Here is a 55356-nt window from a genome sequence, read left to right on the forward strand (position 1 = left end):
ACAACCCCCCCCCCCCTTTTTTTTCCCCCCCCCCCCCCCCCCCCCCCCCCCCCCCCCCCCCCCCCCCCCCCCCCCCCGCCCCGCCGCCCCCCCGCTGGGGGGGCCAATTCCCTGCTCCGCCCCGCGTCCCGCGGTTTCGATTCCCGGCCAGCGCCAGCAATAGGATTAAAAACAAAGCCCCGCCAGGCTTTCGCCTGGCGGGGCTTTGTTTTTAATCCAGTGGTGGAGACGGCGGGAATCGAACCCGCGTCCGCAAGCACTCCACAGACAGTTCTACATACTTAGCACTATCATTTAATTTAACCAGTACAACACGGACGTGCACGTTTTGGACTAGCGATTCACCTTAGATTTAGCGCGGATTGAAGTGACCCCTCACAGCGCGAGTCCCTGTAAATGACTCCACAGCTTTTAACGGCCCACCCCAGGGACGAGGTGTTGTGGAGCTAACAGCAATTAAGCTGCCAGTGCGTACGAGTTATCGTTTGCAGTTAAGTTTTTTCTGGGTGTATTTACGAGGTAACCAGCCCTCGGTATGCCCTGCTCTGCTTTGCAACCCACGTCGAAGCCAGGTCGTCCCCACAGAACTTCATTTTACCGCATTTCGGGCCATGCCGTACATTCCCTTGCCCACCACGTCAAACGCCCGTCATATTTGGCCGTTATGATGGCTTCAGTTCTCACATGGAACGACCATTTAGCGCCTCGTACAGGCGGCTACTACCGGCGCCGGCGGTCGGGAAATATACCGGCACCAAATTCTCTGTCACTCACACCAGGCGGGCGTACAGCCCGCCTATGCCGAGAAGCAATGTGACCAGCAAGCCCATCAGCCAACGGAACTGGACTTCGCTGTGTCTTGAGGCCTCCTTCCTGAATTCGTCCAGCTTCATATCCAGGAATCGGTAGTTGTCCCAGGTTTGCTGCCTCGCCTCGTCCAGTTTGGCATCGAGGAGTTTGTAATTGTCCCAGGTTTGCCGCCTTGCCTCCGCCAACTTGCCCTCGATCAGCATCAGACCATCTGCAGTCTGCTTTCTGGCTTCTTCCAGCTTGGCCTCAATCAGCCGCGAATACTCAACCGCTTCGCGACGGGATTGTTCAATTTTGGCCTCGGTCAGCTTGAAGTTCTCTGCAGTCTCCTTACGCAACTCGTCTATCCGGGCGGTCACCTCCCGGCGCACTTCGTCGATACGGGCGTTGACCTCCTTGAAGCCGGCGCCCATTTCCTGTCTCATCAGAGTTAGTTCAGCGTCCATATCCCCATCCTCGGCGGCACCATTGCCCGTGTCAAGCTGAGCCAACGCTGTATTGGTCGAGTTCATCCACACACATTACGCTTTCGACCGGACCATCTACTGATGCGTATCAATCGCTCTTTTGAGACAATTTGTTGCATTGCAGCACAAAATGCGCTAAATGGCTGAGAATTTTGAATTTGCCACAGACACTGCATTAAAATGATAGTCATCACCTCCCCCGCACCGGTCCTCGATCATGCCCGACGCCGCCTCTGATACCGCTCCCAGCCCGAAGAAACGCGGGCGTCCCCATAAGGGGGAAAGCGGCGGCCTGCGCGCGGAATTGATCGAGAAATCGGCCCAGCTGTTCCGCACCAAGGGCTATGACAACACCACCGTGCGCGACATCGCGGCCGCCGCCGGCATCCAGGCCGGCAGCTGGTTCTACCACTTCAAGACCAAGCAGGACATCCTGGCCGCCATCATGGAACAGGGCATGGAGCGCTCGCTGGCCGAGATCGAAGCCATCGCCAGCCAGACGCTGCCGCCGCGCGAGATGCTGCGCCGGCTGGTCGAGGTCCACCTGCACACCCTGCTTGCGCCCGACCACCATTTCATCGCCGTGCTGCTGTACGAGTGGCGCTCGCTCGACGAGCCGGCGCGCGAGCGCCTCACCGCGCTCAAGGACCGCTACGAGGCGGTCTGGGACCGCGCGATCGCTGCGCTGCATCATTCGGGCGACTGGGCCATGCCGTCGCAGTTCGACCGCCTGCTGATCTTCGGCGCGCTGAACTGGACCGTGCAGTGGTATAAACCCGGCAACGGCGCCGACGTCAAGGAATTGGCGCAACAGGCCATGCTGTTCATCCTGCGCACGCCGGCCGCGCTTGAGGCACAATAGGGGCATCCGCAGAAATTAAGGAATGCCCATGATTTATGAAATCGCCGAGCTGTACATCAAGCCCGAATCCCACGCCGCCTTCCAGGCCGCGGTCGCCGAGGCGGTGCCGGTGTTCAAGGCCGCCACCGGCTGCCTGTCGATGCGCCTGGACCGCGACATCGAGGTGCCGGATACGTATCACTTGGTGGTCGGCTGGCAGACAGTGGACAACCACATGGTCGATTTTCGCGGCAGCCCGGGGTTCCAGACCTGGCGCGGCCTGGTCGGCAACCACTTCGCCCTGCCGCCGAAAGTCGAACATTTTGAAACCGTGGTGGCCGGCTTCTGAGCCTGCCATCGACAGCGCAGTCTCACTCCGGAGGCTATCATGACCCGCACCATCCACCGTAACTTCGAGCAGGTGACGGACGCCGAAAGCGCCCGCAGCGCCCTGCTGTCGAACGGCTTTCCCATTGCCAGCGTCAAGCTGACCAAGCACACGCCGCTGCCGCCCAACGTGGCCACCAGCACCGTCGGCAACATCCTCGACTCGCTGACGCCCGGCGGCCCGGCCGCCGCCGCCCAGGCGCGCATGCGCAGCGGCGCCATGCTGACCGTCGATATCTACGATGACGACGACCGCGAAAAGGCCGACGCCATCATGAGCGGCTTCGGCGCCCATCCGGCCTAAGCCGCCCGGCCAGCCCCCTCACCCCGCCAGCGCGGTCGGTTCGTCGTCGCCGGCCGACGCCCGCTCGCGCCGCATCCAGTCGCCGGCGTCGGCCACCGTCAGCGGACGGGCGTAGAAGAAGCCCTGCAGCTCGTGGCAGCCGGCGTCGCGCGCGGCGATCGCCTGCTCCAGCGTTTCGATGCCTTCGGCCACCACCTGCAGGTTCAGCGCGGCGGCCAGCTGGCAGATCGCCGTCACCACCGCCACCGCGTCCGGCGCCGGCAGCGGATCGATCAGGCCGCGGTCGATTTTCAGGGTGCTCAACGGCAGCTTGCGCAGCATGCTCAGCGACGAGAAGCCGGTGCCGAAATCGTCCATCGCCACGTCGATGCCCAGCCCGCTCAGGTGCTGCAGCTGCTGCTGCGTGTCGTCCAGGTTGTCGATCGCCGCGCTTTCCGTGATCTCCAAGGTCAGGCAATGCGGCGGGATGCCGGTTTCCTGCAGCGTGCGCTCAACCAGCTGCAAAAAGCCGCGGTTGAGCAGCTGCACCGGCGACACGTTGACCGCCACCGGCACGCAGTGGCCGATCTCGGCGTGCCAGGCGGCGATCTGGCGGCAGGCGCGCTCCAGCAGCATCGCGCCCAGCTCGCCGATCAGGCCGGTGCGCTCGGCGATGGCGATGAACTCGACCGGGCTGACCATGCCCACGTCCGGCCGCATCCAGCGCGCCAGCGCCTCGAAGCCCAGCAGCCTGCCGCTGACGGCGTCGATCTTGGGCTGGTAGTCGAGGTAGATTTCCTGGTTCTTGATGCCCTTGCGCAGCGCCTGCTCGTTTTCCAGCGCCTTGCTCGACATCAGCTCGAAGCGCTGCTCGGCCATCGCCAGCGACGTGCCCGGCGTGCGCTTGGCCTGGTACATGGCGGCGTTGGCGGCGCGCAGCAGGCCGTCGGCGTTGCCGGCGTGGTCGGGGAACACCGCCATGCCCATCGAGGCGTCGATGTAGTATTCGCTGCCGCCCACCTTGAGCGCCTGCTCGCACGCGCTCAGCAGGCGGCCGGCGATGTCGCGCGCGTTGCTGGCGTCGGGGTCGACGATGGCGAACTCGTCGCCGCCCAGGCGCATCAGCTCGGCGCGCGCGCCCAGCGCCTGCTTGACGGCGGCGGCGAAGGCCTTGAGCACCTGGTCGCCGGCCAGCTGGCCCTGGCTCTGGTTGAACAGCTTGAAGCGGTCGATGTTGACCACCACCAGCGTGCACTGCAGCGAGCCGTCGGCCAGGTAGCAGTATTCCTTGAGCCGCTGCATCAGCACCGTGCGGTTGGGCAGGCCGGTCAGCTTGTCGTGCGTGGCCTGGTGCACCAGCGCGCGGGCGCTGGCGTTGCGCTCGGTGTCGTCGGTGATCAGGATCTGCGTGGCGGCCACGCCGTCCCACTCGACCCGCCACGCCTCGAAGCGCAGCTCCAGCTCGCGGCCGCCCGCCACTTCGCGCCGGCCTTCCCAACTGGCGATGTCGAGCTGCTGCGTCTGCAACAGGCCGTGGTAGTGCTGCAGCGTGTCGTCGCTGAAGCTCTCCGGCGGCAGGTCGGCAAACACCACGTAGTTGCCCAGTCCCAGCGGCATGCCGTAGATGCCGCGCACGGCGGGATTGGCGTACAGGATGCGCTTGCCGTCGGTCACCACCACGCCCTGCACCGAATGCTCGGTCAGCAGCTGGAAGCGGGCCGCCACCTTGCCGGCGTCGCGCACCGCGCCTTCCAGCGCGGACAGGCCGAACATCACGCCGATGGCCGCGCGCAGCAAGGTGGCGACCAGGATGTTGGCGGCGATGCCCTGCTCGCCGTACAGCACCACCGGCAGCTGGCCCAGGCTCAGCAGCAACAGCATCGGCCCGACCAGCCGCTCCAGCGGCTGGTTGCGCCACAGCCAGCGCGCGGCCAGCAGGCCGAGGCCGGCCAGCAGCGCCATGTTGAACAGCGGCCAGGTCAGCATGCGGTAGCCGGGCGCCAGCAGCGCGACGGCGGCGCCCAGGCCGATGGCGACGGCGGCGCCGCGCGTCAGCCGGCGGCCGGTCAGGTGCAGCACGCCGGAACTGAGGAACAGCACGTTGGGTATGGCGCCGGCCACCATCAGCGGCAGGCCGACGGCGTTGAACGGCGCCGGCGCCGAAATGCGGATCAGGTAGCCGGCCGACAGCAGCGAGGCGAACAAGGTCGACCAGCCCAGGTCGCAGGTGAAGCGCTGGGCCGGATGGCGCCGCCACACCTGCAGCAGCGCCACGCCGATGATGACGAACATGCCGAAGTTGATCAGGTACAGATAAGTCATGTCTGGCCGCCGGCCGCCTGCGCCGGATGGTGGAACACCTGGCGCAGGTAGGCCAGGAAGGTCTCGTCCTTGCACACCGTCTTGCCGGGCGAGTCCGACAGCTTGGCCACCGACTGGCCGTTGCAGCACACCAGCTTCATGACGATGTTCAGCGGCACCAGGCCGACATCGTTGGTCAGGTGGGTGCCGATGCCGAAGCCGGTCATGATGCGGTCGGCGAAGTGGCGGTACAGGCGGAACGCGGTCTGCAGGTCGAGCCCGTCGGAGAACACCAGGCGCTTGGTCTTGGCGTCGATGCGCAACGCGGCGTAGTGCGCCAGCGCCTTTTCGCCCCACACCACGGGGTCGCCCGAATCGTGGCGCAGGCCGTCGAACAGCTTGGCGAAGTACAAGTCGAAGTCGTCGAGGAAGGCGTCCATGCCGACCACGTCGGTCAGCGCGACGCCCAGGTCGCCCCGGTATTCCTGCACCCAGGCCTCGAGCGAGGCCTTCTGGAAATCGCGCAGCCGCACGCCGAAGGCCTGGAACGATTGCATGTATTCGTGCGCCATGGTGCCGATCGGCACCAGGCCGAACTTCATCGCCAGGTAGACGTTGGAGGTGCCCTTGAAATACTCGGGCACTTCGCGCGCCAGCCGCTGCACCACCTCGTCGTGCCAGGCGCCGGAATAGCGGCGGCGGGTGCCGAAGTCGGAAAACTCGAACGGGTTGCGGCAGGCCGGCTCGGCGCCGAAGGCCTTCAGCGCGGCGATCTTGGCGCCCAGCCGCGCGCGTCCCTCGGCCAGCGCGGCGGCCGCGTCGAAGCGGCGGAAATACAGCTCGTTGACGATGTACAGCACGTAGATTTCAAAGCCCATCACGTGCACCTGGGGGCCGCTGGCGTGGATCGCCAGGGTGTCGCCGTCGGCGCGCACGGTGATGAACTTGCGCTGGAAGCGGAACACGGTCAGGAAGTCGACGAAGTCGCTCTTGATATAGCGCAGCGAGCGCAGGTAAGTCAACTCCTCGTCGGTGAAGCTCATCGAACACAGGTGGTCGAGTTCGCGCTCGACGTCGGCCAGCAGCTCGGCCAGCGGCCAGGCCGGCGTGTTGCGGCAGACGAATTCGTACTCGGTGTGCGAGTTCGGATGGCCGTGCAGCAGCGCCTGCCACATGGTGAACTTGTACAGGTCCGTCTCCAGCAGGCTGCGGACGATGGGCTCGGTCATTGCGCTTCCTGGGCGTTGGCCAGCAGTTCGGGCAGCACGTCGGCGGCCTGCATCAGCTGCACGCCGCGCACCTGCATCGCGCGCAGGAAGGCCTGGTACTGCGGCTCGAAGCCGGCGACCGGGCTCATGCAGTCGGTCACCAGCACCAGCTTGGACAGCGGCTGGCCGCCGAAGTTGTCGGCGATGTGCTCGACCGTGGCCTTGACGCAGTGGCTGCCGGCCTCGCCGGCGATGTAGATACGGTCGGCCCCGGCCAGGGTGGCGATGAATTTGGTGTTGAGCTGGGTGTCGGGATCGTCGGCGTCCGGCACCTCGGCCATCACTGCGGAATAGTGCTCGGTCCACGGGTTGGAGCCCTTGGCCAGCTTGGCGACGATGCCCAGCGAGGCTTCCTCCCAGGCGCCGTAGGCGGCGCGCACGTCGTCGTGCACGTTGTTGCCCCAGGTGCCGATCTCGCAGTGCACCGGCCACACCATCAACTGGTAGCGCCCCGCCGCTTCCAGCTTGTCGAGGTAGTTCAGCGCCAGCGGCAGGGCGGCCGGATGGCGCGGCAGGTATTTTTGCGCGCGCACGTCGGCCGCGCTGATGGTGGTGTAGGGCTGCACCGGCGCGCCGTCGGCGGCGATCCAGAAGGTCGGGTGGGCGATGTCGAAGCGGTGGTGCGAGTCCAGCGTGATGCTGATGGCGCTGATGCCGGCGCGGCCGCGGTTGATCAGGCCGGCCAGCCGCAGCATGTCCTGGTGCGCGCCCGGCACCGGCAGCGCCGGCACATGGGACGCGCGGTGGCTGGCCGGCAAATCGCAAAAATCGTTTTGCGGGTCGATGACCAGCAAATGCAGATTCCGTTTCATGTAAGGCTCCATGACGATGTATGCCTTCATGATACCGTAACCATCAAAAAGCCCCGCAAGCGGGGCTTTAATTACGACAAATACTGTTGCTTACAGGCGCTAGGCATCACACGGCGATCGCGGCGATCGAGGTGCGGCTCTTGGCGATGGCGGCGGCCACCGCTTCTTCGCCCATGGCCACGCCTTCGGCGACGATGAAGGTGACGTCGGTCATGCCGAGGAAGCCCAGCACCGAGCGCAGGTAGGTGGTCACGTGGTCGTAGGCGGCGGCAGGGCCTTCGCTGTAGGCGCCGCCGCTGGCGACGAACACATAGACCTTCTTGCCGCTGACCAGGCCTTCAGGGCCGTTGGCGCCATACTTGAAGGTGCGGCCGGCGCGGGCCACGTGGTCGATCCAGGCCTTCAGGCCGGAGGTGACGGAGAAGTTGTACATCGGCGCGCCGATGACGATGGTGTCGGCGGCCAGCAGCTCGTCGACCAGCGCGTCGGAGGTCTTGATGGTGTGGGCCTGGTCGGCGTTGCGCTGCTCGGCCGGGGTGAAGTAGGCGCCCATCATCTGCTCGGTCAGGTGCGGCACGGGGTTGGCGGCCAGGTCGCGGGTGATGACGGTGCCCGACGGGTTGGCTTCCTGCCATTTTGCGACGAACTCGGCGCCCAGCTGACGCGACAGCGAGCCATTTTGACGAACACTGCTGTTGATGTGGAGTACGGTTGCCATGATGTGCTTCCTTTCAAAGAGATTGGTTGCATGCATCATAGATCGAGTTTAATATCGATGAAACGGTGTAAATTTAAATGCTACTTATCGATAATATCGATATCAAACTTTCAAGATCAACCCATCATGCGCGATCCCGGCCTCCCCTCCCTCGACCAGTTACGCGTGTTCATCGCGGTCATCGACCACGGCGGCTTCGCCCACGCGGCGCGCGCGCTGCACCGCACGCAGTCGGTCATCAGCTACACCATCGCCAACCTGGAAGAGCAGCTCAACATCGAGCTGCTCGACCGCAGCAAGCGCAAGCCGGTGCTGACCGAGGCCGGCAAGGCGCTGCTGGCCGACGCCCGCGCCGTGTCGCTGAAGGTCGACGGCATGCGCGCCCGCGCCAAGGCGCTGTCGTCGGGGCTGGAGGCGGAGGTGTCGGTGGTGGTCGACGTGATGTTCTCGACCTGCAAGCTGGTGCGCATCCTGCACGCGTTCCAGAAGGAATTCCCGACCGTGTCGATGCGGCTGCGCACCGAGGCGCTGGGCGCGGTGACGCAACTGGTGATGGAGCGCGAGTGCCATATCGGCATCAGCGGCTGGATGCCCGGCAGCCAGGACGTGGTCGAGCGCCAGAGCTGCGGCTTCGTCACGATGGTGCCGGTGGTCTCGCCCGAGCATCCGCTGGCGCAGATCGAGGGCCGGGTGCCGACCGACATCCTGCGCGAGCACATCCAGCTGGTGCTGACCGACCGCAGCACGCTGACCAAGGGCCAGGACTTCGGCGTGCTGGCCCTGCGCGACTGGCGCCTGGGCGACCTGAGCTCCAAGCACGCGCTGCTGCGCAGCGGCATCGGCTGGGGCAATATGCCGCTGGAGTTCGTGCAATGGGACCTGGACGCCGGCCGCCTGGTGCAGCTCGACATCGCCGAGGGCAATTCGTTCAGCTTCCCGCTGTACGTGATACGGCGCGGCGACGAGGAGCCGGGGCCGGCCACGCGCTGGCTGATGCAGCAATTCCTCGAGCTGGAGCAGCCGGGCGTGGCGCTGCCCAATCACGACGCCCGCCCGCAGCCGGTGCCCGGCGCGCCCAGCCTCGCCTACCACCCGCCCGGCGGGCACAAGCCGGCCGGCGCGCCGTCGGACAAGGCGGATAAGCCGGGCAAGGCCGCGCGGCCGCGGCCGCCGATGGCCGAGCTGCAGGCCGGCGCCAGCGCGCCGTCGCCTATTTCACTCCGGCGGCGCTGAGCTTGCCGCGCAGGCGGCGGATTTCTTCCGACAAGTCGACCACCAGCGCGGCGACGTCGTCGTTGGCCTCGAAGTCGCGCTCGATCTGGCACAGCCGGCGCGCGCGCACCAGGTCGGCGCTGGTGAAGCGCCAGCCGGCCGTGCTGTCGGGCGCGTCGTCCAGCAGGATGCCGGTGCGCACCCGCTGCACCACCCAGTCCGGCTCGACGGCGCAGGCTTGCGCCAGTTCATCGAGCGTCAGCGCGGCCTCGTCGACCAGCACCGCGGTTACTATTGCCTGTCCCATCGCTCGTCCTCCATGGATTGTCCTCCATCGTTCATCCTGCCGCGCGCGGGTTGAACGCCAGCTCGCGCGCCATCGTTCGATACACTTCGCGGGCCTGTTCGGTGTTGGCCGGCGGCAGCACCACTTCCAGCAGCAGGTACAGGTCGCCGGCCTCCTTGCCGGGAATGCCGCGCCCGCGCAGGCGCAGCTTGCGCCCGCTCTGCGAGCCGGCCGGCACCGTCACGGTGACCTTGCCCGACGGCGTGCCGACCTCGATCTCGCCGCCCAGCGCCAGCTCCCACGGCGCCACCGGCACCGTTTCGTAGACGTCGCGCCCGTCGATGCGGTAGCGCGCGTTGGGGCGGAACTGGATTTCCAGGTACAAGTCGCCCGGCCCGGCCGCGCCCGGCTGGCCCTGGCCGCTCAGGCGCAGCTGCTGGCCGGCCGTCACGCCCTTGGGAATGTTGACGCTGAGGTTGCGCTCGCGCGTGACGATGCGGTCGTGGGCGTCGCGTTCGGCCACCATCAGGCTGATGGTGCGGGTGGCGCCGGTGTAGCTGTCGCCCAGGTCGATGGCGATGCTGGCGTGGCTGTCCTCGCCGCGCCGCGGCGCCTGCTGGCGCCGGCGGCCGCCGCCGCCCAGGTTGGCGAACAGGTCGGCGAAGAAGTCGCTGCCCATGGCGTCGCCGCCGAAGCCGCCCGGGCCGGCGCCGGCGCCGCCATTGCCGAAGCCGCGGCCCCAGTCCGGCGGCGGGCGGAATTCCTGGCCGGCGCGGTACTGGTGGCCGCGCCCGAGCTCGTCGTAGGCGGCGCGCTTTTCGGCGTCGCCCAGCACGCCGTAGGCCTCGTTCAGCTCCTGGGTTTTCTTTTGCGCATCCGCTTCCTTGCTGACGTCCGGATGGTATTTCCGGACCAGCTTGCGGTAGGCTTTCTTGATCTCTTCCTCGGTGGCCGTCTTCGGCACGCCCAGGGTCTGGTAGTAATCCTTGTATTCCACGTCGCGCGCTCCCGTAGTTCGTCCAGCACAGTCTACCGAAAAACGCGGCGCACCGTCGTGCGCCAGCTCACTTGCGGCCCGGCTTGTCCTTGTCGGCCTGCTTGGCGTCGCGGTTCGGCTCCAGCTCGCGCACCGACGACATCATGTCGTTGAAGTTCTTCAGCTCGGCGTATTCGCCCTTCTCCAGCACCAGGCACTTGCCCTTGTAATGTTTGCTTTCGCACACTTCCCAGGTGCCGCTGTGCACCACCACGCTGGAGGTGCGGTCGTTGAAGCCCAGCTTGTCCAGGTCCGGCTCCGAGCCGTGCAGCTGCAGCGCCGGGCCGCCGAAGTGGTCGCGCGTGTACAGCGTGATGTCGCCGGCCTGCGCCGCCGGGACGGCGGCGCTCAGCAGGATGGTGCACAGCAGGGTCTTCATGACGGTCGTCTCCGCGGCGGGGGTGTGGCCCGAATGATAACGCATGCGCGTCAGCGCAGGCGGCGCAGCGACGAGATGCGGTCGTTCATATTGTCCAGCTGCTCGTAGCGGCCCGGCTCGAGCACGATGCAGCGGCCGCCGAAATCGGCGTGCTCGCACAGCTGCCAGCGGCCTTCGTTGACGATGATGGAGCCGGTCTGGTCGTTGAAATCGTAGTCGGTCAGCGTGCGCACGACGTCGGTGTGCAGCTCGACCTTGGCGCCGCTGAAGCCGGCGTGCGAGTACAGGATGATGGGTTCGCCGCGGCGGCCGTAGCCACGGTCGTCGTCGCGCCAGCCATGGCGCCCGTCGCGCTCGCCGCCGCGGTAGTCACGATTATCGCCGCGGTTGTCACGGTCGTCGCGGCCGTCCCGGTAATCGCGGCCGCGGCCGGCAACCTCGCGCGCCGACGACACCTGGTCGTTGAAGCCTTCCAGCACCGGGTATTCGCCGCGCTCGAGGACCACGCAGCGGCCGCGGAAATCGGCGTGCTCGCACAGTTCCCAAGCGCCGGAGCGCACCACCACGCTGGAGGTGCGGTCGTTGAAGCCCAGCGGCACCAGGTCCGGCGTGGTGTTGCGCAAGGTGACCGAGGCGCCGCCGAAGTTGGCGTGGGTGTACAGGGTGATCTCGCCCGCCTGGGCGCCGGCGGCAAACAGCAGCGGGGCGGCCAGCATCAGGGCGGCGGAAGTCAGGCGGTGCAATAAGGTTTTCATTTGGAATACCGATGTTAGTTGTTGTTCAGCCATAACGTGCGGGCCGGCCGTTGCGACGACGGCCGAATTTTACTAAATTGCAAGCAATTGTAATCGAGCGCGAAATCGAACGCGATGCGGCGGCGGCCTCGGCGCGGTAAAATCGCCGGCCCGACGCCACCGCCATCGTTCGCCATCCTTTATGCCGCATACCTTCAAACCCGCCAACATCCGCCTCGAAGCCGCCGCCCTGTGGCGCCTGGCGTGGCCGATGCTGGTCGGCCAGCTGGCCACCGTCGGCATGGGCGTGGCCGACGTGGCCATGACCGGCCACGCCAGCGCCGACGAGCTGGGCGCGGTGTCGCTGGGGGCGTCGATCTGGTCCATCATCCTGGTCACCGTCAGCGGCACCATGATGGCGATTAACAGCGTGGTCGCGCACGACGTCGGCGCCGGCGCGCTGGCGCGCGTGCCGCACGTGGTGCGCCAGTCGCTGTGGAAGGCGCTGGGCGTGGGCGTGGTGGCCATGCTCTTGGCCAACCTGGCCACCCTGCTGTTCGACCACCTGTACCTGACGCCCTACGTGCACCGGCAAGCCTCGCTGTTCGTGCACGTGATCAGCATCGGCCTGCCGCCGTACGCCGCCTGCCGCACGCTGTACGGCTACAGCACCAGCATCAACCAGACCAAGCCGATGATGGTCATCGCGCTGCTGGGCCTGGGCTTCAACATCGTCGTCAACTGGCTGCTGATCTTCGGCCACTGGGGCCTGCCGGCGCTGGGCGGCGTCGGCTGCGCGGTGGCGACCGGCCTGTGCATGTGGCTGATGCTGGGCGCCATGCTGGTGTGGATGCGCCTGGCGCCGGCCTACCGCGCCACGTGGCCGTTCACCCGCTGGGAATGGCCGCACTGGCCGGAGATCCGCGCCATGCTCAAGCTGGGCCTGCCGATCGGCGTCACCTATTTCGCCGAGGTCAGCGCGTTCGGCGCGGTCAGCCTGCTGGTGGCGCGCTACGGCGTGGTGCAGATCGCCGCGCACCAGATCGCGCTGAACTTCACCTCGCTGGTGTTCATGGTGCCGCTGAGCTTTGGCATCGCGCTGATCACCCGCGTCGGCCAGTCGGTGGGCGAAGGCGATCCGCGCAAGGCGCGCTTCGTGGCCTGGGTCGGCGTGTGGATGTCGCTGGCGTTCGGCGTGCTGTCGGCGCTGTTCATCGTCGTGTTCCGCCAGCAGATCGCCGCCGCCTACACGTCGGACGCGGCGGTGCAGGCCGCGTGCGTGCGGCTGCTGCTGTTTGCCGCGCTGTTCCAGCTGTCGGACGCCACCCAGGTGGCGACCTCGTGCGCGATCCGCGGCTACAAGGTCACGCGCCAGCCGATGCAGATCCAGCTGCTGGCGTTCTGGGGCTTCGCGCTGCCGCTGGGCTGCTGGCTGGGGCTGGCGCCGCAATGGCTGCCGTGGACGCCGGCCGCGCCGATGGCGGCGGCCGGCTTCTGGATCGGGCTGGTGATCGGCCTGACGGTGGCGGCCGTGCTGCTGAGCTGGGCCTTGCAGCGGCTGGCGCGCCAGCGCGTGGCGGCGGGCTAGAAACATAGCGATACATTACGCCGAAGGAAAAACGGTTTTCCATAGCGCATTCAGAATATTGCCATCTCGCCACAACCGGGCCGGTCTGGTATCGTCTTGGGTTCCGATAACCGAGAGACACTCACTCCATGCGATTTATTCTCTGCTTCCTTGCGCTGCTGGCCGGCGCCCAAGCCTCCGCCGAAAAACTGACGTTGGACCGCCTGCAGGCCGACCCGTCGCTGAGCGGCCCCGGCGTGCGCAGCCTGAAGGTGTCGCCGGACGGCGCCCGCGTGACCTTCCTGCGCGGCCGTGAAGACAACCAGTTCCAGATGGACCTGTGGGAATACAATCTGCACGACAAGTCCACCCACCGCCTGGTCGACTCCAAGACGCTGGTGCCGGACGAGAACCTGTCGGCCGCCGAGAAGGCCCGCCGCGAGCGCGAGCGCACCGCCAGCCTCAAGGGCATCCTCAGCTACAGCTGGTCGCCGGACGGCAAGCAGCTCTTGGTGCCGATCGCCGGCAACCTGTACCTGATCGACGTCAGCAAGCCCGACGCGGCGCGCATGGTCGCCTCCGGCAACGTGCTCGATCCGAAGATCTCGCCCAAAGGCCGCTACGTGTCCTTCGTGCGCGACCAGAACCTGTACATCCTCGACCTGGCCAGCGGCAAGGAAAAGCAGCTGACCAGCGACGGCGCCGGCACCATCCACAACGGCGAGGCCGAATTCGTCGCGCAGGAAGAGATGGCGCAGACCACCGGCTACTACTGGGCGCCGGACGACTCGGCCATCGCCTACAAGCGCTACGACGAGGCGCCGGTGCCGGTGGTGCGCCGCTTTGAAATCTTCGCCGACCGCACCGACGTGGTCGAGCAGCGCTACCCGGCCGCCGGCGATCCGAACGTGCTGGTGCAGCTGAAGATCGTCTCGACCGCGACCGGCGCGACCCGCGACGTCGACCTCGGCGCCAACCAGGACATCTACCTGGTGCGCGCCGACTGGAGCGCCAGCGCCAAGGCGCTGCTGTTCCAGCGCCAGAGCCGCGACCAGAAGAAGCTGGAACTGGTGTCGGTCGACGCCGCCACCTTGGCGCAAAAGGTGCTGGTCACCGAAACGTCGCCGACCTGGGTCAGCATCTTCGACGACCTGCGCTTCCTCGGCAACGACAAGGGCTTCATCTGGTCGTCCGAGCGCAGCGGCCGCAAGCACCTGTACCTGTACGACATGAGCGGCAAGCTGCTGCACCCGATCTCGCAGGGCGAATGGGGCATAGACCGCGTGCTGGCGGTGGACGAAAAAGGCGGCCGCGTGTTCGTGCAGTCGAACCGCGACGCCGTCATCGACAGCCAGACCTACGCGCTCAAGCTCGACGGCAGCACCGCCGACAAGCCGGTCCGCATCACCCAGGGCGACGGCTGGCATGACTCGTCCTTCGCGCGCAACGGCGAAGTGTTCGTCGACACGTACTCCGACCCGAGCACGCCGCCGCAGGTCAGCATCCGCCGTCCGGACGGCGCCATGATCAGCTGGCTGGAGCACAACGAACTGAACGCGTCCCACCCGTACGGCAAGTACATGGACGCCCACCTGAAGACCGAATACGGCACGCTCAAGGCCAAGGACGGCCAGACCTTGTACTACTCGATGATCAAGCCGAGCGGCTTCGACGCGTCGAAGAAATACCCGGTGTTCCTGTCGACCTACGGCGGCCCGCACTCGCAGCACGTGGCGCGCAAGTGGGGCAACTTCTTCGACCAGTACATGGCGCAGCAGGGCTTCATCGTCTGGCGCCTGGACAACCGTGGCGCGTCGCGCCGCGAACGCGCCTTCACCGACGCCAACTACCATCAGCTGGGCAAGGTCGAGGTCGAAGACCAGGTCACCGGCATCGAATGGCTGGGCAAGCAAAGCTACGTCGACGCCAGGCGCGTGGGCGTGTTCGGCTGGAGCTACGGCGGCTTCATGACCTTGCGTCTGCTGGCCGAGGCGTCGGACAAGATCGCCATGGGCGTGTCGGTGGCGCCGGTGACCGACTGGTCGCTGTACGACACCCACTACACCGAGCAGTTCATGGGCATGCCGAAAGAGAACGCGGCCGGCTATGACTACAGCGGCGTGTACTCGCACCTGGACGGCTTGAAATCGCCGCTGCTGCTGATGCACGGCATGGCCGACGACAACGTGCTGTTCACCAACACCACGCGCATGATCGACGCGCTGGTCAAGCGCAACGTGCACTTCGAGCTGATGACCTATCCGGGCGCCAAGCACGGCATCTCGGGACGTGGTCCGCAGCGCCACGTGTACGGCAACATCGAAGCCTTCTTCAAGAAGAACCTGATGCCGGAAGCGGCGAAGTAATTCGAACGCGGGTAAACCAAAAACAGCCGCCTCGTTCACCGAGGCGGCTGTTTTTTTATGGGCTGCGGCAATTAGTTGCGGTTGCCTTTGGTGATGTCCTTGACGGCTTCTTTCGCGTCGCCCAGGCCTTTTTGCAGCTTGCCTTCAGCTTGCTTGTTCAGGCCCTTGGCTTGCTGCTCCGAGCTGCCGACCAGCTTGCCGGCTTCCTGCTGGATTTTGCCGCCGATGTCCTTGGCCGTACCTTTGACTTGATCCTTGTTCATGGTGAACTCCTTAATGGGTGATGAAGCTACAGGGACACGCAGCGTTGTGCTGTGTGCATGCGTTCCACTATAGGCCGCTGCGCGCACCGCTTCTGTGCGCTCGCGAACGCAGTCCATCGATCAAGATTTCCGCCAGACACTAGCCAACCATGGCTGCTGATCGCGCGGCAACCCTGCCGGGCGATAGTAATGTTGGACAGCGATAAAACCTGCTGCGGTCAGGTAATGTTCCCATGTGTCGTAGTCGTAGTAGCTGCCGTAGCGCGGGCCGTTCCAGCCTTCGCGGTTGTCGCCGCGCGGATTGGAGCTGAACAGGACGCCGCCCGTCTTCAAGGCCGCGTGCAAGTCGCACAGCACTTTCGGCAACGCCGCGCTGGGCACGTGGAACAGGGAGGCGTTGGCGTAGATGCCGTCAAAAAAACCGGCGGGCAGGTCGAGCTTGACGAAGTCCTGCCGCCAGGCCTGGCAACCGCTGTAGGCGCGCGCCATCTCGACGAATCGCGCCGAGCCGTCGACGCCGATCGCCTCGTGCCCCATGTCCTTGAACGTTTTCAGGTCGCGCCCCGGCCCGCAGCCCAGGTCCAGCAAGCGGTAAGGCGCCGGCGCGTCGATCGCATCGAGCAAGGCGGCGATGTTCTGGCTGACGTCATGGTCGATGGTGCCGGCGAAAAACTGCTCCGCGTTGCGCTCGTAGTGCTGCAGCGTGGTCTGCGTGATTTGTTCGATGTCGTCGGAATTCATGCCGCTAGTATACATACCGGGGTACCCGCACTCCACTCTCTCGTACAAACATGCTCTTTTGTATAGCTCTTTTTTGCTCTTTTCGCTTCAAATGAACTTCAGGCGGCGGACCTGGTCCAACAGAGACAGGAAGAAGCAAAAACCGTCAAAAAGAGCAAGGAGAAAGAGCATGAATGCACGAGAGGCTTGTTTGCCACCACCCGCTGCCTGTGCCCGACTGAAAGATTTTCTGCGTCGCAGCGGCAAGCGCTGACCACCGCAAGCAAAACCATGGGCGACGCGTTGCACGCCGCCCTGCTATTGATCGAACACGTCGACCATCAATCGAAAACATTAATGGAACGCCGCCTGCCTAAGCACCGCCGCGAATACGACGAACTCTGCGACGATCACTGACCGTCGCCGCGCTTTACCAGACCCGCACCCGGTCCTTCGGCGCCAGATACAGCGTCTGCCCCGGCTGCACGTTGAAGGCGTTGTACCACGCATCAAGATTGCGCACGGTGGCGGTGCGCCATTTGTCCGGCGCGTGGCCGTCGGTCAGGATGGCGCGGCGCAGCGCCTCGTCGCGCTCCTTCTCGCGCCAGCTCGCCGCATAGCCGATGAAGAATTGCTGGTCCGCCTCCGGCGTCACGCGCTTGTTGGCCAGCGTCGCATGGTAAGCGTCGTACGACGCCGACAGCCCGGCCAGATCCGCCAGGTTCTCGCTCAACGTCTGCTGGCCGTTGATGGCCAGGTCCGGGAACGGCTTGTACGCCGAATACTGCGCCGCCAGCGCCGCCGACGCCTGCTTGAAATGCTTGCCGTCGGCAGCCGTCCACCAGTCGCGCAGGCGCCCCTTGGAATCGAATTGCGCGCCCTGGTCGTCGAAGCTGTGGCTGATCTCGTGGCCGATGGTCGCGCCGATGCCGCCATAGTTGACGGCGTCGCCGGCACTCGGATCGAAGTACGGCGGCTGCAGGATCGCGGCCGGGAAATTGATCGCGTTCTGCATCGGCATGTTGACCGCGTTGACCAGCTGCGCCGGCATGCACCACTCGGCGCGGTCCACCGGCTGGTGCAGCTTGGCCAGTTGCTGCTGCGTGTGCAGGCGTTCGGCGCGCAGCAGGTTGCCCAGCGCGTCGTCCGGCACCACCTGCAACTGCTCATAGCTGGCCCACTTCTCTGGATAGCCTATGCCCACATACAAGGTCTTCAGCTTGGCGTGCGCCTCCTTCTTGGTGGCCGGCGCCATCCAGTCCAGCTTGTCGATGCGCAGATGGAAGGCGTCGACGATATTGCTGACCATCTGCTGCAGGCGCTGCTTGGACTCGGGCGGGAAATACTTGGCCACATAAATCTTGCCCAGCGCATCGGGCATCGCCGCGTTGACTGCGGCCAGGCTGCGTTTCCAGCGCAGCGATTGCTGCGGCGTGCCGTTCAGCGCGCGGCCGTAGAAATCGAAATGCTGGTCGACCAGCGCCTTCGGCAACGCGGCGCTGACCTGGTTGATGCTGTGGAAGGTCAGGAAATCCTTCCACGTTTCCAGCGGCACCGAGTTGACCAGCCTGGCCGCGCCGGCGATCGCGGTCGGATGCCAGACGATGAACTTCTTCTGCCCGCCCAACCCGGCGCTTGCGAAGAACGCGGCCCAGTCCATGCCCGGGGCCTTGCGCGCGAAATCGGCGGCGCTCCAGTTGTTGTTCGCCTTCAGCACGTCGGCCGAATCCTCGCGGTTGGCATGGGTGGCGGCGATCTTGGTTTCAAGCTCGAACACGCGCGCCGCGCGCGCCTCGGCATCGGCGATGCCGGCCAGCCTGAAGGTGGCGGCGATGTGCGCCAGGTACTTGCCGCGCAGCTCCTTCATCGACGGCGTGTCGTCCAGATAATAGGCCCGGTCCGGCATGCCCAGTCCGCCCTGCAGCAGATACGGCGTGTAATGCGCGCTGTCCTTCAGGCCTTGCGCGATCCACAGGCCGAACAGGTTTTCGGTGAAGAAATTGGTGGCGTTGAGCGGATCGACGTCGGCCTGCAGGCTGGCGCCCAGCGCCTTGGTCAGCGCCCGCTTGTCGCCGATGGCGGCGATCTGCGCCAGCGCCGGCTGCAGCGGCGCCAGCCCCTTGGCCTCGATGCCCGCCTCGTCCATGAAGCTGGCGTAGTAGTCGGCGATTTTCTTCGCCTCGGCCGACGACGGGGCGGCCGCCAGTCCCTCGATCAACTTGACGATGCGCAGATTGGTGTCCTCGACCAGCGCCGCGCCCACGCCCCAGCTGCTGCGGTCGGCCGGGATCTCCACGCTGTTGAGCCACTCGCCGTTGACGTAATCAAAAAAATCGTCGCCCGGCAGGACCGCGGCCGGTGCGGCCCATGCGGCCGGCAAGGCGGCTACTAAAACTATACTGATGGCAAGGCGGCGCGCTGAAGCGGAGAGGTGCATGATTTGTCCCGGGATTGTCAATTCCAGCGAATATATCACGACATAAAAGAGACGCCGCCATAGCAAAATTCTTTCATTCGTCCGGGGAATCGCTATATAGTTAGCCTATAGCAACGCGCTAATCACCACGGAGATAATTATGAAGCTTGAAGCCCTGTTCCAGAATCCCACTGCGTTGCCCACGGCGCCCAAGGTCGTCGAAGAACTGATCAGCAGTTTCGACAAAGCCAGCGTCTCGACCGAAGAGATCGCGAAAAAATTATCCACCGATCCGGTGCTCAGCGCCAAGCTGCTGCGCCTGGCCAACTCCGCCTACTACCACGTGTCGCGCAGCATCGGCACGGTCGAAGACGCGGTGCTGATGCTGGGCTTCGTCACCGTGCGCACCCTGGTCATCAGCTCCGGCCTGGTCAGCGGCTTCAAGACCGTGCCCGGCCTCGACCTCAAGCAATTCTGGCGCTACAGCCTGCACACCGCGGTGTGCGCCAAATGGATCGCCAAGAAAACCAAGGAAAACACCGACCTCGCCTTCACCATCGGCATGATGCACGCCATCGGCCAGCTGGTGATCCACTCGGCCATGGCCGAGCAGGCGATGGCGCTCGACAAGGTGGCCGGCCCGATGGACTCGCGCCGCCTGGACGCCGAGCAAGCCTCGTTCGGCTACACCTTCGCCGACGTCGGCGCGGAACTGGCCAAGCGCTGGAAGTTCCCGCAAACCTTCTCGGAAACCATCCTGGCCTTCCCCGAGCCGCACCACAACGGCGAGCTGAACCGCCTGGCCGCCGTGGTTTCGCTGGCCGCCTGGCGCGCCCGCGTCGAGCAGGCCGGACTGAGCGACGATGAAATCGCCGCCTGCTACCCGGCCGACCTGGCCGAGGAACTGGGCCTGGACGACGACGCGCTGACCGACGAGATGCCGTCGCCGGACGAACTGAGCGCCGGCCTGGAAGAGCTGGTCAAATAAGCCAGATTAAGCAATACACAAGCAAAAGCCGCCGGTTTTCAGACCCGGCGGCTTTTTTTTCACCTTTTTCAAAAATATTTAAAAAAGACCCTAAAGTTCCGGTTTAAGGCGACGTTAATCTGGACATGCGGTAATCCGTCTTACCGCTTAAACGAGCCCAAGGTGCGAACATGACCGCCAGCGAAGTCCTCTCGATGTACGAAAACATTGCCGGTTTGAGCAACCAGATGGTCGCCGCCGCGCGCATCGGCGACTGGGACGGCCTGAGCGACCTGGAAGGCCAGTGCGCCAGCGAAAGCCGCGCAGTCGCCACCGGCGTGCCGGCCCTGAGCGGCGCCCCGCGCCTGCGCAAGATCGACCTGCTGAAACAAATCCTGGCCAACGACCGCGAAATCCGCGACGTGACCGATCCATGGATGAACAAAGTGCCGGGCATGCAATAAAATGCTCCGAACGTAAAAAAAGCGCCTTCAAGGCGCTTTTTTTACGTCCGTACGACAGCAATCAGCCGGCCAGCGCCACCCGCAGCGACAGCGCGATGCCCTGCGCCGCCTTGGTGATCTCGTCCAGCGACGGGAAGCTCGGCGCGATGCGGATATGGCTGTCCTTCGGATCGTTGCCATAAGGGAAAGCCGCGCCGGCCGGCGTCAGCGTGATGCCCGCCTCCTTGGCCAGCGCCACGGTGCGCTTGGCCGAACCTTCCGGCGTCACCAGGTCGATGAAGTAGCCGCCCTGCGGACGGGTCCACGACACGCCCGGCACGTCGCCCAGGTAGTGCTCGAACTGCGCCAGCACCGCGTCGAACTTCGGCTTCAGCAGCAAACGGTGCTGTTCCATCAACGCCTCGACCGTCGCCACATCCTTCAACAGGCGCACGTGGCGCAGCTGGTTGATCTTGTCCGGGCCGATGCTGCGGATGCCCGCGTGCTTGGTCCACCAGGCGATATTGGCCGGCGACGCCGCCAGCGCGGCAATGCCCGAACCGGCCCAGGTCACCTTCGACGACGACGCGAACACGATCGCGCGGTCCGGATTGCCGGCCTTGGCGCAAGCGTCCAGGATGTTGGCCACGGCCAGCTTCTGCTCGCCCAGGTGATGGAAGCGGTAGGCGTCGTCCCACATCAGGCGGAAGTCCGGCGCCGCGGTCTTCATCGCCGCCAGGCGCGCGACCACTTCGTCCGAATACACCACGCCGCCCGGATTGCTGTACTTCGGCACGATCCACATGCCCTTGATGCTGGCATCCTCGGCCACCAGTTTCTCGACCAGGTCCATGTCCGGACCGGCTTCGCTCATCGGGATATTGATCATCTTGATGCCGCGCGCCTCGCAGATGGCGAAGTGGCGGTCGTAGCCCGGCACCGGGCACAGGAAGGTCACCGGCTCGCGCACCCACGGCGCATGGCCGGGCGTGCCGTTGAGCAGGCTGTAGATGATGACGTCATGCATCAGCGACAGGCTGGCGCTGCTGTCGACCACCACCTGCGCGGCCGGCACGTCCAGCAGCTTGCCGAACAGTTCGCGCGCTTCCGCCAGGCCGATGGTGCCGCCGTAGTTGCGGCCATCGGTACCGTCGGCGGCCTTGTAGCCGTCCAGCGCATCCATCAGGGCATGGGACAAATCCAGTTGCTCGGGCGCTGGCTTGCCGCGGGACATGTCCAGTTTCAGGCCGAGTTGTTTGAAAGCTTGGTATTGCTCTTGATGCTGAGATGGCAGATCTGCTGCGGTCATAAGACTCTTTCAATAGTGGGTAGACGGGGGGACGTCGAATACTATAACCCAGATCGTCGAGCCTGAATAAGAGCTTGCAGCTATATGCTTATTACGGTTGCAACATGGATTCCGGCGTCACTTCGTGCAGCGGCTGGGCTTCCTGCGGCGCGCCGCCCTCGCCGGCAGGCTTCTTCTTGCGGAATCCTTGCCAGATTTTCAACGGCCCGCTGCCCCGTTTTTTGCGCAGCAACACATAGCCGCCCGCCCCCAGCAACAACAGCAGGCCGGCGCCGGCGGCGATCATCGTCGTGGTGCCGAAGCCGCTTTCCGCCGGCTTGTCCTTTTCCTTCTTGTATTTCAGCTTGGGCAACACGCGCACCTTCTTGACCGAAGCAGCCGCCTCGGCCGACGCACCGCCTGACGCCACCGAAGCAGCCGAAGCAGCCGAAGCAGCTGTCGCGGCCGATGCCGCCTTCGCCGAGGCGGCTCGCGCCACCGGCGCCGGCGTCTGCGAGGCCGAAGCCGAGGCCGCAGCTGGCGATGCCGGCGCCGCCACGGCCTTCCGCGCCGGCGACGTGGCCGCCCCCAGCGCGCCCTGCAGCATCTTCACCTTGCCCTCCAGCTCCACCAGCTTGCTGGACAACGCCGCGCTGTGCCCGTCCAGCGCCACGCACTCCTTCGCCGTCATGCCCGACGGCGCGCACGCCGCCGGATCCGCCGGCCGCTTGACGCCCTTCGGCAACGGCAAAGGCGGCAACGGCAACAAAGCCTGCGCCACCGTCAACGGCACCATGCCCTCCGCACGCGCCGGTTCCGCGCTGACGGCCGGTTTGGCAACCGGCGCAGGCGGCGATACCCGCCGCGAAGCAGGCGCCGGCCCGGCGGCGGCCTTCAAATCCCCCGGCTTGCCCACCTCCGACTCGTGCGCGGAAGGCAAAGGCGCCGGCCGCGCCCGCTGCGGCGCAGCCGGTACGGTCGGCACAGCGGCCACCGGCACGGATGGCGCGGCAACAACCGGCTCCGCCACCCTGGCCGCCGGCAAGGCCACCTGCACCGGCGGAGGCGGCGGCGCCGGATTCGGATCCACCTGCAGCCATACCGTGGCCGCCCGCACATCCTGCCGGCCGGCCGCGCTCAACTCCAGGAACAAATGGACGTACTCCGCATCGATATTACGGGTGGTGGTCACATGCAGGAACTGCCTGCCGTCGCGCCGGTAGATCGACATGTGCACCGAGCCCAGCGCCGGATTCATCGTGATGTTCGCGCCGCGAAACACATCCGGCTGCGCCAGCTTGACCTGCAAGGCCGACACCTCGTCCGGCGCCAGCTGCACCAGCTCGATATCGGCCGCCAGCGGCTGGCCGATGAAGGACCGCACGGTGACATCGCCCAGTTCGGCCGCCCGCGCCTGGGCAGCCGCCAGCAGCAGCGCTGTCGCGCCGGCAAGGATCGAGGTCAGAAAAGGTGTGCGCTGCTGCATGTCGGAGTCGCTGTGACGCGAATGTTAAAAGTGTATATCAGCTATAACGGCTGATTTTCCCCGTTTTGTAGCCCCCGGTTAATTTTTGCAGACTGCGCTACACTATATCGTCCTTGTCAAACTCACATCATTGCACCCCAGCGCAAAGGAAAAACCATGAGTACCCGAAGCGAACGTGACAGTTTTGGACCGATAGCCGTGCCCGACGAGCAGCTGTGGGGCGCGCAAACCCAGCGCTCGCTGGAACATTTCCGCATCTCCAGCGAGCGCCTGCCGCTGGAACTGATCCACGCGCTGGCCAGCGTCAAGCGCGCCGCCGCCCACGTCAACCTCGAATTGGGCCTGCTGGAAGGGCCGAAGGCGGTCGCCATCACCCAGGCCGCCGACGAAGTGCTGGCCAACCGCCACCCGACCGAGTTCCCGCTGGCGGTCTGGCAGACCGGCTCCGGCACCCAGTCCAACATGAACATGAACGAAGTGCTGGCCAACCGCGGCTCCGAGCTGATGGGCGGCGTGCGCGGCGAGCGCCGCATGCTGCACCCGAACGACGACGTCAACAAGGGCCAGTCCTCGAACGACATCTTTCCCACCGCCATCCATGTCGCCGCCGCGCAGGCGCTGGCCAACCACGTGCTGCCGTCGCTGCGCCAGCTGCGCGACAGCCTGCACGCCAAGGCCGAAGCGTTCGCCGACATCGTCAAGATCGGCCGCACCCACCTGCAGGACGCCACGCCGCTGACCCTGGGCCAGGAATTCTCCGGCTACGTCGCCCACCTGGACTTTGCCGAGCGCGCCATCAGCACCGCGCTGCCCGGCGTGCTGCAGCTGGCGGCCGGCGGCACGGCGGTCGGCACCGGCCTCAACGCGCACCCGGAATACGCGCACCGCATCGCCGCCGAACTCGAGCACAACCTGGCGCTGCCCTTCCGCAGCGCCGACAACAAGTTCGCCGCGCTGGCCGGCCATGACGCGCTGCTGTCGGCCCACGGCGCGCTCAAGACCTTGGCCGCCGCGCTGATGAAGATCGCCAACGACGTGCGCTGGATGGCGTCCGGCCCGCGCTCCGGCCTGGGCGAGATCACCATTCCCGAGAACGAGCCGGGCAGCTCCATCATGCCGGGCAAGGTCAACCCGACCCAATGCGAAGCGGTCACCATGCTGTGCTGCCAGGTGTTCGGCAACGACGTCGCCATCACCATGGGCGGCGCCTCGGGCAACTTCGAGCTGAACGTCTACAAGCCGATGATCGCGCACAACTTCCTGCAAAGCGCGCGGCTGCTGGCCGACGGCATGCGCAGTTTCGACGAGCATTGCGTGCACGGCATCGAGCCGAACCGGGCACGCATCGCCGAACTGATGGAACGCTCGCTGATGCTGGTGACGGCGCTGGCGCCGCACATCGGCTACGACAAGGCGGCGGAAATCGCCAAGAAGGCCCAGCACGAAGGCACCACCCTGAAGCAGGCCGCGCTGGAGCTGGGCTACGTCAGCGCCGAGCAGTTCGAGCAGTGGATCGTGCCGCTGGACATGACGCGTCCGGGCGCCAAAGGCTAGGTGGAAAGCTAGAAGCCGTAGGAGTAGCGCACGCCGGTCAGCCAGTCCGGCCGGGCGTTCGCGTCGTGGCCGGGATTGACGCGCCACATGACGGCGCCGGTCACCTTGCCCAGCCGGCCATCCTTGCCGAACATGGTGGTGTAGCCGAATTCCAGGTCGCGCTCGGTGGCCGTGGGCCGCAGGTTCAAGGTCGGCGCGCCGTAGACCGGGGCGCCCGCATCGCCGCCCTGCTGCGCCGGCCCGCTGAATTGCAGCGTGCCGCTGCGCACCTTGGCCGGGATCGAGAACGTCACCGCGAAGCGGTCGTGGTTGTTGAACAGCTCGCGCGTGGCCACGCCGACGCTGAACGCCACCGTCCGCACCGACGACACCTGCGCGATCAGGCTGTCCGGCGTGCCGATGCCCTCGGTCCGGCCGTAGGACGCCATCGCCATCAGCGAGCTGCGCGCGCTCAGCGCATAGCCCAGCGATGCCGACGTGAAGGTGGTGGTGGGGCGCACATACGAGGATAGCGTGGGCGTCTGCTGCGTGCCCAGCGCGGTGCCGTTTTCGCGCAGGATGCCGATGGTCACGATGCCGACCGCGCGGCCGATTTTCTTTTCAAATTCCGCACTGCTGAGGAAGCGCCTGCTGTGCTCGTTGAGCATCGGTCCCAGCGGATCGAGCAGCGCCAGATTGTCCGGCAAGGCGCCGAAATGCAGCCGGGGGCCTCCGCTGAAGATGCGCGACTGGCCGTCATTGCGCGCCTGCACCTGCTCGCTGAGCGCCGACTGCCGGTCGGCCGTATCGAACAGCAAGGACGAACTGGCCCGTTTTTCAAACGCGGGCGGTAGGCTGGAAGAAGGGAAAGGGTCCGATGCGGCTGCGCCCACCACTGCTGGGAGCGGTAACAACATCCAGGCAACAAACCGACAAGACTTATTCATGATGCAACTCGCTGAGGGACAACCGTGCTGCACAAATATTCAGCAGTTAATTCAGCATAGCCTGTTTTTTTCTCGACGGCAACCTCAACCGGAGCGCCGTCGGGGAGTAAACTGCGGGCCTGTCGGAATGCCGCTACACTACCGGAAAGGCGGAGCGGCGCCGATTTCACATCATAGCAACAGAGGATAAAATGCAGAAAGTAAGTTTTGAATTGAGCGGTGAATTTGTTGAGCTGAATCAGTTATTGAAGCTGGTCGGCCTGTGCGACAGCGGCGGCGCCGGCAAGATGATGGTGGCCAGCGGCACGGTCAAGGTCGACGGCAAGCAGGAGTTGCGCAAGACCGCCAAGATCCGCGCCGGCCAGCAAGTGACCGTCGGCGACATCCGCATCAGCGTCGACGCCGTGTAATTTTATCTTGCATTTGAGCAACAACGAGCTAAGCTGAAGGTAAGGGGTGGCGCGTTTGACGGCGCGCAAACCGGCGGACCGGCCCGTCGCTATATTGGGATAGCTTGTCGTGCGGCTTTTTCAACCAGTTTATTTATGAGCAGGGGAACGTCATGGACGATCCTGAACACAACTTGCCCACCCAGGAGCGTCTGCTGGACGACCTGCGGCAAGTGATCGAAAACGCCGAAGAGTTGCTGAAGAATACAGACCAGTACAACGGCTCGTTGTACCAGACCGCCCGCGCCAAGCTGGCGCAGGCGCTGCAGACCGCCACCGAAGAACTGGCGCGCTTCGAAGACATCCAGCTCGACCGTATGATCGAGCTGACCACCGCCGCCAACCGCCTGCACCGGGACCTGACCGGCGAGGCGAAAATCCTGCGCGCCTTCAAGCCGACCTGATCAGCGACGCCGCGCCAGCCACGCATCCAGCGACACCTTCCCCGGACCAAACGCCACCAGCACCAGCAGCAGCGCGCCCCAGTAGAAATGGTCGTTGATGGCGGCCGGGCATTCAAAGCTGAACAGCTGCGGGTAGGAAATCACCGCCATCGCATTGACGAAAAACAGCGCCAGCGCCGCCGGGCGCGACACCAGTCCGACAAACAGCAGCAGCGGCAGCAGCAGCTCGCCGGTGGCTCCGGCATACGCCGCCACATCCGGCGGCAGCAGCGGCACCTTGTATTCGTCGTGGAACAGCGCCAGCGTGGCGCTCCAGTCGCCGACCTTGACCATGCCGGCCTTGATGAATTGCCAGCCCACATACCAGCGCAGCGCCAGGCTGATCAGTGAACCGCCCCACTCCGTCAGCGCGGCGTCGTAGCGGGACAGTTGTTGATGAATGCCGAGGATAGCTCTCATGATTCTGCTTTCAAAATTGGTTAGTCGCCGTTATGCGGCTATCCTGACAATCAAAGCGCAATCCATCCACAGCCGCAGATTGCCCGCCACGTCATAGGCCTCGTCAAGCTCGAACGCCGCGTCCAGCGCCGCGCCGAACTCGCCGCCGGCCGCCAGCACCGACAACGCCGCGTGGCTGGCCGCGTCGAGCGGCAGCACCTGCGTCTTCCACTGCGGCCGCGTGACCAGCCCGTGGCAAGGCAGCGCCAGCTCGGCGGGAAACTCGACGCCGCTGTCCGGCTGGTGCGCCTGCCACAGCGCGATCGTGGCCCAGTCCGACGCCAGCAGCGTGCACGCCGGGTGCAGCTGCATCCGCGCCGTTTCGATCTGTTCCGGCGACAACGCCGCCATCTGCTGCGGCGTCACCGCTTCCGCCGACGGCGCATAGTGCGCGCGGTGCAGCGCCCATTCCAGCGTGGCCATGTCGGGCAGGTAGGGATAGTCGGCCACATGCGGGAAGTGGCGCAGGAAGGTGGCGAAGTGCGCGCCGAACCGGTTCAGGTCGCCGCTGTCGGACGGATGTGCGCGGCCATAGGCCTGCGCCAGCCCGCCAAAGAATTCCTCGCCCACCAACTGCCGGATCACCGGATAGACGGCGGCCAGCGTCTTGTCCCAGGTGGCGGTCAAGTTGCCGCGATACAGCGCGAAGCGATGCTCGTTCTGTTCGCCCTTGAACTGCGCCAGCACCTGCGGCGTCTGCCGGGCGTCGAACAGCGCGCCGGCAAACAGCTGCTGGCTGGCCGCCAGCGCCGGGGCGTCTTCCTCCACCGCCGCATCCGCCGGTACCGCCGGCACCGCCGCCGGGCCGATGCCGTTGCCGGCGGCGTGGCGCCGATGCAGCACCCTCGCCTTTTCCGCCTCGCCCAGCAGCACTTCCAGCGCCGGTATATCGGTATCCCATTCGATCAAGGTCGGCACCGCGCCAAACCGTTGCAGCGCCGCCTCGTACAGGCGCCACACCGGCTCCGCCACCGTGTCGCCGTGATGGTCGATCACCGCCTGCGGCGTCACCAGATGGCCGGCCAGATGCATCTCGCCCACCATGCCGGGTTGGATCGCGGCAAGCGCGGCCAGCGCATCCTCGCCGTGGTTGCATTGGTTGACGTACAGGTTGTTGATGTCCAGCAGCAGGCCACAGCCGGTGCGCGCCGCCAGCGCCACCATGAACTCGGCCTCGCTCATCGAGTCCTGGTGGAAGCGCACATAGGTCGACACGTTTTCCAGCAGCAGCTGGCGCTGCAGCGTGTCCTGGACCCGGCCGACGCGGGCGCTCAGCAAGTCCAGCGCGGCGCGGTCCAGGGTCAGCGGCAACAAATCATTGAGCTGGCGGTCGCCGACGGCGCCCCAGCATAAGTGTTCGGATACCAGCACCGGCTCCACGCGCCGCACCAGGTCGCGCACCCGTTGCAGATGCTGTTCGGAGAAGCCGCGCGCCGAGCCCAGTCCCAGGCCGACGCCATGCAGGCTGATCGGATAATCGCGCCGCAATTGCTGCAGCACATGCCAGTCCCAGCCGGCTTGATCGAGATAGTTTTCTGTATGAACTTCGAGCCAGGCGGCGCGCGGCCGCTGCTCGATAAACTGCCGATAATGCGGAGCCCGCAGCCCCACGCCCACACCCGGCATCCGCTCCGGTAGACGTGGCGACGTCATGGCTCCGCGACAGGCTGACGGATTACTTGGCTGGCGCGGTGGTTTTGCCGCCGGCCTTTTCGCAGGTGCCCTTGGCCACATATTTCCACTCGGCGGCGCCGTTGTCGGTTTTCGACTGGCCGGCGCAGGAATGCGCGCCATTCGCAGCGGCGCAATCGTTCTGGCCAGCCTTGGCGATGCCGTAGCACTTTTCCTTGTCATCGGCGGCGGCGGCGGAGCCGGCGCTTGCGGCGCATACGGTAACCAGGGCGGCGGCGATCAGGGCTTGACGTTTGTTCATGGTAAGTCTCCTAAGTGGAAGAAAAGGTTGAATGTGCAACGTAATCGTCTGCAACTGTACGATAGTCGGCAGGCGATGGTCCAGCCTTACAGGATTTTTTAGGTTTTTTTTCAAAAAAGGGAATCTCAACCCGAAAACAGACGCAGCGTACCAGCAATAACGCTTGTACGCATCAAACTGTTGACTGGATTCAAAACGGGGAGAAAGCGCGGCGCAGGAATACGCCAGCGCACCGCGCGCCGGGATGGAACGCGGTGAGTTGCCGCTCAGGCGGTCGTATTGATGGTGTTGCCGAGATGCGAAGGCAGATTCGGCGCCGATGGCACCGGAGGAATCGCCTCGATCAGGGCCGCAGCACTGGATGCCTGGATGTCCTGGGCTTTCTTCAACACGGCAACGCCGACAGCCTGTTTGGTACCAGTGTCTGCAATAGTCGTTGCGGCTTGAGCAATACCTGAAACGTCCATGTGATTCTCCATTAAGGCGTATCCCTAATTTACGGACGTTTCGGGCGTAACTTTAGGCGTTTGGCGGACTTTTTTTCAGATGGTCGCGCAGCCAGGCCAGCACCAGCGGCGGCTGGTTCAACTCCAGCCACGCCATACCGGCCGGCAAGTCGGCCGGCGCCGGCTGGTCCGAAGCCACCGCGATCACATGCGGATCGTGCGGATACAGCGGCGGTTTGCCGGAGGCGGCGCGGTAGACTTCCAGCTTGTCGATCGGATAGGACTTGAAGCCTTCGAGCAAGGTCAGGTCGGCTGGCGCCAGGCGGCCGAGCTGTTCTTCCAGCGATGGCTCGGGCGCGCCGCGCAGCTCGCGGATGATGGAGACGCGGAACGGCGATGCCACCATCACCTCGGCCGCGCCCGCCATGCGCAAGCGCGCGCTGTCCTTGCGCGGTGGCTCCAGTTCCAGGTCGTGGTGGCTGTGCTTGATGACATTGACCTTCAAGCCTTCGGCCGCCAGCTCGGCGATGAGAAACTCCAGCAAGGTGGTCTTGCCGCTGCCCGACGTCCCGATGACCGCCAGGACCTGGCGCTTCTTTCCCTGCTCTTTCTGCATTCACAGTACCCCACAGCACGATCTTGCCGCCATTATACGCAGCAGTCGGCAACCGGAGAGCTGCGGCTTATTCTTCCTTCAGGGGTTTGAAACTTTCTCTGCGGGCACCACCGGCGCCCAGCAGCAGCAAGCCGATGCAGGCCAGCGCCGCGCCGGAACCGATTTCCCGCTGCGGCGCTTCATGCTGTTCCGCCGCATGGGCACGCGGCAGGACGAAGGCGGCCGCTATCAGCAGCGGCAACAATTTCAAGTGTTTCATGATACATCCCTTGCATTGAGTTCAATGATGGAAAAATATCATTTTTACATGACGACCTTGTGACACGTTCAATACGGAACGCGGTAGCGATAGCCCTTGAAATTGAACACCGCTTCCTTCGGCTGCAATTTCTCCAGCGTCAGCCCGGGCGCCACCTCCTCCCCCTCGTGGCGCAAGACCTTGTCGATCAACAGCAGGCGGTCCGCGGCATTTTTCGAATAGATATAGCCGCCGACGGCGATCTGCGGAATCGAGCGCTGTATCGGCTCGGGCAGGTCGCGCAAGTTCATCACCGGCTCTTCCGGCGCGGCCTTGGACGGCGGCTGGACAGCGGCGGCCGGCTGAGGACGCGGCTGCGGCGTAATCGTCGCCACCGGCGGCGGCAGCGGGACGGGCGCCGGCGCTTCGGCCTGGGTCGCCTTCAGCACCAGGTCCGGCCGGGGCGCCTTGGGCGGCAGCTTTGCCGCCGGCGCGGCGGCCTGCTGCGCAACCTCCGGCTGGCCTTGCTGCCCGGGCCGCAGCACGATCGCCAGCAACACCAGGATCACCACGCCCATGCCCAGCAGCGCCAGCATCATCGGCTTCCTGCGATTGGCGCCGGCCGCCTGTTCGGCCGTCTGCAGCGTCGGCGCGTGCAAGGTCGGCGCCGTGCCCAGCTGACGTTCCGCCTGCGCCTTTTTCAGCGCTTCCAAGATATAAGACATATTATTTCCCTGCCCCGGCGGCGCTGGCCAGCAAGCGCGGCTCCTGCACGCCGCCCAGCTGATACAAGCGGATGAAAGTTTTCGGACCGGCCACGCCGTCCGCCTTGAGATGCTGCTCCATCTGGAAATCGACCAGATGCTTGCGTAGGCCGGCGTCCAGCGGCTGGTTTTCCTGCGGCTTCTTCAGTCCGTAGATTTGCGCCAGGCGCTTGGCCAGCCAATCGACGTCGGGACCATGGTCGCCGGTCGAGATCTCGTCGCGCCAGCTGCGCGGCGCGCGCCAGAACGTGGTGAACTCGCCATCGAAGCGGGCCGCCAGCGCATCGACGGCGATGGTCTGCGGCTTGCCGCCGGCCGCCACGATGGTCGCGCCGTGTTCGTCCAGCGCGGTCAGCAGCACGTAATTGGGCGCGGTCGGATCGTCGCGCAGCGTCAGCATGGCAGGGCGGTCGAGCAGGCGCAGGTCGTCGATGCCGCCCCGGGTTTGCAGGCAGCGCAGGTTCAGCCGCGCCGCCGTCGGGCAAGGCTCGCCCTCCGGCAAGGCCAGGCCCCAGATCGCCGCCAGTTGGCGCAAGGCCGCGGCGCTGCCGCCGGCAGCAGGCGCGGCCGCCGGAACAGCTGATGCGGCCGGCACCGGCGCAGGCGTCGCCGCCACCGGTGCCACAGCCGCCTGCGCGGACCGCACCACCGGCTTGACATCATGCACCGCCAATTGCCACACCGCGACACTGATCGCCACGCCGCCCAGCACGCCCGCCGCCACCAGCGGCCAGCGCGCACCGGACAGCCAGCCGCCCTGCCCGCCGGCCGCCGCATCCTGTCCGGCAAACACCTCGGCCGCCGCCTTGCGCAGGATATTGCGCGTCACCTGCGGCTGGTTCTCCACGTACGCGCCCAGCAAAGCCCGGTCGCACAGCAGATTGATGCGTCGCGGCACGCCCTTGGCCAGGCCGTGCACCAGCCCCATCAGCCGGCGCGGAAACGGCGCGATCGCGCCGGCCCCGGCCACCGCCAGGCGATGCTCGATATACGCCCCTGTTTCCGCCTCCGACAGCGAACCCAGGTGATAGCGCGCGATCACCCGCTGCGCCAATTGCTCCAACTCCGGACGGGCCAGCATCGTGCGCAGCTCCGGCTGGCCGATCAGGATAATCTGCAGCAGCTTGCGCTCGCTGGTCTCCAGGTTGGTCAGCAGGCGCAACTGTTCCAGCACCTCGGCCGACAGGTTCTGCGCCTCGTCGATGATCAACACGTTGTTGCGGCCCTGCGCGTGGCTGGCCAGCAGATAGGCATTGATCGCATCCACATAGCCCTTGACGCTGACCGCGCCCGCGCCCTGCGGCGCCAGCTCGATGCCGAACTCGTCGCAGATCGACAGCAGCAACTCCTCCACCGACAGCTTGGGATTGAAGATATAGCCCAGCTTGCAGTTCTCGGGGATCTGTTCCATGAAGCAGCGGCAGACGGTGGTCTTGCCGGCGCCTATCTCCCCGGTCAACAGCACGAAGCCGCCGCCGCTGCCAATGCCGTACAGCAGATGCGCCAGCGCCTCCCGATGGCGCTCGCTCATGAACAGGTAGCGCGGATCGGGCGCGATGGAAAACGGCGATTGCTTCAGATTAAAGAAATGCGTGTACATGAAGGCCCTGGCAACGCGCTATTTCAAGCGCTGCCGCACCGGCGGTGGTTGCACGGGAGGCAAGGGCTTGAACTTGGCGCAGTAAATCTTGGATTTGGTATCGAAATACACGATGCGGCTGGCCGGCTTGGCCTCGCGCACCGGGAACGCCGAGCTGTCGATTCTCGCATAATGCACGCCGACCTGGGTGATGATGGATTGCTCCAGCACCTCAGGGGTCGCCTCGGCCACGGCGCCGACGAAAATATAGGTGCTGGTGTCGTCGCTGACCATGACTTCGGAAATCGCCGTGCCCCACAGGCTGGCGCCGTCGGTCTTGAACCAGTAGGCGCCGCCGTCGTGCTTGTAGGGCTGGCCGAAGGCCTTGCGCAGGTACTCGTAGAAATAGAGATTGTCGGTCTGGTCGCGGCACAGCAGGCCGTTGCCGATGATGGTGCCGAACGTGGTCGGCACCGATTGCGCGCCGGCGGCGCAGCAGGCCGCCATCAGCACGGCGCACAGGGCGCCGCGCGGCATGCGCGAGAGCGACGGCATTATAACTTTGACAGCCAGGACCGGTTGGCGCTGATGCGTGCCTTGGCCGTGGCCGGAAGGGCTTCGTAACAGCCAGGGTATTGTTTCAAGGCGCTTTCCCGAATTTCCTTCTGCAAACCGTTAATCAAAAAGATATACAACACAGAGCCGTCGTCGGTGTTTTTAGTTCCCATGTATCGAATCATATGCGCTCCTTATTTCCTGCGCAGGTGTTTCCCCGGCAACACGTCATGATTCCTCATTATGACATTCCGGGGTAAAAACACATACTGTTTCGCAGCAGTGCGCCCTCCCTGTTGGTAACGGCCGCCACACTGTTTCGCAGCAGTGCGCCCTCCCTGTTGGTAACGGCCGCCACACAGCGAAGTTGAATTGCAACTCAGTGCCGGTTTTTTGCAGTTGATCCCATCGTTATGCGCATCCGTCCCATTCCGCGCGCCGTCGTGGTGGTTTTGTCATATTGTTCAATCCTCGCCACTTCCCATAATCGAGATAAAAAATGAAGCAGACGATCCAATACACCGCGCTGGCCGCCGCCCTGCTGATGGCTGCCGTCGCCGTCCAGGCTGAAAACAAGGATGGCAAGGAAGACAACACCATCGGCACCGAAACGCGCACCGTGGCGCCGTTCACCAGCATCGCGCTCAGCGGCCCGTTCCGCGTGATCATCACCGCCCAGGCCGGCAACGGCATCGAACTGTCCGGTCTGCGCCGCCAGTTCGCCGACATCGAAACCTCGGTCAGCGGCGACACGCTGACGGTGCGCCAGCCGCGCCAGAAAAAAGGCTGGAACTTCAACTTCAGCTGGGGCAAGGACAGCAAGCCGCCGATGACGATACGCATCAGCGCGGCCAACCTGAAGAGCCTGCGCAACTCCGGCAGCGGCGACGTCGACCTGCAGCAATTCCAGGGCCAGCAGCTGGCGTTGACCTCCGAAGGCCCGGGCGACATCCACGCCAGCGGCAGCGTGCGCGACCTGACGGTGAACGCCTCGGGCAGCGGCGACGTCGACCTGCGCACCCTGAAAGCGGGCAGCCTGAACATCACCATGAACGGCCCCGGCGATGTCAACGCCAACGGCATCACGCAGGATGTCAACCTGGTGGTCAGCGGCTCGGGCGACCTCGACATCGGCGACATGCACGCCGGCAAAATCAACGCCGCCATGCACGGGCCGGGATCGGTCACGCTGCGCGGCACGGCCAAGGAAATCCGCGCCGAAGTGGCCGGTTCCGGCGATCTCGAAGCGTGCTCGCTGTCGGCCGACGCCGCCAGCGCCATGCTGCACGGCCCCGGCGAAGCCTGCCTGGCCGGCAACATCAAGAAATTCGACGCCGAGGTGCACGGCTCGGGCGATCTGACGGTGCGCGGCCTGCAGGCGCCGACGGTGCGCGCCCTGCTCAGCGGTCCGGGCAATATGAACCTGTCGGGCAGCGTGGGGATGCTGAGTGCGGAAGTGAGCGGCTCGGGCGACCTCGACGCCAAGAGCCTGCAGGTGGCGCGCGCGGTCACGCGCAGCCGCGGCCCGGGCAACATCTACCTGGCCAAGGTCAGCGACGCGCTGGAAGCGGAAGTCAGCGGCTCGGGCGACCTGAGCGCCACTACCGACTGCAAGGACGTGCGGCTGAACATGCACGGCCCCGGCGAGGTCAAGCTGGACGGCAAGACCGCCAACCTGACCGCGCAGCTGAGCGGCTCCGGCAACCTGAACGCCCGCCAGTTGTGGACCAAGCAAGCCGACGTCACGGTACGCGGCCCCGGCAACGCCGTCGTCAACGTCAACGACAAGACCACCACCTACGAGCGCAACCGCCAGCACACCAACTAAACTAAAGCGGGGTCAGTTTCGCGTCGTATGGATGCAGGTTTTCGATAAACAGCAGTTCCGTCTCGTCCGGCTCTTCCAGACACATCGTAATCATCATCGGACCATCCTCCATGCGGCCCAGGAAATGCCTGGGCCAGCGGTTCTTGCGGTGGGTCTTCAGCACTTCCATTCCCAGCTTGGCCAACGGCGCCTTGACGCCGGCCGTCAACGCTTCGCGCTGCCAGTCGTCCCAGTAATCACTCATCTTCTACTCTCAAAATTGCACTAAACCGCTAGTGTACTCCCTCGGCCCCTCCGCCTACCAAAACCAGACCAAAGTGGCATGCAAATGCGACACCTGACCACTTGCCGCGTTTTTATTCAATAGCCAATAAAAACAATAACTTACAAATACATTCAAAGACGACAACGCCAGTCCACTTCAATATTTTATAATACCAGTTAAATACCTGTTGACAAGCTGGTTTGCCAACCATATAGTGCCCTCAACTCTCCGGATTACCGGATATCCCAGCGACAGTTTTCTCAGATAACCATGATCGAATTTTTAATCGGCGTTGATGGCGGCGGCAGCGGCACCCGGGTACGCCTGGCCCGCACCGACGGCGTTGAATTGGCGGAAGGCGTCAGCGGACCGTCCGGCCTGCTGCACGGCATCGCCAACGCCTGGGCGTCTGTCGAGGATGCCGCCGGCATGGCCTTCCGCGCCGCCGAACTGGAATTCCCGGCCAAGGACAAGATCGCCATCGGCCTCGGCCTGGCCGGCGTGCACAACAAGCAGTGGGCGGCTGAATTCGTCGCCGCCAATCCCGGCTACGCCCGCGTGGCGCTGGAGACCGACGGCCACACCACGGTGCTGGGCGCGCATCGCGGCCAGCCCGGCGCCATCATCGCGCTCGGCACCGGCAGCGTCGGCGAGATCAAGCGCGCCGACGGCAGCCACGTCGAAGTCGGCGGCTGGGGCTTCCCCGCCGGCGACGAAGCCAGCGGCGCCTGGATGGGACTGCGCGCGGTCAACCATATACAGCAAGTGCTTGACGGCCGCCTGTCCGGCAGCGCCTTCGCCGACGACGTGGCCAACGCCTGCGGAGGCGAGCGCAACGCAATCCAGAACTGGCTCGCCAAGGCCACGCAGACCAATTACGCGCAACTGGCACGCATCGTGCTGCAGCACGGCGAATCGAACGAGGCGGCGCGCCTGATCCTGCTCGAAGCGGGACGCGAAGTGGAAATCATGGCCAACGCGCTGGACACCACCGGCACGCTGCCGATCGCCCTGTGCGGCGGACTGGCCGCGCCGCTGCGCCCGTACATGCCGGTATCGATGTTGAAGCGGATCGTCCTGCCGCAAGGCGATTCCGCGGCAGGTGCCCTGCGGCTGATCCAACAACGCCTGAAGGAGTGAACCAGTGCTAGCCCAGTTGAGCGATTTCAAGCCGGATGCAGACAGCGATACCCCGTTATACATGCAGCTTGCGAACAAGCTGTCCGACGGGATCGCCGACGGCGGCTGGCGCGCCAACGAGGCTTTGCCGTCCGAGCGCGTGCTGTCGGAGATGCTTAACATCTCCCGCGTCACCGCCCGCAAGGCGATCGACATGCTGTGCGACCGTGGCATGCTGACCCGCAAGCGCGGTTCCGGCACCTACATCACGCCGAAACTGGAGCAGCCCTTGTCGCGCCTGACCAGCTTTTCCGAGGAGCTGCGCGAACGCGGCTTCACCGCCGGCTCGCGCTGGCTGCAGCGCGACATCGGCATCGCCTCGCCGGTCGAGCTGCTGTCGCTGGGCCTGTCGCCGAACATGCCGGTGGCGCGCCTGAAGCGCCTGCGCACCGCCGACGACGTGGTGATGGCGATCGAGACGACCACCATCCCGGCCCAGTACATGCCGAACCCGCACAGCGTCACCGATTCGCTGTACGGCTACCTGGAAGCCAACGGCACCATCCCGATGCGCGCGCTGCAGCATATCCGCGCCGTCAACGCCAGCGCCGAGCAGGCGCGCCTGGCCAATATTCCTGCGGGTGCTGCGATGCTGCATATCACCCGCGTCAGTTATCTCGACAACGGCGCAGCGGTGGAACTGACCCACTCGTATTGCCGCAGTGATTATTATGAATTCGTAGCGGAGTCGCGCAGATGAGCGATGCAATCAAAGGCAATATCCTGACATCGGCGGGCTGGGTCCGCGGTGAGATCACGTTCGGTGTACGCATCGCGGCCATCCAAGGCAGCAGCGTCGACCCTTCGCAAAACGAAGACGTCTATATCCTGCCGGGGTTTATCGACCTGCACGTGCACGGCGGCGGCGGCAAGGACGTGATGGAAGGCGGCGACGCCGTCCACACCATCGCCGCCATCCATGCAAAGCACGGCACCACCAGCATGCTGGCCACCACGATGACGGCGCCGCCGGACGATATCGACCTGGCGCTGAAAGGCATCGGCGCCGCCGCCGTCAGTCGCGGCAAGGGCGAGGCGCGCGTGCTCGGCGCCCACCTCGAAGGCCCGTACATCAACTCCGGCAAGCTCGGAGCGCAGCCGCCGTTCGCGCGTTCGGCCAAGCTGGCCGACGTCGAGCGCCTGGAAACCATGGCGCCGCTCAAGCTGATCACCGTGGCACCGGAAATCGGCGGCCATCTGGAACTGGTCAAGGAACTGTCCGACGCCGGCATGCGCGTGCAGATCGGCCATACGCTGGGCACCTATGAAGACGGCGTCGCCGCGCTGAAGCAGGGCGCGCACGGCTTCACCCATCTGTTCAACGCCATGACCGGCCTGCACCACCGCGAGCCGGGCATGGTCGGCGCCGCGCTGGCCCACGCCCAGTACGCCGAATTCATTCCCGACCTGCTGCACGTGCACCCGGGCGCCATCAAGACCGCGCTGCGCTGCATACCCAACCTGTACTGCGTCACCGATTCGACCTCCGCCACCGGCATGCCGGACGGCGAGTACATGCTGGGCCGCCAGGTCGTCATGAAATGCATGGGCGGCGTACGCCTGCCCGACGGCACGCTGGCCGGCAGCACACTCACTATGGACCAGGCGCTGCGCAACCTGGTCGGACTCGGCCTCGATCTGGCGGATGCCTCGGCACGGGTCTCAACGTATGCGGCCGATTATCTCGGCTTGCAAGAGCGGGGCCGCCTGGCCCCCGGCGCCTACGCCGACTTCGTGGTGCTCGACCGTGACCTGAACCTTAAAGCCGTCTATATCGAAGGAGAATTGTTGTGACCTCAATGATGTTGAAAGAAGCCCTGTCCGCAGCTGATTGCGTAGCCCTGCAACTGGCCAGCGACGGCGATCGTTACGCGGAACTGGGCCGCAAATTGAGGAGCACTTCCTTCTCGACCGCGCTGACCATCGCGCGCGGCAGTTCGGACCATGCCTGCGCCTACGCCGCCTACCTGATCATGGCGCGCCTGGGCCGCGTGGTGGCGTCGCTGCCGATGTCGCTGGTCACGCTGAACAAATCGCCGCTGATCACCCGCGACACGCTGGCCATCTCGATCTCGCAATCGGGCCAGAGCCCGGACGTGGTCGAGCCGATCAAATACTTCCGCGACGGCGGCGCCACCACCATCGCGCTGGTCAACGACATCGATTCGCCGCTGGCCCATGCCGCCGAATTCGCGATGCCGCTGCGCGCCGGCAAAGAGCAGAGCGTGGCCGCGACCAAGAGCTTCATCACCAGCCTGGTGGCCGGTGCCCGCCTGGTCGCGCAATGGCAGAACGATCCGGAGCTGCTGGCCGGACTGGAAGCCTTGCCCGACTCGCTGCGTGCAGCCGCCAAGGAAGACTGGACCTCGGCGCTGGAAGTGCTGGCCCCTGCCCGCAACATCATGGTGGTCGGTCGCGGCATCAGCTTCCCTGTGGCGCTGGAAGCCTCGCTGAAATTCAAGGAAACTTCGGCACTGCAGGCGGAAGCCTTCAGCGGCGCGGAAATCAAGCACGGCCCGATGGCGCTGATCGAAGAAGGCTACCCGCTGGTGATCTTCGCCACCCGTGGCCCGACGCAGGCGAGCCTGCTGCAGCTGGCGACCGAAATGCGCGGCCGCGGCGCGCGCGTGCTGCTGGCCGCTCCGGCCGACGTGGCCGAACGCGACCTGACCTTGCCTGTCGCGGCAACGCCGGATCTCGATCCTATCGTTGCGATCCAGGCCTTCTACGTGATGGCGGCCCAGCTGTCGGCGGCACGCGGCATGGATCCGGATGCTCCGCGCCACCTGAGCAAAGTCACCAAGACCAACTAAGCAATGTCGCCAGCAGCCCCGCCGTCATTCCCGCGCAGGCGGCGGTGCGCCGTCGCGCAATCCATACTGATGTGGAGCTCACGCTCAGCATGGATCCCCGCTTTCGCGGGGATGACGGCGGTGACGCTATGTATGTCCGCTGCACTCGCCTCGGAAAAAATCGAGTTCTGGACCTTCAGCATGAAGCCCAAATTCACGCCCTACTTCGAGACGCTGGTGAAGAACTACGAAGCCGGCAATCCGGGCGTGAAGGTGGAGTGGGTGGACTTCCCCTGGGACGTCATCCAGACCAAGCTGGTCACCCGCATCGTCGCCGGCACGCCGCCTGCGCTGGTCAACCTGAACGTGCCGTGGGCCGACGAATTCGCCCGCGACGGTTTGCTGACGCCGGTCGACGCCCTGCTGGCCGACGCCCGCCCGCGCTACCTCGCCAGCACGCTGGAGGACCTGACCTTCGGCGGCAAGACCTACGGCTTCCCCATGTACAGCAACGTCGCCGTCATCGCCTACAACACGCAGATCTTCAAGGCAGCCGGCATCCCCCACGCGCCGCGCGACCTGGACGAGCAGCTGCTGTTCGCCCGGCAGATCGCCGCGCGCACCGGCAAGGCCGGCCTGTGCCCAGCGCTGTCCAAGATCGACGGGCTGATGATGCAGCAGGGGCTGGCCGTCATCAGGGACGGCAAGGCCGTCTTCAACTCGCCCGCGCACATCGCGCTGATCAAAAAGCTTGCCGATACCTACAAGGCAGGCGGCCTGCTGAAGGATGCGCTGTTCGCCGAAGATAACTTCCCCGCCGCGATCGACGCCTACAAGGGCGGCCGCCTCGGCATGCTGCTGGCGCCGCCCACGGCGGTCAAGCGCATCCAAAGCGACGCCAAGGACATCTACGCCATCACCGACGTCGCGCCAGCACCGCTGGGCCCCACCGGCATCGCCGACGGCGGCTGGCTGATTCACTTCGCCGTGCCGAAGAACGTCGATGCGAAGCTGCTGCCCGCCATCGGCAAGTTCGCCCGCTACCTGACCAACGACGCCAACCAGCTGGCCTTCGCCAAACAGGCCAGCGTCTATCCCGCGATGGCGCAAGCGGCCAACGATCCCTTCTTCATGACGGTGCCGCCGGGCGCCGGCGCGGCGGAAAAGGCCGTATCGGCGGGCGCGGTGTCGATGCCGCATTCGCATACGCTGTACGTGGCCGGCATTACCGACTACGACGAACTGCGCCGCTACCTGGTCAAGGCTGTGGAAGCCGGCGTCACCGGCAAGCAGGACGTGAAGCAAGCGCTGGACCAGGCCGTCGCGATCTGGAACAGGAAACTCGTTTCGCAGCGGAGCCACTGAGATGACGCGCAACCTCACCGCCTGGCTGTTCCTCGCCCCCGCGCTGGCGCTGCTGGCGGTGTTCTCGTTCTGGCCCGTGGCCTTCGGTTCGCTGCTGGCCTTCACCGACTACAGCCTGATACGCGAAACCCACTGGGTCGGCCTGGACAACTTCCGCTACATCTTCGACAACGAGATGTTCGTCACCGGTCTGAAAAACTCGCTGATCTTCCTGCTGATGGTGCCCTTCGTGCAGATCGGCGCGCTGAGCCTCGCGGTCCTGGTCAACAACAAGCTGCCCGGTATCCGCTACTTCCGCGCCGCCTTCTACGTCCCCGTCGTCACGACGGTGTCGGTGGTCGGCATCATGTGGGGCTTCATGTTCCACGAGCAGGGCGCGCTCAACTACGTGCTGATGACGCTGCAACTGGTCGGCGCACCGGTGGGCTGGCTGTCCAACGACAGCCTGGCGCTGTTCGCCATCATGTTCGTCACGCTGTGGCGCGGCCTGGGCTGGTACATGGTGATGTACCTCGCCGCGCTGCAAGCCGTCCCCGCCGACATGCAGGAAGCCGCCATCCTCGACGGCGCCAACCGCTGGCAGCGTTTCTGGAAGATCACCGTGCCGATGCTGCGCCCGACCATCATGGTCTGCTCCATCCTGTCCGTACTGGCCGCGCTGAAGGCCTACCAGGAAGTCGACGTGCTGACGCAGGGCGGCCCGATGAACTCCACCTTCACCGGCCTGTATTACGCCTACGACCAGGGCCTCAAGCACCTGAAGCTGCCGCGTGCGCTGGCCGCCAGCTTCGTGATGTCTATCTTCTGCATCGGTATCGCCCTTCTCTGCCTGCGCTACATCAAGCCGAAACACAAATGATGAAGACCGCCCTCCACTATCTGCTGCTCTGCGCGATCGCGGTCGTCTGCGTGTTCCCGTTCTGGTGGACGCTGGTCACGGCCGTCTCCACCGAAGGCAACATCTTCGCCTTCCCGCCTACCTTCTGGCCGAACCAGCCCTCGCTGGACAACTTCATCGAAGTGTTCAACGCCATTCCGATGTGGTCCTTCTTCCGCAACTCGGTCTTCATCGCCGCCTGCACGGTGTTCTGGAAGCTGGCGCTGTGCTCGGCCGCCGCCTACCCGCTGGCGCGCATGCAGTTCAAGGGACGCAAGCTGGTGTTCGGCCTGATCCTCGCCACGCTGGTGCTGCCGTCGGAAGTCAACTTCCTGGTCAACTTCATCACGGTGACGAAACTGAGCCTGGTCGACACCTACACCGGCGTGATCCTGCCCAACGTGGTGACGGCGGTCGCCATCCTGCTGCTCAAGCAGGCCTTCGAGGAAGTGCCGCAAGACCTGATCGACGCAGCGCGCGTCGACGGCGCCTCCGAATGGACCATCTTCAGCAAGATCATGCTGCCGCTGATCGCCCCGTGGCTGGCCACGGTCGGCATCCTGACGGCGGTCGAAGCATGGAACGAATACATCTGGCCCTCGATCGTGATGAGCAAGCCGGACGAATTCCCGCTGTCGGTGGGCGTGCTGTATTTGCGCGGCACCTTCGGCAGCAGCACGCGCGTGATCGCCGCCGGGACAGTGCTGACCATCCTGCCCACGCTGGCAGCCTTCTTATTTACTCAACGATTCTTCATGCGCGGCATGGACGGAGCAGTGAAATGACTACACAAAACGAACTGAGAAAAATCGCCGGCCAACTCATCATGATCCGCTTCCCCGGCACCGTGCTGGACGCGGCCACCGCCGACTTCCTGAAAGCGAACAGCATCCGTGCCGTCTGCCTGTTCCGCGGGAACATGACCGACTCCGAACAGCTGGCCAAGCTGACCGCCGACCTGCGCGCGGTGATGGGCCCCGAATCGCTGATCGGCATCGACCAGGAAGGCGGCGCCGTGGTGCGTTCGACCTGGGTGCCCGCGCCGCCGGCCGCGATGGGCCTGGGCGCCGCCAACGACACCGACCTGGCCTACCGCACCGGCGCCGCCGTCGCGCGCGCCGTCAAGGCGCTCGGCTTCAACTGGAATTTCGCGCCGGTGCTGGACCTGAACAACAACCCGCACAATCCGGTGATCGCCGAGCGCTCCTTCGGCGCCGAGCCGAAACGCGCCGCCGAACTGGCGATGTCGTGGATGGCAGGCAGCCATGCGGAAGGCGTGGCCTGCTGCGTCAAGCATTTCCCCGGCCACGGCGACACCAACGTCGATTCGCACCGCGACCTGCCGACCGTGAACAAGCCGGTCGAAGAGCTGGACCGCCTGGAACTGGCGCCGTTCCGCATGGCCTCCGGCGCCGCGCCGGCCATGATGACCGCCCACATCGTCTACCCGACGCTGGACCCGGACAATCCGGCCACGATGTCGCGCCGCATCCTCACCGGCCTGCTGCGCGACGAGTGGAAGTACAAAGGCATCGTCATCACCGACGGTATGGACATGCACGCCATCGCCGGCCGCTACGGCGTCGGCAACGCCGCCGTGCGTGCGCTGACCGCCGGCGCCGACATGGTCATGGCCCTCGGCACCACCGAAACGCAGAACGAAACCCTGGACTCCATCGCAGCGGCCATCGCATCGGGCGAGCTGACGATGGACGAAGTCAAGGCCCGCCTGGACCGGCTGGCCTCACTGGCCCTGGCCTATCCATGCAAACCGCGCTCCTACAAGGAAGACGCCGCCGACCGCGAAGTGATGGCCGAAGGCTGGCGCCGCAGCCTAACCGCCTATGGTGCACCGCGCCGTCCGGCCAAGGGCGCCAATGTGCGCCTGGTGGTGCGCCAGGACGTCGTCAGTGACGGCGTTTCCGAAGCCGGCGTGCCGGCCGAGGAAGTGGCCGCATCGCTGCGCCGACTATACGATGTCGAACTGGTGACTTTCGCCAACGCCGACACCTTCGACTGGAGCGCGCTGCCGAAAGACGGCCGCTTCACCATCCTGGCATCGACCTCGCGCCTGCGCTACGGCCAGCACGCGCGCGACACCTGGCGTCCCGACCTGCACCTGGCGTTATGGAACCCGTACCAGGCGCTCGACATCCAGGCGCCCTCGCTGATGACCTACGGCTTCGCCAGGCCGGCGCTGGACGCCGTCAATGGCTGGCTGTCCGGCGAACTGGAAGCCACCGGCCACGCGCCGGTGCCAGGCTTCGCATAAAAATACACGGGGAGGACACAGCATGGACAACAAACAAAACATACGCAATCCGAAGTTCTGGGTACCCAGCCTGTACCTGGCGCAAGGCCTGCCGTTCTTCGCGGTGGCCATCGTCGCCAACCAGATGTTGAAGAGCATGGGCGTGCCCAACGACGAGCTGAATCACTGGACCGGCTTGATCGGCTTCGCGTGGGTGTTCAAGCCGTTGTGGAGTCCCTTCCTGGAACTGGCCAGCAGCAAGAAGCTGGTGGTGGTCGGCTTCCAGATCCTCGGCGGCCTGTGTCTCGGCGGCGTCGCGCTGGCGCTGCACGCGCCGTTCTGGTTCGCCGCCTGCATGGCGATGCTGGCCCTGGTCGGCATCTCCGCCGCCACCCACGACATCGCGTGCGACGGCCTGTACATCACCAGCCTCGATGAAAAAGGCCAGGCGCAGTACGCCGGCTGGACCGGCACCTTCTTCAACGCCGGCAAGTTCTTCACCACCGGCGGCCTGCTGCTGCTGGCCGGCCACTTCGAGAAGACCATGGGCGTGGTGCCTGCATGGACCATCTGCTTCTGCATCCTGGGTGCGATCATGATCGGCCTGGGCCTGTACAACAGCTGGGCGCTGCCGCTGGCGAAGAACGAAGTCACCGCCGACACCAACGCCGCCGCCATCGCCCGCACCTTGTGGGAAGTGATCGTCGAATTCTTCAAGAAGCCCGGCATCTGGGTCTCTATCGTGTTCATCATCCTGTTCCGCGCCGGCGAAGCGCAGGTGCAGTCGATCGGCCCGCTGTTCCTGCGCGAGGCGCGCAACCTCGGCGGCCTGGGCCTGACCACCGCCGAAGTGGGCGCCGTCTACGGCACCGTCGGCACCGTGGCCTTCGTGGTCGGCAGCATCGCCGGCGGCTACTTCACCTCGTGGCTCAGCCTCAAGCGCGCCATCCTGTGGCTGATCCTCGCGGTCAACCTGCCCAACCTGGCGTTCTACCTGCTGTCCTACTTCCAGCCGACCGACCTGTCGGTGATCGGCGCCGCGCTCAGCGTCGAGATGTTCGGCTACGGCTTCGGCTTCGTCGGCCTGATCCTGTACATGATGCAGGTGGTCGCTCCGGGCAAATACCAGACCGCGCACTACGCCTTCTCCACCGGCATCATGCAGCTGGGCTTCGTGCTGTTCAAGCTGTTCAGCGGCGACATCCAGATCTCGCTGGGCTACCAGCACTTCTTCATCTGGGTCATGCTGTGCGCGATTCCGGTGGCGGTGCTGTCGCAGATCATTCCGATGACGGCGCGCCCGCAGCCGGAACAAGAGCAGCCGGCGCCGCAAGCGGCCCACGCGGAACAGGTGGGATAAGCCCATGGCCAGCGTCAGCCTCAAGGAAATCGTCAAGAGCTACGACAAGACCCCGGTCATCCACGGCGTCGACCTCGACATCGCCGACGGCGAATTCATGGTCTTCGTCGGCCCGTCCGGCTGCGGCAAGTCCACGCTGCTGCGCATGATCGCCGGGCTGGAATCGATCAGCGGCGGCACGCTGCACATCGGCGGCACGCTGGCCAACGACATCGCGCCCGCACAGCGCAAGCTGGCGATGGTGTTCCAGTCGTACGCGCTGTACCCGCACATGACGGTGTATGAAAACATGGCCTTCGCGCTCAAGCTGGCCGGCCACAAGCCGGCCGAGGTGCAGGCCGCCGTCGAACGCGCCGCCGCCATCCTGCAGATCGCGCCGCTGCTCAAGCGCCGGCCGAAGGAGCTGTCCGGCGGCCAGCGCCAGCGCGTCGCCATCGGCCGCGCCATCGTGCGCAAGCCGGAGGTTTTCCTGTTCGACGAACCGTTGTCCAACCTGGACGCCAGCCTGCGCGTGCAGATGCGCGTGGAAATCAGCCGCCTGCACCAGGAGCTGAAGACCACGATGATCTACGTCACCCACGACCAGGTCGAGGCGATGACGCTGGGCCAGCGCATCGTCGTCTTCAACGGCGGCCGCATCGAGCAGGTCGGCACGCCGCACGAACTGTATAACCATCCGGCCAATTTGTTCGTGGCCGGTTTCCTCGGCACGCCGAAGATGAACTTCATCCCCGGCGAGATCGTCTCGGTATCGCGGCATGGATCGCAGCAGCGCGCCGGCGTGCTGCTGCCTGGCGGCGCCATCGTCGATGTCGATATCGATGCCGGCCCGCAGTGCGGCGACAAGGTTACGCTGGGCGTGCGCGCCGAGCATTTGTCCATCGCCGTCGAAGGGCAGGCCGACAACGTCATCGACGTCGGCGTCGGCCACGTCGAGTACCTGGGCGACCTGTCCATCGTCTACGCCACGCTGGCCGGAGTGCCCGAGATGATCGCCGTCAAACAGACCGCCGAGGCGACTCCGCTGCATGCCGGCAGCCGCGCGCGCGTGCACCTGCCGCCCTCCCGTTGCCTGTTATTTAACGCCGGGGGCCGCGCTCTTGCGCGGGCGCAGGCACACGTTTGAAATTCGGAGTTTCGAGCGGTTTTATGTAACAATACGCAGGTTTACTCTACCGCGACGGTCTGGCGCATCCGCCGCCCGTCTAATTTGTTTGATTGAAGGATAACCATGTCCCACATTCGTCTCGCTCGCATTAGCCTGATCCTGGCCGCCATCGGCCTGAACGCCGCACCAGCCATGCTGGGCATGTCCCCGGTCTATGCCGCCGAAGCCGCCAAGCCGGCCGAACCGCCGAAAGACGCCGTGCGTCCGGAAATCTACAAGCTGATCGACCCGGCCCAGACCAAAGAACTGCTGGCAGCCAAGAACTACACCGAATTCCAGAACCGCATCAACACCGCTGCGGCGATGCCGAACATCACCCCATACGAAGCCTTCGTGCTGAACCAGATGCGCGTGCAAGTGGGCCAGGCCAGCGGCGACAATCCAGGCACCATCAAGGCGCTCAGCGAGATGATCGATTCGGGCCGCCTGAAGCCTGAAGACAAGCTGCGCTTCATCGACGCCGTCGCCGGCATCTACTACAGCAACCTGAAGGACTACGACAACGCCATCGTCTGGTTCAACCGCTACGGCACCGAGTCCGGCGACGTGAACAAGCAGCGCCAGTACATCGTCCGTTCCTACTTCCTGAAGAACGATTTCGCCACCGCGAAAACCGAAGTGCTGAAGGATATCGAAGCGGCCAAGAAAGCCGGCGTCGCGCCACCGAAGGATGAGCTGAACCTGCTGGGCAACGTCGGCATCAAGACCAAGGACACCGAGTTGTACCTGCAAGCGGTTGAAGAACTGGCCCGCTACTACCCTACCCCGGACTACTGGTTCGACCTGCTGAACCGCACCCGCGGCAAGAAGTCCTATGCGCCGCGCCTGGACCTGGACATCGCCCGCCTGAAAGCGGTCGCCACGCCGACCAAGATGGAGCCGGAAGACTACGCCGAACAGGCCGAGCTGGCCGTGCTGGGCGGCTTCTTCACCGAAGGCAAGATCGCGATGGACAAGGGCTATCCGGACGGCATCCCTGCCGGCAAGAACAAGGCCGCGCTGCAGAAGATCCGCGACAGCGCCAACAAGGGCGCCGCCGACGATGCGAAAAACATCGACAAGGGTGTTGAAGCTGCGCAGAAGTCGAAAGACGGCGTCGGCCTGGTCAACCTGGGCTACAACTACATCACCCTGGGCCAGTTCGACAAGGGTATCGACCTGATGAAGCAAGGCATCGCCAAGGGCGTGGCCAAGAATCCTGAAGACGCCAAGCTGCGCCTGGGCTACGCCCTGGCCATGGCCGGCAAGAAGGACGAATCGATCAAGATCCTGGAAACCATCAACGCCCCCGACGGTCGTGGCGACCTGGCGCGTTACTGGATCATGTACCAGAACAAGCCGCCAGTCGCTGAAGCGCCTGAAGCAGCCAAGTAAAAACAAAGCCGGCGCAAGCCGGCTTTTTACATCAGGGCCGCATCGCGGCCGACAGGGCATCCAGCATCTGGTGCCCGCCGTCGCCACTGAGCTCCCAGAACATCGCCCCGCGCAGCCCCTGCGCCTTGATGTAGCCGGCCTTCTCCTTCAGCGACGCCGGATCTTCGTACGTGATCCAGACCTGCTCCGCCGGGTTGTACAGGTACGGCACCTTGGCCGACGCATTCCAGTATCGCTGGTAGCCCTTGCCGCCCGCCGTGGAGCCATCCGCCGCCAGCGTAATCACGCCTTGCTTCAGCAGATGGCTGAAGCCATACGAGTTGCCGCCGTTCGTGCCGCCCGTCGCGCCGCCGTCGCAAGGCTGGTACTGGCCGTCACCATCGGCGCCCGCTGCGCAGCCCTTCCAGCCGTAGCCATAGAACGGCACGCCCAGCACCAGCTTGTCCGCCGCCACGCCGGCCTGCAGGTAGCGCTGCACCGAAGCGGCGGAATAGAATCCGCTGGCCGTCACCGGATCCCTGGCGTCGGCCGACAACGCCGCATGATGGCCGCTGTTTTTCTCCCACGGCATGTGAAAGTCGTAGGTCATGATGTTGATCCAGTCCAGGCTCCGCGACAGCTCCTTGATCCACGCGCTGCCGCCGCCGTTTTCACTGATGTAGTTGGCGTTGCCGCCGGCGGCGATGGTGATGCTGTAATGCCTGCGGTCCTTCTTGCCCGCGCTGTCGAACGCCGCGCGCAGCTCGCGCGCCAACACGATGAAGTTCTGCTTGTCGGCCGGCCGCGCACACACCGCGCCCGCCACGCAAGGCACGCCAGCCTCGGTCGGATACTCCCAGTCGATGTCCACGCCATCGAGCCCGAAGCGGCGCATCAGCCGCACCGACGACGCCACGAAGCTGGCCCGCGCCGCTGCCGAATCGGCCATGTTGGAAAACTGGTTCGACCAATCCCAACCGCCCACCGACACCACCACCTTGAATTTCGGATGGCGCTTCTTCAGCGCCACCAGCGCGCGCAGGTTGGCGCCGTCGGCCGCGTCGTCGCGGAACGCCAGCGTGCCATTGGCTCCCTGGCACGGCGCGACGTAATTCACCGAAGGCTCCGGGTTGCCATGCTTGCCGTTCCAGCAGACGTCGACGAAGGCGTACAGCGCCATCGTCAGCTTGCCGGCATCGACGTTGGCGGCGGTGACGGGAAAATCTGCCGATTTCCAGCCGGGATAGTAGCCAACCACTTCAGGCGCTGTTCCTGCGGCGGCGGGCAGGCTGAAGGCGCAGGCAAGCGCCGACGCCAGGGCCCATCGAGTTAAACGAGTATTCATAATTCCCTAAGGTCAGGTGGCGTTCAGTTCAGCCACAAAGTCATACATATCGCCGCGGAAGTAGGAGCGGCAAAACTCCACCGCGCGGCCATCGCGCAAAAAACCCAGCCGCTCGACGGAAAGGCCGGCATCGCCCTCCTTCGCCTGCAGCAGCATGGCCTGCTCGGCATTGAGCAGCAACGCGGAGAGGCGCTGCAAGGCACGCACCGGACGGTTGCCGGCCTTTTCCAGCGCGTCGTACATGGACACGTCCACCGCGTCCAGCGACGGCAGGCAGGACGCCACGATGGTCGCGTACTCCAGGCACATCGGCACGTCGTCCGCATAGCGCATGCGGTTGAAACGGTAGACCGCCGCGCCGGGACTGAGCCGCAGCCGCATCGCCTCGTCCGGCGTGACGGTGCCCTCGGAACGCTTCAGCCACACGCTGCGCGGGGTTCGCCCACGCGCCCGCATGTCCTCGGAAAACGACGTCAGCTTGGCGAAGTTCTTCTCGATGCGCGTGTTGATGAAATTGCCGGAGCCGGGCCGCCGCACCAGCACGCCCTCGCCGACCAGGCCGTCGATCGCCTTGCGCACCGTGATGCGGGAGATCTCCAGGTCGGCCGCCAGCTGGCGTTCGGCCGGCAAGGCGTCCTCCGGCTTGAGCAGATGCTGTTCAATGGCCGAGCGCAGGGCCCGCTGCAGGCGCTGGTAGAGGGGTAGGTTACTGGTCTCATTGAGGTGCTGCCGGATGTGTACCAGTGGGGCCATATGATCGCGTTCCATAACGATGAAGACATCCTCTCCGTAGTTGTCGGACGATAATACCAAAAAAAGACCACAAGTCATCCAGCATTGCCAGCCCATCTTGCAAATATTTTGCGCAGCTTGGCAGAAACCCTTATAGCCACAGGCTTCTTGCCTGTTGTATATCGTCACAGACGCGCACCATACCACCACCCAGCCGGTATTACATTGCTCTACAGCATGGAGTGTGTATGCCTTATACAACAAACAAAAAAGAATTTTAAAGTGGTAGTGATCTGGTATTAAAACACGGGTATATTGGCGTTGGATTGGTTTTGTAGGTGGTTTTGAAAAGAAGTGAAAAGAATTACACATCAACAATCAGTGGGCTCGGCGGAGCCTTCATCAACGGGAGGGAACATGTATCACAATACTAACAACACGAAAATGTCCAAACTGACGCCTATCGCGACCGCGGCTGCCATCCTGGCGCTGAGCGTTTCGATGACCGCTCAGGCACAACAAGCCGCGACCGAGAAAGAGCCGGAAGTGGTGATCGTGAGCGGCATCCGCGGCTCGCTGCAGCAATCGCTGTCGGTCAAGCGCAATGCGTCGAGCAACGTCGACGTGATCACCGCCGAAGACGTCGGCAAGATGCCGGACAAGAACGTCGCTGACTCGCTGCAGCGCGTCCCAGGCGTGAACATCTCCACCTCGGGCGCTGGCTCGGGCGGCTTCGACGAAAACGACCGCGTCTCCATGCGCGGCACCGCTCCTTCGCTGACCCAGACCCTGATCAACGGCCACGCCGTATCGTCGGGCGACTGGTTCGTGCTGGACCAGGTGGGCGGCGCCGTCGGCCGTTCGGCTTCGTACTCGCTGCTGCCGTCGGAAATCGTCGGCCAGGTCGTGGTTTACAAAGCACCGACCGCCGACCAGATCGAAGGCGGCTCGAGCGGCTCGATCGACATCCGCACCCGCCACCCGCTGGACTTCAAGGCCCCGCTGTCGATGGAAGCCAACGTGCAGGCGGTCTATTCGACGCTGGCTGAAAAAACCGATCCGCAAGTGAGCGCGTTGATCAACTGGAAAAACGAAGCAGGCACCATCGGCTTCATGGCACAGGGCTTCTCCGAGAAGCGCAGCCTGCGCCGCGACGGCCAGGAACTGCTGCAGTGGACCCAGGTGTCGCCGACCAACGCCGCCGTCAAGACCAATCCTGACCTGGCCAACGTCTGGTTCCCGCGCCTGATCGGTTCCTCGCTGTTCCAGCAGGAGCGCAAGCGCAAGGGCGGCCTGCTCGACGTGCAATTCAAGCCTAGCCGCGACTTCAGCCTGGAAGCGACCTACTTCCGCTCGAAGATGGACGCATCGAACTACAACACCAACTACATGACCGACATGAACGGTTCGGGCATGCTGGGTTCGGGCGTCGCGCCTGATCCAGGCTACGTGGTCCGCAACGGCACGCTGGTGTCGGCATCGTTCGCCAACAAGGGCACCGCCGCCGCACCACTGCGCTACGGTATCGTCGACGACATCGTCCGCGAAGGCGCTTACGCACAGACCGAGTTCTTCGACCTGGACGGCAAATGGCGCGTTACCGACAAGCTGGTACTGACCGCCAAGGCCGGCGCCACCAAGGGCAAGGGCGTAACCCCGAGCCAGGGCGTGTTCGAAGGTGACGTCAACAACTCCGGCGCCAGCTACACGCTGAATGGCCTGGGCAGCCCGGCGACCGTCAAGTTCCCGAGCATCGACGTGACCAAGTTCACCGGCACCCCGCTGGACTGGGTCTTCGGCGTATCGCCTGCGACCACCGACGACAAGGAAAGCTATGGCCAGATCGACGCGGCCTTCCAGCTGGACAGCGGCGTGTTCCGCGAAGTCAAGTTCGGTATCCGTGGCACCCACCACACCCGTTCCAACTTCGAAGTGGCGCAAGGTCCTAACTGGGCCAACACCGATGTCGGCGGCACCAGCACCAACCCGGCCTGGAACGGCACCACCTATCCAGGCAATTTCGGCCAGGACCTGGGCGGCGACTTCCCTAAAAACGTCTGGATCCTCGATCCCGCGATCCTGAACGCATGGGGCAACCTGCACTCGAACCGCGATGTCAGCCGCACCTACTACCAGGACATGTTCGACCTGACGGAAAACACCAAGGCGTTCTACGTCCAGGGTGAAATGGAAGGCGAAGGCTGGAGCGGCAACGTCGGCGTGCGTGTCGTGCGCACCGAAGGCACCTCGAACGGCTACCAGATCCTGCCGAACCAGCCAGCCGGCGAAACGCTGCCAGCGTATCCATGGGGTGGTTTCGTCAAGAAGACCGCGATCGACAACAACACCACGATCCCGCTGCCTAGCCTGAACCTGAAGTTCGACCTGCGTTCCGACGTGGTCGCTCGTCTGGGCCTGTCGCGCACCATGACCCGTCCCGACTACGGCGCATTGGGCGGCGCGGTGATCCTGACCGACGAAACCCACACCGGCAACGGCGGCAACTCGGCACTGAAACCGGTCAAGTCGAACAACCTGGACGCCAGCCTGCAATGGTACTTCGCACCACGCGCGCTGCTGTCCGCAGGTATCTTCTACATGGACCTGCACGACTACGTCGGCTACGGCACCAGCACCGGCAACTTCATCGACACCCGCGCTTCGCAGGAACAGAAGAAGCCAGTGTTCGCCAACTACACCATCACCTCGCCGATCAACGTCGGCGCCAAGGTCAAGGGTCTGGAACTGGCAGCACAGGTACCGCTGGGCATGGGCTTCGGCTTTGACGTGAACGGCACGCTGGCTGATTCGCACCTGGACTTCGGTGCCTGCCCTGCGATCCAGACGTCGACCTCGGGCGATCCGTGCGACATGCTGGGCGCTTCGAAGACCACCGCCAACGCCGGCGTGTACTTCGAAAACGACAAGTTCAACGCACGTATCGGCTACGCATGGCGTTCCTCGTTCCTGGCAGCCCAGGACCGCGGCACTCCGCTGTACCAGGATGCGTCGGGTCAGTTGTCCGCATCGTTCAACTACAACATCAGCAAGAACATCCAGCTGACGATCAGTGGCCAGAACATGAACAACCCGATCCTGAAGAACTACATCTTCAACAAGGACCAGCCGGCACGCTTCTATGCCAACGGCGCCCAGTACTACGCTGGTCTGCATATCAAGTACTAAAACGTAACCGTTTCATTGTGTAGTCTGTTCCCGCCACGGCTCTCCCGGCCCTGGCGGTTTTTTTTATGCGATCATACGTTTCATGAACCAGCCTATCGAATACCGCGACCTGGATCCGGCCCGCTTCTTCAGCGACATCGCCGGCAGCTACCGCCCGGCCGTCCTGCGCGGCTTCGTCAGGCACTGGCCGGCCGTGCACAAGGCGCGGCAGTCGCCGGAAGCGCTATGCCAATATCTGATGGATTTCGACAGCGGCCACGAAGTCGACGCGGTGATGACGCCCCCGGCCGAGCGCGGACGCCTGTTCTACAAGCCGGACATGGAAGGCTTCAACTTCGTCCGCAACAAGGTGCCGGTATCGAAAGTGATCGAACAGCTGGCGCGCTACTCGCAGTTCGACGCGCCACCGTCGGTGGCGGTGCAGAGCGCGCTGATCGACGACTGCCTGCCGCGCTTCGCGCTGGAGAATGTCGCCCCCGCCCTGCCGCCGTCGGTGCGTCCGCGCATCTGGCTGGGCAATACCATCACCACGCCCGCGCACTTCGACGAATCCTACAACCTCGCTTGCGTGGTCAGCGGCGAGCGCCGCTTCACGCTGTTCCCACCCGAGCAGGTGGACAACCTGTATATCGGCCCGCTGGATTTCGCGCCGACGCCGACGCCCATCAGCACGGTCGATTTCCGCGATCCGGATTACGCAAGGCACCCGCGCTTCAGGCAGGCGCTGGACGCCGCGCTGGTGGCCGACCTGCTGCCCGGCGACGCGCTGTACATCCCGACGCTGTGGTGGCACCACGTGCAATCGAACGGCGTCCTGAACATGATGGTGAACTACTGGTGGAAGAACGAACAGCCGGCAGCGGACGCCGGCACCACGTTCGACGCGCTGGTCGCCACGCTGAAGTCCATGAAGCACCAGCCGCCGGAAGTGCGCGCCGCATGGGGCGCGATCTTCCGGCACTATGTGTTCGATCCGGAACAAGACCCGGGCGCCCACATTGCGGAGCACAAGCAGGGCGTGCTGCAAAACGCCCGCCCACCGCGCCGCCCCTGACGCAACGCATCTAGGCGGCTTTGTCCAGGCCGAAGATCAGCGACTGGTGCGCGGCCGCGCCGGCCATGCCGCCGTCGGCCACGGCCATCCCTACGTTGCCGAACATGCGCGCCGCGTCGCCGCAGACAAACACGCCTGGCACGCTGGATGCCTTCATCGCATCGGTGCGCACGTGCGATCCGATCGCGCCTTGCTCCAGCGCGCAGCCCAGCTGCTCGGCCAGCGGACTGGCGCTGTGGATGCGCGTCAGCACGAACAGCCCCGCCATCTCCAGCGTGCGACCATCCTTGAGTTCGACGGCGGCATGGCCGCCGATGGCCTTGACCGGCGTGCACTCTATCGCGACACCGCGCTCCTTCAGCGATGCCAGCTGCGCCTCGTCCGGCTCGAACGCGCCGTTGAGGAAGAACGTCACCCGCCCCCAGTCCGGCAGCATCAGCGCGTGATGGATCGACATCGGACCGGTGGCCAGCACGCCGATCGCGCCCTCCATCAATTCATAGCCATGGCAGTACGGGCAGTGGAAGGCGCTGCTGCCCCAGCGCTCGGTCAGGCCGGCGACAGGTGGCAACTCGTCGACCACGCCGGTGGCCAGCACCAGCCTCAGTGACTGGAACGTGCTGCCGTCGCTCAGCGTGACGCGAAAGCCGTGCTCCGTTCGCGCCGCCTGCTCCGCCGCGCCCTCCAGCCAGCGCACGGTCGGATACTTCATCAGCTGCGCGCGGCCGTCGGCGACGATGGCCGCCGCTTCGCGGCCGTCCTGGCCAAGAAAGCCATGCGAATGCCGGGCGTACCTGTTGCGGCGCTGGCCAGCGTCGATCACCAGCACGCGGCGGCGGGCGCGCGCCAGCGGCATGGCGGCGGACAGGCCGGCGTAGCTGCCGCCGATGACGATGACGTCGAACTCAGTCGTCGGATGGGGGATGTGCATGGGAAGCTCCTTTGTGATGTGCGTATCCGTCGTTGAAGCGGGCCGACAGGTCGGCAAGCGTCACGTCCTTGAAACGTTCGATCAGCAAGGCCTCGGCTTCGTCGAAGGCGCTGGCCAGCGCGTCGTTGACGGCGCGCTCCACCAGGCATTGAGGGTTCTCATCGCGGTTGCCCATCGCGAACACCGTGGGCGAACCGACCGCCTCGTAGATATCGCGCAGCGTCACCTTGCGCAGGTCGCAGGTGATGCTCCAGCCGCCGCCGTGCCCCTTACCGGAGCCGACGTAGCCGCGCTCGCGCAGCCCAGCCAGCACGCGCCGCACCAGCACCGGGTTGGTGCCGAGGAAGCCCGCCAGCTCGTCGGAAGTGAACGGTCGCCCGGCGTGCGCCATGTGCAGCAGCACGTGCAGGATGGAAGATAGTTTGCTGTCTCGTCTCATGTAACTAATGATAGTACATAATCGGAAAGCGTGCACGCGGCACTATCGTCGCATCATGTTCAGCAGTTGCGCGCGCAGCTTGCGCGCCGCGTCCTGGTCGAACGGGGCCAGCACCCCGCGCGCGGCCGGCGGAATATGTCCGGCCTCGCCGCCATCGCTGTCGAACACGTAGTGGCGGAACAGTTCCTTCCAGGCCTGCCTCTGCTCCGGCGGCAAATC

57 protein-coding genes and 1 other RNA gene (1 of these 58 only partly in view) are annotated in these 55356 nt (G+C 65.0%); 26 read left to right on the forward strand and 32 right to left on the reverse strand.

The genetic code is table 11. The features are described from left to right. Window positions 1-220 precede the first annotated feature (220 nt). Window positions 221-581, reverse strand: a transfer-messenger RNA (tmRNA) gene (ssrA, locus tag ACCD07_RS08660). A gap of 189 nt (window positions 582-770) precedes the next feature. Then, window positions 771-1322, reverse strand: a complete 552-nt coding sequence (locus ACCD07_RS08665) for a hypothetical protein (RefSeq protein WP_413447097.1) — start codon at window positions 1320-1322, stop codon at window positions 771-773. 172 nt (window positions 1323-1494) lie between these two features. Between ACCD07_RS08665 and ACCD07_RS08670 the strand changes: the two genes are divergently transcribed. From ACCD07_RS08670 to ACCD07_RS08680, 3 genes are read left to right on the forward strand one after another with little or no spacing between them, the layout of a single operon-like run. Continuing rightward, window positions 1495-2139 (forward strand): TetR family transcriptional regulator, encoded by a 645-nt coding sequence (locus tag ACCD07_RS08670; protein ID WP_176655035.1) that lies wholly within the window; start codon window positions 1495-1497, stop codon window positions 2137-2139. Between the two features lie 28 nt (window positions 2140-2167). Further along, window positions 2168-2467, forward strand: a complete 300-nt coding sequence (locus tag ACCD07_RS08675; protein ID WP_176655034.1) for an antibiotic biosynthesis monooxygenase family protein — start codon at window positions 2168-2170, stop codon at window positions 2465-2467. A gap of 39 nt (window positions 2468-2506) precedes the next feature. Next, complete coding sequence (locus tag ACCD07_RS08680; protein ID WP_176655033.1) at window positions 2507-2809, forward strand: hypothetical protein; 303 nt, start codon at window positions 2507-2509, stop codon at window positions 2807-2809. An 18-nt stretch (window positions 2810-2827) separates the two neighbouring features. On the opposite strand, the gene ACCD07_RS08685 is transcribed toward ACCD07_RS08680, so the two are convergent. The 4 genes from ACCD07_RS08685 to ACCD07_RS08700 form a co-directional block, all read right to left on the reverse strand. Continuing rightward, entirely contained in the window at window positions 2828-5110 is a 2283-nt protein-coding gene (locus tag ACCD07_RS08685; protein ID WP_413447098.1) for a putative bifunctional diguanylate cyclase/phosphodiesterase, read from the reverse strand. Further along, window positions 5107-6318: a nicotinate phosphoribosyltransferase gene (gene pncB, locus ACCD07_RS08690; protein ID WP_413447099.1), complete on the reverse strand. Its 1212-nt coding sequence runs from the start codon at window positions 6316-6318 to the stop codon at window positions 5107-5109. Before pncB ends, ACCD07_RS08685 begins: the two co-directional genes overlap by 4 nt. Next, complete coding sequence (locus ACCD07_RS08695) at window positions 6315-7169, reverse strand: cysteine hydrolase (protein ID WP_413447100.1); 855 nt, start codon at window positions 7167-7169, stop codon at window positions 6315-6317. The genes pncB and ACCD07_RS08695 overlap by 4 nt, the downstream gene beginning before the upstream one ends. A gap of 106 nt (window positions 7170-7275) precedes the next feature. Next, on the reverse strand, window positions 7276-7887 hold the full coding sequence (locus ACCD07_RS08700; RefSeq protein WP_176655029.1) for an FMN-dependent NADH-azoreductase: 612 nt from the start codon (window positions 7885-7887) through the stop codon (window positions 7276-7278). Between the two features lie 126 nt (window positions 7888-8013). Here ACCD07_RS08700 and ACCD07_RS08705 point away from each other — a divergent pair, with 126 nt between their 5' ends. Beyond that, on the forward strand, window positions 8014-9120 hold the full coding sequence (locus ACCD07_RS08705) for a LysR family transcriptional regulator (RefSeq protein WP_176655028.1): 1107 nt from the start codon (window positions 8014-8016) through the stop codon (window positions 9118-9120). On the opposite strand, the gene ACCD07_RS08710 is transcribed toward ACCD07_RS08705, so the two are convergent. The 4 genes from ACCD07_RS08710 to ACCD07_RS08725 form a co-directional block, all read right to left on the reverse strand. After that, window positions 9098-9406 carry a chaperone modulator CbpM gene (locus tag ACCD07_RS08710; RefSeq protein WP_176655027.1) on the reverse strand — a complete coding sequence of 103 codons (309 nt, stop codon included), beginning with the start codon at window positions 9404-9406 and terminating at the stop codon, window positions 9098-9100. The genes ACCD07_RS08705 and ACCD07_RS08710 overlap by 23 nt on opposite strands. A gap of 31 nt (window positions 9407-9437) precedes the next feature. Beyond that, the gene (locus tag ACCD07_RS08715; RefSeq protein ID WP_176655026.1) at window positions 9438-10382 is read right to left on the reverse strand and encodes a DnaJ C-terminal domain-containing protein; all 945 of its coding nucleotides are present in this window, start codon (window positions 10380-10382) and stop codon (window positions 9438-9440) included. A 67-nt stretch (window positions 10383-10449) separates the two neighbouring features. Beyond that, entirely contained in the window at window positions 10450-10800 is a 351-nt protein-coding gene (locus ACCD07_RS08720) for a beta/gamma crystallin-related protein (protein WP_413447101.1), read from the reverse strand. Between the two features lie 50 nt (window positions 10801-10850). Further along, window positions 10851-11555, reverse strand: a complete 705-nt coding sequence (locus ACCD07_RS08725; protein WP_413447102.1) for a beta/gamma crystallin family protein — start codon at window positions 11553-11555, stop codon at window positions 10851-10853. Between the two features lie 181 nt (window positions 11556-11736). Between ACCD07_RS08725 and ACCD07_RS08730 the strand changes: the two genes are divergently transcribed. Together ACCD07_RS08730 and ACCD07_RS08735 are read left to right on the forward strand one after the other, a co-directional pair. Continuing rightward, window positions 11737-13122, forward strand: a complete 1386-nt coding sequence (locus ACCD07_RS08730) for an MATE family efflux transporter (RefSeq protein WP_413447103.1) — start codon at window positions 11737-11739, stop codon at window positions 13120-13122. Window positions 13123-13250: 128 nt separating this feature from the next. Further along, on the forward strand, window positions 13251-15467 hold the full coding sequence (locus ACCD07_RS08735; protein WP_413447104.1) for an alpha/beta fold hydrolase: 2217 nt from the start codon (window positions 13251-13253) through the stop codon (window positions 15465-15467). Between the two features lie 71 nt (window positions 15468-15538). Here ACCD07_RS08735 and ACCD07_RS08740 read toward each other — a convergent pair whose 3' ends face one another. Both ACCD07_RS08740 and ACCD07_RS08745 read right to left on the reverse strand, forming a co-directional pair. Further along, window positions 15539-15730, reverse strand: coding sequence for a CsbD family protein (locus ACCD07_RS08740; protein WP_176655021.1), 192 nt, complete (start codon window positions 15728-15730; stop codon window positions 15539-15541). A 120-nt stretch (window positions 15731-15850) separates the two neighbouring features. Beyond that, complete coding sequence (locus ACCD07_RS08745) at window positions 15851-16471, reverse strand: class I SAM-dependent methyltransferase (RefSeq protein WP_413447105.1); 621 nt, start codon at window positions 16469-16471, stop codon at window positions 15851-15853. Between the two features lie 186 nt (window positions 16472-16657). Here ACCD07_RS08745 and ACCD07_RS08750 point away from each other — a divergent pair, with 186 nt between their 5' ends. Next, window positions 16658-16867, forward strand: coding sequence for a hypothetical protein (locus tag ACCD07_RS08750; RefSeq protein WP_413447106.1), 210 nt, complete (start codon window positions 16658-16660; stop codon window positions 16865-16867). A gap of 13 nt (window positions 16868-16880) precedes the next feature. Here ACCD07_RS08750 and ACCD07_RS08755 read toward each other — a convergent pair whose 3' ends face one another. Then, a complete protein-coding gene (locus ACCD07_RS08755; RefSeq protein ID WP_413447107.1) occupies window positions 16881-18887 on the reverse strand; it encodes a M13 family metallopeptidase in 2007 nt (668 codons plus the stop codon). 139 nt (window positions 18888-19026) lie between these two features. Between ACCD07_RS08755 and ACCD07_RS08760 the strand changes: the two genes are divergently transcribed. Beyond that, on the forward strand, window positions 19027-19854 hold the full coding sequence (locus ACCD07_RS08760) for an HDOD domain-containing protein (RefSeq protein ID WP_176655017.1): 828 nt from the start codon (window positions 19027-19029) through the stop codon (window positions 19852-19854). Window positions 19855-20024: 170 nt separating this feature from the next. Next, complete coding sequence (locus tag ACCD07_RS08765) at window positions 20025-20297, forward strand: flagellar protein FliT (RefSeq protein WP_176655016.1); 273 nt, start codon at window positions 20025-20027, stop codon at window positions 20295-20297. Window positions 20298-20358: 61 nt separating this feature from the next. Here the strand turns inward: ACCD07_RS08765 and ACCD07_RS08770 are convergent, their stop codons facing one another. Next, window positions 20359-21585, reverse strand: a complete 1227-nt coding sequence (locus tag ACCD07_RS08770) for an aminotransferase class I/II-fold pyridoxal phosphate-dependent enzyme (protein WP_176655015.1) — start codon at window positions 21583-21585, stop codon at window positions 20359-20361. Window positions 21586-21676: 91 nt separating this feature from the next. Next, complete coding sequence (locus ACCD07_RS08775) at window positions 21677-23050, reverse strand: hypothetical protein (RefSeq protein ID WP_413447108.1); 1374 nt, start codon at window positions 23048-23050, stop codon at window positions 21677-21679. A gap of 156 nt (window positions 23051-23206) precedes the next feature. Between ACCD07_RS08775 and fumC the strand changes: the two genes are divergently transcribed. Next, window positions 23207-24604 carry a class II fumarate hydratase gene (gene fumC / locus ACCD07_RS08780; protein WP_176655013.1) on the forward strand — a complete coding sequence of 466 codons (1398 nt, stop codon included), beginning with the start codon at window positions 23207-23209 and terminating at the stop codon, window positions 24602-24604. Between the two features lie 8 nt (window positions 24605-24612). Here fumC and ACCD07_RS08785 read toward each other — a convergent pair whose 3' ends face one another. Then, complete coding sequence (locus tag ACCD07_RS08785; RefSeq protein WP_413447109.1) at window positions 24613-25401, reverse strand: hypothetical protein; 789 nt, start codon at window positions 25399-25401, stop codon at window positions 24613-24615. 320 nt (window positions 25402-25721) lie between these two features. Here ACCD07_RS08785 and ACCD07_RS08790 point away from each other — a divergent pair, with 320 nt between their 5' ends. Next, on the forward strand, window positions 25722-25940 hold the full coding sequence (locus ACCD07_RS08790) for an RNA-binding S4 domain-containing protein (RefSeq protein WP_176655011.1): 219 nt from the start codon (window positions 25722-25724) through the stop codon (window positions 25938-25940). A 152-nt stretch (window positions 25941-26092) separates the two neighbouring features. After that, on the forward strand, window positions 26093-26383 hold the full coding sequence (locus ACCD07_RS08795; protein WP_413447110.1) for a hypothetical protein: 291 nt from the start codon (window positions 26093-26095) through the stop codon (window positions 26381-26383). On the opposite strand, the gene ACCD07_RS08800 is transcribed toward ACCD07_RS08795, so the two are convergent. The 10 genes from ACCD07_RS08800 to ACCD07_RS08845 all read right to left on the reverse strand — a co-directional run bounded on the left by ACCD07_RS08800 (window position 26384) and on the right by ACCD07_RS08845 (window position 33197). After that, window positions 26384-26842 (reverse strand): DoxX family protein, encoded by a 459-nt coding sequence (locus ACCD07_RS08800; RefSeq protein ID WP_176655009.1) that lies wholly within the window; start codon window positions 26840-26842, stop codon window positions 26384-26386. A 30-nt stretch (window positions 26843-26872) separates the two neighbouring features. Further along, the gene (locus ACCD07_RS08805) at window positions 26873-28534 is read right to left on the reverse strand and encodes a DUF692 family multinuclear iron-containing protein (protein ID WP_413447111.1); all 1662 of its coding nucleotides are present in this window, start codon (window positions 28532-28534) and stop codon (window positions 26873-26875) included. Window positions 28535-28556: 22 nt separating this feature from the next. Continuing rightward, complete coding sequence (locus ACCD07_RS08810) at window positions 28557-28814, reverse strand: DUF2282 domain-containing protein (protein ID WP_176655007.1); 258 nt, start codon at window positions 28812-28814, stop codon at window positions 28557-28559. 266 nt (window positions 28815-29080) lie between these two features. Beyond that, on the reverse strand, window positions 29081-29281 hold the full coding sequence (locus tag ACCD07_RS08815; protein ID WP_176655006.1) for a YjfB family protein: 201 nt from the start codon (window positions 29279-29281) through the stop codon (window positions 29081-29083). Between the two features lie 52 nt (window positions 29282-29333). Then, a complete protein-coding gene (gene mobB / locus ACCD07_RS08820) occupies window positions 29334-29876 on the reverse strand; it encodes a molybdopterin-guanine dinucleotide biosynthesis protein B (protein ID WP_353400604.1) in 543 nt (180 codons plus the stop codon). Between the two features lie 67 nt (window positions 29877-29943). Next, window positions 29944-30135: a hypothetical protein gene (locus ACCD07_RS08825; protein WP_353400601.1), complete on the reverse strand. Its 192-nt coding sequence runs from the start codon at window positions 30133-30135 to the stop codon at window positions 29944-29946. A 68-nt stretch (window positions 30136-30203) separates the two neighbouring features. Continuing rightward, window positions 30204-30839: a general secretion pathway protein GspB gene (locus ACCD07_RS08830; RefSeq protein WP_413447112.1), complete on the reverse strand. Its 636-nt coding sequence runs from the start codon at window positions 30837-30839 to the stop codon at window positions 30204-30206. 1 nt (window position 30840) lies between these two features. Next, on the reverse strand, window positions 30841-32478 hold the full coding sequence (locus ACCD07_RS08835; RefSeq protein ID WP_413447113.1) for an AAA family ATPase: 1638 nt from the start codon (window positions 32476-32478) through the stop codon (window positions 30841-30843). A gap of 18 nt (window positions 32479-32496) precedes the next feature. Then, a complete protein-coding gene (locus tag ACCD07_RS08840) occupies window positions 32497-33012 on the reverse strand; it encodes a hypothetical protein (protein WP_176655001.1) in 516 nt (171 codons plus the stop codon). Beyond that, the gene (locus ACCD07_RS08845; RefSeq protein ID WP_176655000.1) at window positions 33012-33197 is read right to left on the reverse strand and encodes a hypothetical protein; all 186 of its coding nucleotides are present in this window, start codon (window positions 33195-33197) and stop codon (window positions 33012-33014) included. Before ACCD07_RS08845 ends, ACCD07_RS08840 begins: the two co-directional genes overlap by 1 nt. 314 nt (window positions 33198-33511) lie before the next feature. Here ACCD07_RS08845 and ACCD07_RS08850 point away from each other — a divergent pair, with 314 nt between their 5' ends. Beyond that, window positions 33512-34840: a GIN domain-containing protein gene (locus ACCD07_RS08850; RefSeq protein ID WP_413447114.1), complete on the forward strand. Its 1329-nt coding sequence runs from the start codon at window positions 33512-33514 to the stop codon at window positions 34838-34840. A 1-nt stretch (window position 34841) separates the two neighbouring features. Here the strand turns inward: ACCD07_RS08850 and ACCD07_RS08855 are convergent, their stop codons facing one another. After that, window positions 34842-35084 (reverse strand): hypothetical protein, encoded by a 243-nt coding sequence (locus ACCD07_RS08855; protein WP_413447115.1) that lies wholly within the window; start codon window positions 35082-35084, stop codon window positions 34842-34844. A 291-nt stretch (window positions 35085-35375) separates the two neighbouring features. Here ACCD07_RS08855 and ACCD07_RS08860 point away from each other — a divergent pair, with 291 nt between their 5' ends. The 11 genes from ACCD07_RS08860 to ACCD07_RS08910 all read left to right on the forward strand — a co-directional run bounded on the left by ACCD07_RS08860 (window position 35376) and on the right by ACCD07_RS08910 (window position 47471). Next, the gene (locus ACCD07_RS08860) at window positions 35376-36245 is read left to right on the forward strand and encodes a BadF/BadG/BcrA/BcrD ATPase family protein (protein WP_413447116.1); all 870 of its coding nucleotides are present in this window, start codon (window positions 35376-35378) and stop codon (window positions 36243-36245) included. A gap of 61 nt (window positions 36246-36306) precedes the next feature. Then, complete coding sequence (locus ACCD07_RS08865) at window positions 36307-36984, forward strand: GntR family transcriptional regulator (RefSeq protein WP_218087982.1); 678 nt, start codon at window positions 36307-36309, stop codon at window positions 36982-36984. Next, window positions 36981-38078 (forward strand): N-acetylglucosamine-6-phosphate deacetylase, encoded by a 1098-nt coding sequence (gene nagA, locus ACCD07_RS08870; protein WP_176654995.1) that lies wholly within the window; start codon window positions 36981-36983, stop codon window positions 38076-38078. The genes ACCD07_RS08865 and nagA overlap by 4 nt, the downstream gene beginning before the upstream one ends. A gap of 5 nt (window positions 38079-38083) precedes the next feature. Continuing rightward, window positions 38084-39097 (forward strand): SIS domain-containing protein, encoded by a 1014-nt coding sequence (locus tag ACCD07_RS08875; protein WP_176655224.1) that lies wholly within the window; start codon window positions 38084-38086, stop codon window positions 39095-39097. Between the two features lie 132 nt (window positions 39098-39229). Then, the gene (locus ACCD07_RS08880; protein WP_413447117.1) at window positions 39230-40441 is read left to right on the forward strand and encodes an ABC transporter substrate-binding protein; all 1212 of its coding nucleotides are present in this window, start codon (window positions 39230-39232) and stop codon (window positions 40439-40441) included. A 1-nt stretch (window position 40442) separates the two neighbouring features. Then, a complete protein-coding gene (locus ACCD07_RS08885; protein ID WP_413447118.1) occupies window positions 40443-41300 on the forward strand; it encodes a carbohydrate ABC transporter permease in 858 nt (285 codons plus the stop codon). Next, on the forward strand, window positions 41297-42103 hold the full coding sequence (locus ACCD07_RS08890; RefSeq protein ID WP_176654993.1) for a carbohydrate ABC transporter permease: 807 nt from the start codon (window positions 41297-41299) through the stop codon (window positions 42101-42103). The genes ACCD07_RS08885 and ACCD07_RS08890 overlap by 4 nt, the downstream gene beginning before the upstream one ends. Further along, window positions 42100-43590 (forward strand): beta-N-acetylhexosaminidase, encoded by a 1491-nt coding sequence (nagZ, locus tag ACCD07_RS08895; protein WP_413447119.1) that lies wholly within the window; start codon window positions 42100-42102, stop codon window positions 43588-43590. Before ACCD07_RS08890 ends, nagZ begins: the two co-directional genes overlap by 4 nt. Before the next feature lie 22 nt (window positions 43591-43612). Beyond that, window positions 43613-44929, forward strand: a complete 1317-nt coding sequence (locus ACCD07_RS08900) for an MFS transporter (RefSeq protein WP_413447120.1) — start codon at window positions 43613-43615, stop codon at window positions 44927-44929. Window positions 44930-44933: 4 nt separating this feature from the next. Next, window positions 44934-46055, forward strand: coding sequence for an ABC transporter ATP-binding protein (locus ACCD07_RS08905; RefSeq protein ID WP_413447121.1), 1122 nt, complete (start codon window positions 44934-44936; stop codon window positions 46053-46055). A gap of 105 nt (window positions 46056-46160) precedes the next feature. Beyond that, entirely contained in the window at window positions 46161-47471 is a 1311-nt protein-coding gene (locus tag ACCD07_RS08910; protein ID WP_176654989.1) for a hypothetical protein, read from the forward strand. A gap of 31 nt (window positions 47472-47502) precedes the next feature. Here ACCD07_RS08910 and ACCD07_RS08915 read toward each other — a convergent pair whose 3' ends face one another. Then, window positions 47503-48795 carry a glycoside hydrolase family 18 protein gene (locus ACCD07_RS08915; RefSeq protein WP_413447122.1) on the reverse strand — a complete coding sequence of 431 codons (1293 nt, stop codon included), beginning with the start codon at window positions 48793-48795 and terminating at the stop codon, window positions 47503-47505. Between the two features lie 12 nt (window positions 48796-48807). Next, window positions 48808-49548: a GntR family transcriptional regulator gene (locus ACCD07_RS08920; protein ID WP_176654987.1), complete on the reverse strand. Its 741-nt coding sequence runs from the start codon at window positions 49546-49548 to the stop codon at window positions 48808-48810. A gap of 396 nt (window positions 49549-49944) precedes the next feature. On the opposite strand from ACCD07_RS08920, the gene ACCD07_RS08925 reads away from it, so the two are divergent. Both ACCD07_RS08925 and ACCD07_RS08930 read left to right on the forward strand, forming a co-directional pair. Then, window positions 49945-52713, forward strand: a complete 2769-nt coding sequence (locus ACCD07_RS08925; protein ID WP_413447123.1) for a TonB-dependent receptor — start codon at window positions 49945-49947, stop codon at window positions 52711-52713. Between the two features lie 82 nt (window positions 52714-52795). After that, entirely contained in the window at window positions 52796-53767 is a 972-nt protein-coding gene (locus ACCD07_RS08930) for a cupin-like domain-containing protein (RefSeq protein ID WP_413447124.1), read from the forward strand. 10 nt (window positions 53768-53777) lie between these two features. On the opposite strand, the gene ACCD07_RS08935 is transcribed toward ACCD07_RS08930, so the two are convergent. The 3 genes in view from ACCD07_RS08935 to ACCD07_RS08945 are tightly spaced (at most 42 nt apart) and all read right to left on the reverse strand, a layout consistent with a single transcriptional unit that may run on beyond the window. After that, on the reverse strand, window positions 53778-54698 hold the full coding sequence (locus tag ACCD07_RS08935) for an NAD(P)/FAD-dependent oxidoreductase (protein WP_413447125.1): 921 nt from the start codon (window positions 54696-54698) through the stop codon (window positions 53778-53780). Next, window positions 54673-55137 (reverse strand): Rrf2 family transcriptional regulator, encoded by a 465-nt coding sequence (locus tag ACCD07_RS08940; protein ID WP_176654984.1) that lies wholly within the window; start codon window positions 55135-55137, stop codon window positions 54673-54675. Before ACCD07_RS08940 ends, ACCD07_RS08935 begins: the two co-directional genes overlap by 26 nt. Window positions 55138-55179: 42 nt before the next feature. After that, window positions 55180-55356, reverse strand: partial view of a cupin-like domain-containing protein gene (locus tag ACCD07_RS08945; protein WP_176654983.1) — the 3' portion only. It continues 837 nt past the right edge of the window; 177 of the gene's 1014 nt are visible here — the last part of the coding sequence; its start codon lies off the right edge, out of view; it ends in the stop codon at window positions 55180-55182.

The sequence above is a fragment of the Duganella sp. Dugasp56 genome, assembly GCF_047304105.1.
GTDB lineage: Bacteria > Pseudomonadota > Gammaproteobacteria > Burkholderiales > Burkholderiaceae_D > Rugamonas > Rugamonas hordei.

Excerpts from the sequence above, each read along its gene's own strand:
- ACCD07_RS08665 (WP_413447097.1), bottom strand. The coding sequence starts at position 1,322 with ATGAACTCGACCAATACAGCGTTGGCTCAGCTTGACACGGGCAATGGT.
- ACCD07_RS08670 (WP_176655035.1), top strand. The coding sequence starts at position 1,495 with ATGCCCGACGCCGCCTCTGATACCGCTCCCAGCCCGAAGAAACGCGGG.
- ACCD07_RS08675 (WP_176655034.1), top strand. The coding sequence starts at position 2,168 with ATGATTTATGAAATCGCCGAGCTGTACATCAAGCCCGAATCCCACGCC.
- ACCD07_RS08680 (WP_176655033.1), top strand. The coding sequence starts at position 2,507 with ATGACCCGCACCATCCACCGTAACTTCGAGCAGGTGACGGACGCCGAA.
- ACCD07_RS08685 (WP_413447098.1), bottom strand. The coding sequence starts at position 5,110 with ATGACTTATCTGTACCTGATCAACTTCGGCATGTTCGTCATCATCGGC.
- pncB (WP_413447099.1), bottom strand. The coding sequence starts at position 6,318 with ATGACCGAGCCCATCGTCCGCAGCCTGCTGGAGACGGACCTGTACAAG.
- ACCD07_RS08695 (WP_413447100.1), bottom strand. The coding sequence starts at position 7,169 with ATGAAACGGAATCTGCATTTGCTGGTCATCGACCCGCAAAACGATTTT.
- ACCD07_RS08700 (WP_176655029.1), bottom strand. The coding sequence starts at position 7,887 with ATGGCAACCGTACTCCACATCAACAGCAGTGTTCGTCAAAATGGCTCG.
- ACCD07_RS08705 (WP_176655028.1), top strand. The coding sequence starts at position 8,014 with ATGCGCGATCCCGGCCTCCCCTCCCTCGACCAGTTACGCGTGTTCATC.
- ACCD07_RS08710 (WP_176655027.1), bottom strand. The coding sequence starts at position 9,406 with ATGGGACAGGCAATAGTAACCGCGGTGCTGGTCGACGAGGCCGCGCTG.
- ACCD07_RS08720 (WP_413447101.1), bottom strand. The coding sequence starts at position 10,800 with ATGAAGACCCTGCTGTGCACCATCCTGCTGAGCGCCGCCGTCCCGGCG.
- ACCD07_RS08725 (WP_413447102.1), bottom strand. The coding sequence starts at position 11,555 with ATGAAAACCTTATTGCACCGCCTGACTTCCGCCGCCCTGATGCTGGCC.
- ACCD07_RS08730 (WP_413447103.1), top strand. The coding sequence starts at position 11,737 with ATGCCGCATACCTTCAAACCCGCCAACATCCGCCTCGAAGCCGCCGCC.
- ACCD07_RS08735 (WP_413447104.1), top strand. The coding sequence starts at position 13,251 with ATGCGATTTATTCTCTGCTTCCTTGCGCTGCTGGCCGGCGCCCAAGCC.
- ACCD07_RS08740 (WP_176655021.1), bottom strand. The coding sequence starts at position 15,730 with ATGAACAAGGATCAAGTCAAAGGTACGGCCAAGGACATCGGCGGCAAA.
- ACCD07_RS08745 (WP_413447105.1), bottom strand. The coding sequence starts at position 16,471 with ATGAATTCCGACGACATCGAACAAATCACGCAGACCACGCTGCAGCAC.
- ACCD07_RS08755 (WP_413447107.1), bottom strand. The coding sequence starts at position 18,887 with ATGCACCTCTCCGCTTCAGCGCGCCGCCTTGCCATCAGTATAGTTTTA.
- ACCD07_RS08760 (WP_176655017.1), top strand. The coding sequence starts at position 19,027 with ATGAAGCTTGAAGCCCTGTTCCAGAATCCCACTGCGTTGCCCACGGCG.
- ACCD07_RS08765 (WP_176655016.1), top strand. The coding sequence starts at position 20,025 with ATGACCGCCAGCGAAGTCCTCTCGATGTACGAAAACATTGCCGGTTTG.
- ACCD07_RS08770 (WP_176655015.1), bottom strand. The coding sequence starts at position 21,585 with ATGACCGCAGCAGATCTGCCATCTCAGCATCAAGAGCAATACCAAGCT.
- ACCD07_RS08775 (WP_413447108.1), bottom strand. The coding sequence starts at position 23,050 with ATGCAGCAGCGCACACCTTTTCTGACCTCGATCCTTGCCGGCGCGACA.
- fumC (WP_176655013.1), top strand. The coding sequence starts at position 23,207 with ATGAGTACCCGAAGCGAACGTGACAGTTTTGGACCGATAGCCGTGCCC.
- ACCD07_RS08790 (WP_176655011.1), top strand. The coding sequence starts at position 25,722 with ATGCAGAAAGTAAGTTTTGAATTGAGCGGTGAATTTGTTGAGCTGAAT.
- ACCD07_RS08795 (WP_413447110.1), top strand. The coding sequence starts at position 26,093 with ATGGACGATCCTGAACACAACTTGCCCACCCAGGAGCGTCTGCTGGAC.
- ACCD07_RS08800 (WP_176655009.1), bottom strand. The coding sequence starts at position 26,842 with ATGAGAGCTATCCTCGGCATTCATCAACAACTGTCCCGCTACGACGCC.
- ACCD07_RS08805 (WP_413447111.1), bottom strand. The coding sequence starts at position 28,534 with ATGACGTCGCCACGTCTACCGGAGCGGATGCCGGGTGTGGGCGTGGGG.
- ACCD07_RS08810 (WP_176655007.1), bottom strand. The coding sequence starts at position 28,814 with ATGAACAAACGTCAAGCCCTGATCGCCGCCGCCCTGGTTACCGTATGC.
- ACCD07_RS08815 (WP_176655006.1), bottom strand. The coding sequence starts at position 29,281 with ATGGACGTTTCAGGTATTGCTCAAGCCGCAACGACTATTGCAGACACT.
- mobB (WP_353400604.1), bottom strand. The coding sequence starts at position 29,876 with ATGCAGAAAGAGCAGGGAAAGAAGCGCCAGGTCCTGGCGGTCATCGGG.
- ACCD07_RS08825 (WP_353400601.1), bottom strand. The coding sequence starts at position 30,135 with ATGAAACACTTGAAATTGTTGCCGCTGCTGATAGCGGCCGCCTTCGTC.
- ACCD07_RS08830 (WP_413447112.1), bottom strand. The coding sequence starts at position 30,839 with ATGTCTTATATCTTGGAAGCGCTGAAAAAGGCGCAGGCGGAACGTCAG.
- ACCD07_RS08835 (WP_413447113.1), bottom strand. The coding sequence starts at position 32,478 with ATGTACACGCATTTCTTTAATCTGAAGCAATCGCCGTTTTCCATCGCG.
- ACCD07_RS08840 (WP_176655001.1), bottom strand. The coding sequence starts at position 33,012 with ATGCCGTCGCTCTCGCGCATGCCGCGCGGCGCCCTGTGCGCCGTGCTG.
- ACCD07_RS08845 (WP_176655000.1), bottom strand. The coding sequence starts at position 33,197 with ATGATTCGATACATGGGAACTAAAAACACCGACGACGGCTCTGTGTTG.
- ACCD07_RS08850 (WP_413447114.1), top strand. The coding sequence starts at position 33,512 with ATGAAGCAGACGATCCAATACACCGCGCTGGCCGCCGCCCTGCTGATG.
- ACCD07_RS08855 (WP_413447115.1), bottom strand. The coding sequence starts at position 35,084 with ATGAGTGATTACTGGGACGACTGGCAGCGCGAAGCGTTGACGGCCGGC.
- ACCD07_RS08860 (WP_413447116.1), top strand. The coding sequence starts at position 35,376 with ATGATCGAATTTTTAATCGGCGTTGATGGCGGCGGCAGCGGCACCCGG.
- ACCD07_RS08865 (WP_218087982.1), top strand. The coding sequence starts at position 36,307 with ATGCAGCTTGCGAACAAGCTGTCCGACGGGATCGCCGACGGCGGCTGG.
- nagA (WP_176654995.1), top strand. The coding sequence starts at position 36,981 with ATGAGCGATGCAATCAAAGGCAATATCCTGACATCGGCGGGCTGGGTC.
- ACCD07_RS08875 (WP_176655224.1), top strand. The coding sequence starts at position 38,084 with ATGATGTTGAAAGAAGCCCTGTCCGCAGCTGATTGCGTAGCCCTGCAA.
- ACCD07_RS08880 (WP_413447117.1), top strand. The coding sequence starts at position 39,230 with ATGTCCGCTGCACTCGCCTCGGAAAAAATCGAGTTCTGGACCTTCAGC.
- ACCD07_RS08885 (WP_413447118.1), top strand. The coding sequence starts at position 40,443 with ATGACGCGCAACCTCACCGCCTGGCTGTTCCTCGCCCCCGCGCTGGCG.
- ACCD07_RS08890 (WP_176654993.1), top strand. The coding sequence starts at position 41,297 with ATGATGAAGACCGCCCTCCACTATCTGCTGCTCTGCGCGATCGCGGTC.
- nagZ (WP_413447119.1), top strand. The coding sequence starts at position 42,100 with ATGACTACACAAAACGAACTGAGAAAAATCGCCGGCCAACTCATCATG.
- ACCD07_RS08900 (WP_413447120.1), top strand. The coding sequence starts at position 43,613 with ATGGACAACAAACAAAACATACGCAATCCGAAGTTCTGGGTACCCAGC.
- ACCD07_RS08905 (WP_413447121.1), top strand. The coding sequence starts at position 44,934 with ATGGCCAGCGTCAGCCTCAAGGAAATCGTCAAGAGCTACGACAAGACC.
- ACCD07_RS08910 (WP_176654989.1), top strand. The coding sequence starts at position 46,161 with ATGTCCCACATTCGTCTCGCTCGCATTAGCCTGATCCTGGCCGCCATC.
- ACCD07_RS08915 (WP_413447122.1), bottom strand. The coding sequence starts at position 48,795 with ATGAATACTCGTTTAACTCGATGGGCCCTGGCGTCGGCGCTTGCCTGC.
- ACCD07_RS08920 (WP_176654987.1), bottom strand. The coding sequence starts at position 49,548 with ATGGCCCCACTGGTACACATCCGGCAGCACCTCAATGAGACCAGTAAC.
- ACCD07_RS08925 (WP_413447123.1), top strand. The coding sequence starts at position 49,945 with ATGTATCACAATACTAACAACACGAAAATGTCCAAACTGACGCCTATC.
- ACCD07_RS08930 (WP_413447124.1), top strand. The coding sequence starts at position 52,796 with ATGAACCAGCCTATCGAATACCGCGACCTGGATCCGGCCCGCTTCTTC.
- ACCD07_RS08935 (WP_413447125.1), bottom strand. The coding sequence starts at position 54,698 with ATGCACATCCCCCATCCGACGACTGAGTTCGACGTCATCGTCATCGGC.
- ACCD07_RS08940 (WP_176654984.1), bottom strand. The coding sequence starts at position 55,137 with ATGAGACGAGACAGCAAACTATCTTCCATCCTGCACGTGCTGCTGCAC.